Genomic DNA, 47,857 nt, shown 5'->3' with positions numbered 1-47,857 from the left:
CGCCTACAATAAACACCTAACCCGTGGGCGGGAGTTTACCTCGCGCAATGTTTTTAATATTAACCAGCGTGGCATAAAGCCCCGCCTACAATAAACACCCAAACCCGTGGGCGGGAGTTTACCTCGCGCAATGTTCTTTAATGTTAACCAGCGCGGCATAAAGCCCCGCCTACAGGTTAATTAAACACCGAGCCACTCGCCTACGGGCTTGCTAAGCTGTTCCGCCTACTGTTAATTTGTCTATTTTCAAACTAGGTTGGCCTACCCCAACAGGGACGCTTTGGCCGTCTTTACCGCACACGCCAACGCCTTTATCAAGCGCAAGGTCGTTGCCTACCATAGATATTTGCTGCATTACTTCTGGGCCGTTACCTATTAAGGTTGCGCCTTTAATTGGTTGGGTAATTTTACCGTTTTCGATTAAATAGGCTTCTGATGCGCTAAATACAAATTTACCTGACGTTATATCAACTTGTCCGCCACCAAAATTAGGCGCAAACACGCCTTTTTTAACACTACTGATGATATCTGCTTGGCTGTGTTCACCGCCTAACATGTAAGTGTTGGTCATGCGTGGCATAGGTAAATGTGCGTACGATTCACGGCGTGCGTTACCCGTTGGGCTAACGCCCATTAGGCGCGCGTTCATTTTATCTTGCATGTAGCCTTTTAAAATACCGTTTTCGATAAGTACGTTATAGGCCGCAGGTGTGCCTTCGTCGTCTACGTTAAGTGAGCCACGGCGATCAGCCATGGTGCCATCATCAACTACAGTACATAGCTCAGACGCTACTTTTTGCCCTACTTTGCCGCTAAACGCCGACGCGCCTTTACGGTTAAAGTCGCCCTCTAGGCCATGGCCTACGGCTTCGTGTAATAATACACCTGGCCAGCCATTTCCTAGCACCACTTCCATGGTTCCTGCTGGCGCATCAATGGCTTCTAGGTTTACCTTTGCTTGGCGTACTGCCTCTTCTGCAAACTCCATCCAACGTGGTTTACCCTCTACTAACTCTTTAAAATAACCATAATCTAAACGCGCACCACCACCGGCTCCACCGCGTTCACGACGACCATTTTTCTCAAGTAGTACTGAACAATTTAAACGAATAAGTGGGCGAATATCGGTGGCAAAAGTACCGTCGCTAGCGGCAATAAGTAATTCTTCGTACACGGCCGACATTGAACTTATTACTTGCTCTGCGTCGGGTGCTAGTTCACGAATATAGTTTTCAAGCTCTCGTAACAAATTTACTTTATCGGTATCGCTCATACTTGAAATTGGCTGATGCGGGGCAAACTGCTGCTTTGCAGTTACATCGCTAAATACTTGAATTGATTTATTTTCACCGGCCTCGGCAATACTACGCGCTGCAGTTGCGGCTTTATTAAGTGCTTCAAGGGTGATTGCATCTGAGTACGAAAAACCGGTTTTTTCGCCGCTTACTGCGCGTACACCTACGCCTCGTTCAACATTGTATGAACCTTCTTTTACTAAGCCGTCTTCAAGTACCCATGATTCATGGTGACTTGATTGAAAGTATAAATCAGCGTAATCCACCTTATGTTGATGAATGTAGGCGAGCGTTTTTTCGAGTTCTTCTCGATTTAGCTGGCTGTCGTGTAATAAATGCTGTTCAACCGTATTCATAATAAATGCTCTCTAAATCGTTGATGAGATTGCACTGGCATATCTCGTCGAATTTTGTGTAATTGCTTTAAATCTAACGTGGCGCTTATAAAACCTTTGCCCGTGGGCAACTCACTTAATGTATTTCCCCAAGGGGACAAAATTATACTGTGGCCATAGGTTTGGCGGCCATTTTCATGTGCTCCATATTGCGCTGCAGCAATCACATAACATTGTGTTTCTATTGCACGAGCCGCCAATAAAGGTTGCCAATGGGCTTGTCCGGTCACTACCGTAAAGGCGCTAGGGACTAATATAACTTCTGCGCCTTGGCGTACAAGTTGAGTATATAAAGTACTAAAACGCAGATCATAACATACTGTTAAGCCTATTTTACCAAAGGGAGAGTCGACAACAACAACTTCATTTCCTGCTTGAGTAAAGTCTGATTCTCGATAGCTGGCCGTTGAATCATCAACTGTTACATCAAATAAATGCATTTTATTGTAGCTGGCAACTAGCTCACCTTGAGCATTAAATAAGTGCGACGCGGCGTAATATTTATTGTCGTTATAAGGCTCTGGCATAGTACCGGCGCTTAACCAAATATTATGCAATTGGCACAGCTCGCTTAACTGCTGCTTATAACGCTCTGCATGCTTAGCCACTTTTAAGGTATCGTTACCCGATTTACTAAACACTAAAAAGGCTTCAGGCAAGCACACTAATAGTGGCCTTGTAGTGGGTAATTGTTGTAACTGATTAACTAGCGTTTGTATGTTTTGCTCAGGATCAACCCCTGAGCACATTTGCAGAGCAATAATTGTCGGAATTGCTTCACTCATAAGGTAGCACTCATTAGCTATTTCTCATTAGCTATTTCTCATTGACTATTTTTCATTGGGTAACGCTCACCTCAGCGTCTTTTAGTTTAAGCTTTGTTGCTGCTTGAGGCTGATTTTGCGCCGCTTGTGGTAGCGTTACTTCACGACTTTTACGGTCAAGTTCTTGTACTTGCGGGTCGTTCATTTTACCGGTTACTTTAAAGTTTATTTCGGAAATAACGCGCGCCGAGTGAATCACTTTATCTATAGCAAGTGCAGCAAGGCCGGTAACTGGGTTAACCATCCAAGCTACTATTATAGGTATGCTGGAGGTTACTTGCGGCGCAACCGCTAGGTCGTAGTCTATTTCTAGGGTATTTAAATTAGCATAACCTTTAATGGTTAAGTCGGCTGGTACGCCATCCATTTTAGTATCTTGAGTGTAGGCAATGCCTTTATCAAGCTGCATTGTGCCTTGCATGCTGTTATAAAAAAAGCCTTTGGAAAACACATCTCTAAAATCGAGTTTTAATTTACGCACTAGTGAATCTAGGCTCAGTAACGAGAACACCCGCGCGCCACCATCACTAACCTCAGTTAAATGTCCTTCGCCTAAACGCCAATCAATATTGCCCGACAGACTTGCTACATCAAGGTTATACGGGGCTGCTTGCCATGCAAGATTATAGTTAATGGTTGCGTTTGAATCTTTAATTGCGGTGGTTAAGTCAAACTCATTAAATAATGCGCCTATATCTTCACTTTTAAGCTCACCGCTGAGTTGCGTTTGGCCATTTTGCCACTGCCCATGGGTGCGTAAAATATGGTCATTTTTATCAACCACTAACTCAGAAATAATAAGCCGCTTACCATCCCCCAATAAAGACGCGCTTACTTTACCTAACTGATACTGACTCACCTTACAGTCGCCACATTCAAATTTTATTGCGGGTAGCTGAGTAAGCCAGCTTACGTCATCGGCTGTTTCTGTGCTTGCAACTGGCTTAACGTTTGCAGGTTCAATAAAGTTAACCCTTAAATAATCGCTATTAATGCGAATCGGCTGGCTGGCTTGCGAGATAGGAATTAGCACCCCTGCACGCAACTCTTTAGCATTTAACTTTAGGTATAAATCGTTTTGGGTAGGTGCTAAGCGCATTTCAAAGTCATTAAATTGCACGTCACTAATATTAAGTTTTTCTATATTAGCAAGTACTTCATGCAGTGGTGGCATAACACTAGCTGATGCTTGCTCTGAGCCTTGCTTAGATACATTTATAATTTGCTCAATTAACTCTAGCCACGGAAGCAAATCGGTTTGTGGTAAATTAATACTAACCGCTAAATCTTTTTTATTAAGCCCTAAATCATTTTTACCGATAACAAAATGAGCATTATTAAAGTGGGTGTTGGCGTTATCTAAAATGGCGTTAAAATAAAATAGCTGCTTTATATTAGCGGTAATTAAGTTAGATATATTATCGCCTTGAATAACTGCATTGAGTGGCCATGCTTGCTCGCTGCTTTTAGCATAGTCACCCGGTAAAGTACTGCTTAAACCAATTAATGACGAGGTTACTTGCGCACGATAATCAAACCCTTGTTCGGTAAAGTTAAGCACTAAACCAATATCGGCTGCACTTTTCCCGCTAAGGTAGTTTTTTAATAACCCTTGGCCGCTCGCAATAAGAGTCTCGGCATCTAGCTGCGCTTTTATGTTTATATTGGCGCGATAATCTTGCTCAATACTTTTGCTGTCATAGTTAATATTGAGTGGCATGCCCAACCATGTTGCAGTGGCATTAGTGAGGGTTATTTCATTGTTTTTAAAATGCAGCTCGCCGTTTAAGTTATCCAGTTCAATGCCTGGAGTCGCAATATAAACAGGTAAGTCTATTAAATTTACTTTGCCGCTCACACTTGCACCATTAGCAAATTTAGAACCAATTAACAGCTCTATATCTGCACTAGCTTCGCCTTTACCTTGCACAATTTTAAAAATTTCAGCAAGCGGGCTGGCAAGTGGCGTGGCCGCAAAAAAGTAGTGCATTTTTTCAAGCTCGGCTTGCTTATCTATTTTAACTACTAGCTCATCGGCATGCATTAAATCGCTAATGCTAACGCGTACACTACTACCCACAGCTAAATTTACTAACTTGCCTTGCTGGCTATAAATATCCATGCGCTCGTTGGCAAAATGTAACTGGGCGCTGGCGTTAGTAACTGCAGGCCAGTCGGGATCAAACTGATAAGTGGCGTTATCTATTTGTGCTAACACATCAAACTGCCCAGAGCCGTCACTAAATGGAAAGCCTGTTAGCGGGCCTGCAAAAAGCACTTGTGCTTTTGACACTTCACCGCCTTTTATAGCGCCATTTAAATAGCTAACTAATTCAGGGCTCATCGCTTTTAAAGGAAAGTAGTGCCCGGCAATACTCGCGTCGGGTGCAAATGCTTCGGCGTATAAATCTAAACGCGGTTCGTCACCTAAGCTAAGCTGCATTTCTGCAGCAAAGGTTACTTCATCATTGTTAAACCAAATATTGTCACTGCTAATGTGCCAAGCATTACTACGCTTGGCTAAATTGAGCTCTATATTTAATTGCTCATAATCTATATTTTGGCTAAAACTATCACCGGTAATTAGGCTGTTATTTTCACCAAACAAGGTAATTCGCCCGTATTGCTGATTAACCAGAGCACTAACTCGCAGGTCTTGTGCGGCAGGTATTGCGTGCTGCTCTTGCCAGCCAATATTATCGGCTTCAAACCACAGCTGCCATTGCTCACTATTGGTATAGTCTAAGTAAGCTTGCTTTATTTGCCCACTAGGTTGGCGCTGTAAAAATGGCGTTAGGTTATTAAAGTTAGTCAGCTCGGCTAAATCGCTAAGTAGCGCTATATCAACTTGCTGTAACCAAATTTTATTTTGCTTACCCAGCAGTGCCTCAAACTCTAAACTCGGCCAGCTTTTATCATTACTATTAAACGCTAACCCCGTGCTTTTCAACCGCCAGCTTTTTTGTTCAGGAAATAAATGAAATCCCCCTTCGCTTAGGCTCAGCTGTTGTTTTTCTCCAGCCAACTCCCAACGTGCAAAACTAGGTAACCACTGTACTTTAACATCACTCACTAAACCTTGATTAAGCTCTAACCAAGCTTGTAAGTTTATGTTGCTGTGCAGTTGCTGTTTTTCGGTATTAATATATTGCGCTAACCAGTTAGATACATCTACCTCATTAGCTTGCACATACATGTCGCCTGCCATTTTTTCAATGGTATCGCCTTTGAGTGCTATTCGCGCATCAAAACTACCCACCGAAATACCCGGTAATGCTAAGCTACCACTGCCTAAATGTTGTTTATTTTGATTTTGCCAAACAATATTCTCTAACAGTAACTTACGCTCAGTACCGTCTTCTAAAATAAAGTTAATGCTGGAATTTTCTATTGCGAAGTGGCCTGTGTCACCCAAAAATAGCTCTTCTATTAGCTCTTTTTGTTCAAACGACACTTCGCCCTCATTTTTAGCAAATAAATTAGCTACTTTAATACTGGTATGAAAGCCATTTATTACAAAGTAGTTTGACTTTAATTGCAGCGTTTTTAAGCTCTCCCACAAGTTAAGCTCTAAACTGGTTTTAGCTATAGTGAGTGAAATAGGTGCAGTTTGGTTGTCTTTAAACGATAGGTTTTCGAGCACTAAGGCAGGCCCGCTACCTTGCCAACTAGCTGAAATAGAACCGATTGACAAACTAATATCAAACTTGGTATGTAGGTAGTTTTCTATATTGTCTTTGTAGTCGTTTGCATAAGGTAGGGTATATTTTAAAATAGAAACAGTCACGGCCAGTAACACTAAAATTATGGCACACGTTTGCCATAACTTTCTAAAACAAAAAAAACAGACCGCTTTTGCTTTCATTACATCATTACCACATCAAACTGCTCTTGGCTGTATAAACTCTCAACTTGAATATTGACCTGTTTGCCAATAAATAGTTCTAACTCGGCTAAGTTATGATATTCATCGTTTAGTAATGCTTCACATACCGCTGGCGCGGCATAAACCACAAACTTATCTGCATCGTAAGCACGATTAACCCTCACTATTTCGCGCAGTAATTCGTAGCACACTGTTTCTACTGTTTTTTGTGAACCACGACCAGAACACGCAGGACAAACATCACATAATATATGCTCTAAGCTTTCGCGGGTGCGCTTACGGGTCATTTCTACTAAACCTAATGCCGACAAGCCATTAATATTAGCTTTAGCACGATCTTTTGCTAATGCCGATTCGAGCGAATGCATTACGCGGCGTTTATGATCTTCACTTACCATATCGATAAAATCGATAATAATAATACCGCCTAAATTACGCAGCCTAAGCTGGCGCGCAATAGCAGAAGTTGCTTCAACATTGGTATTAAAAATGGTTTCTTCTAAATTACGATGACCAACAAATGCACCAGTATTAACATCAACCGTGGTCATAGCTTCGGTTTGATCGATAATTAAATAGCCACCCGATTTAAGGGTTACTTTACGATGCAGCGCTTTTTGTATTTCGTTTTCAACATCAAACAAATCAAAAATGGGGCGCTCACCCGGATAATATTCAAGCACTTGCGACAAAATTGGCACAAACTCTTCGGTAAATAATTTAAGCTCTTGGTAGGTTAGTTTAGAGTCAACCCTAATGCGTTCCATGTCTTCGCCCACATAGTCACGTAGCGTTCTAAAAGCAAGGGTTAAGTCTTCATGTAAGATACTGGCTTTACTGGTTTTTTTACGGCGTGACACCACTTTTTGCCACAATTTTTGTAAAAATGCAGCATCGTGCCTTAATTCGGCTTCGCTTGCGCCTTCTGCGGCGGTTCGCACAATAAAGCTGCCGTTTTCATCGCTGTATTCAGCAACGATTTTCTTTAATCTGGCGCGCTCTTCTTCTGTTTCTATACGCTGGCTTACGCCAACGTGGGTGGCGTCGGGCATAAACACTAAATAGCGAGAAGGTATGGTAATGTCGGTAGTTAAACGCGCGCCTTTAGTGCCCAGTGGATCCTTTACCACTTGCACCATAATATATTGCCCTTGGCGCACTAGTTCACGAATATCTTGTACTTTTTTTATCGGGGTATCGTCAACACCTTCAACAATAGAGGCGCTATTTACAATATCTGAGGCGTGTAAGAATGCAGCTTTTTCAAGGCCTATATCAACAAAGGCGGCTTGCATGCCGGGTAAAACACGGCTAATTTTTCCTAAGTAAATATTACCAACAATCCCTAAATTGCCAATTCGCTCTAATTGTATTTCTTGTAGAACACCGTTTTCTATTAGGGCTACACGGCTTTCACTTGGCGTGACATTAATTAGTAATTCTATACTCATGCTAGCCTCTTAAGAATGTTTGTAATAATTGTTCGGTCTCGTATAAAGGTAAGCCTACTACAGCAAAATAGCTACCCGAAATATGAGTAACAAATCGACCGCCTAAGCCTTGAATGCCATATCCTCCTGCTTTATCTTGTGGCTCGCCACTTTGCCAGTAGGTATGTATTTCATCATCGCTGAGGGTTTTAAAAGTAACATTAGTACTTACTACGCAGCTAAGCACCTTGTCTGTTGTTGCAAAAGCAACCGCGGTTAATACCTGGTGAGTATTGCCCGACAAGCGCTTTAATGTATGGGTAAAGTCATTTTCATCACAAGGCTTACCTAGCGATTGATTGTCAATAACCACTACGGTATCGCTGCCCAGCACTGGACGATCGGTATAACCAAGTGCTACACCCGACTGCGCTTTTAAACGCGCTAAGCGCTCTACATAATCATAAGGTAGTTCATTGGGGAGTTGGCTCTCGTCGGCATCAACACTAAACTGTGTAAATTCGATTCCTAGTTGCGTTAAAAGCTCTTTACGGCGAGGCGAGGCAGATGCCAAGTATACGGCGTTGGTCATTATCTGATCCTAAAATGTCTACGGTATTTACGCAGCAATAAAAACACCCATACCCAACTCAACATGCCTGTTAGTACAGGCCATAAGTAGTGCGGGCTAAAGTACACACCTAATAAAAAGTGATTTAGCCAAAACTGCATTAAGTGATAAAGGGTTAAAAACAAGCCAATTAATAAGCTTTGTTGCCATAGCGAAAAGTTACGAATTTTTTGATAATTGCTAGCCGTAACAAAAATACAGATTGAATAAGTAAGTGAGTTAACCCCAAGCGGAGAGCCCGAAGCTAAATCTATTAATAAGCCTACAATCCATGCGGTGCCTATATTTGAACGATGTGGTACAGCAAGTGACCAATACATTAATACTAGCAGCACCCAGTCAGGACGAAAGGGTTCAAACGAAAACGGTAACGGCATTAAAGCCATTACTAACGCAAAAAAAATGCTCAGTGCAATTAACAACGAATAACGATTAATCATCGCTAACCTGCTCCTGTTGATTTCGCCACAGCACTACTAATAATCTAATACGATCTAGCTGCGCTATGGGTTCTGCATAAATTTGTGCAAACGGCTGACCTTCATCGCGATTTATTTCAGTAACTACGGCAACCGGGTAACCCTCCGGAAAGATGCCCCCAAGGCCAGAGGTCACTAATACATCGCCAAGTCGTACGTCTAGGCTGTGTGGTACATGAGAGAGCTTAACAACATTAATTTTACCTACGCCTTCGACCACGGTACGCACATCGTTACGTAAAATACGTACTGGCGTAGCGTGTGTAGTGTCGGTCATTAATAATACGCGTGAAGTGGTTGAGCCTACTTTAGTAAGCTGCCCTACTAAGCCCATATCGTCAATTACTGCTTGGCTTTCGCTAAGCCCATTGGTGGCCCCTCGGTTTATAACAACTTGATGGCTATAAGGATTTGAATGGACTGACAGCACTTGCGCAATAATTTTACGATTTGACGTTTTAGCCGATGAGCCTAATAAGGCGCGCAATTTTTGATTCTCCCTGCTCAAAAACTGGTATTGCTGTAGTTGTTCGCTTTGCAGCATTTGCTTTTTTTTCAGCGCTTCATTTTCGGTAAGTAATTGATCACGGGTATGTAAGCTTTTTGCACCAAAACTAAATATTTCGTAGGGTATATTAGCCACATAAATTAACGGGCTAACCAGCGTATTTAAACTAGTGCGAACGTTTGTTCCACCTTCCGTATATTTATCACCAACAATCAGTATGGCACTCAAAATCACTGCGACAAAGAGTCGCAGTTGTAAAGAAACTGTTTGTGTAAACATTGATTTCATTAGTCGTAACTAAATACATCACCGCCGTGCACATCTATCATTTCAAGCGCTTTACCGCCACCACGGGCAACACAAGTAAGCGGATCATCTGCAAGAACTACTGGTATACCGGTTTCTTCCATTAGTAGTTTATCTAAATCTTTTAGTAATGCGCCACCACCGGTTAACACCATACCGTGCGCTGAAATATCCGACGCTAGCTCTGGCGGCGATTGCTCAAGGGCAACCATTACAGCACTAACAATACCCATTAGTGGCTCTTGTAGCGCTTCGAGAATTTCGTGCGAGTTTAATATAAACGAGCGCGGTACGCCTTCGGCTAAATTACGGCCACGCACTTCAATTTCAATTGGTACATCGGTTTTAAAAGCAGAACCAATTTGATGCTTAATATTTTCAGCCGTGGCTTCGCCTATTAGGCTACCAAAGTTACGACGCACATAATTAATAATTGCTTCGTCAAACTTATCGCCACCAATACGTACCGACGAGGAGTAAACTACGCCATTTAACGATATAATAGCCACTTCGGTAGTACCACCACCAATATCAACAACCATAGAACCTGTGGCTTCTGATACCGGTAAACCTGCACCAATTGCCGCAGCCATTGGCTCTTCAATTAAATACACTTCGCGAGCACCCGCTCCCATTGCAGACTCACGTATTGCACGTTTTTCTACTTGGGTTGCACCGCAAGGTACACATATAAGTACACGTGGACTGGGACGCATAAAGTTATTGTTATGCACTTGCTTGATAAAATGCTGTAACATTTTTTCGGTAACATAAAAATCAGCAATTACGCCGTCTTTCATTGGTCGAATAGCTTTAATGTTACCAGGCGTACGACCTAACATTTGCTTTGCTTCAGTACCTACTGATGCAACGCTTTTAGGTCCACCAGCACGCTCTTGACGAATAGCAACCACTGATGGTTCGTTAAGTACTATGCCTTCTTCTTTTACATAAATAAGGGTATTGGCTGTACCCAAGTCGATCGATAGATCGTTTGAAAAAATACCACGGAGTTTTTTAAACATGAGGCTGGATGACCTTTGAAATTCGTTCTTATTTAAGCTGCATTTACTATAATAGCGTCAATTTAATGAACAATATTAAGTACAGCTACCTTTATTATTTGATAAAAAAGGAAGCATTGCTTCCTAATATAAATATTATCGTTCGCGCACTAAGCGAAAACCTATGTAGTTAGCTCTAAAATCGGGCGCTAATATTAATCGCGTTGAGGCACGTGCAAGGCTAGGCGCAAAATTCCACGCTCCACCTCTAACTGCAACATCCGACTCATCCGAGTTTTTTTGAGTCCATTCCCATACATTGCCTACGGTATCGTATAAACCAAATGCATTAGGAGAAAATGACCCTACCGGCGCAGCGCTGTTGTTTGACCATTGACTACCACACCAACCACAATTTGCTAAACTTTTACCAACATCGTTACCCCAAGGGTATTCTGTTTGAGTACCTGCGCGTGCAGCGTATTCCCACTCAACCTCATTTGGTAAACGAAACAGCTGACCTGTTTGCCCAGATAACCACTCAGCATACGCTTTAGCGTCGCTATAAGTTAAACAAACAGCCGGAAAATCACTTGTTTGCTCAAATCCAGGATTACGCCAATTTAAATTAGCTTCCCATACGGGTTCGCCATTTAAATAATAGGCGCAGCCTTTACCTTGCTCGGCTTGGGTTTTGTAGCCTGTATTAGCAGCAAACTGCTCATACTCGCCTACTGTCACTTCTTTGCTTTGCATAGCAAAAGAGTTGGCAATTACTTTTTCAATAACTGGGCGCTCATTGGCTAAACCATTGCCATTAATATCGCCCATTTTAAATTTACCTGCCGGAATAACAACTACTGAAGTTTTTACATTAGCGTTTAATACGCTGATGTTGTCACTCACTTTACGAGTTGTTTGCTCTGGTTGCTCACGCGTGTATGTCGGTGCAGCAATCGACTCTGACTTTTTTACTAAATTGGCATGCACGGTTTGTGCTTTATTTAAATCAACACGTACCTGATAAGGCTTATAACCAAGCTTGCGCACTTCAATATTGTGCACACCTCGCGGTAAGCGGGTTACTAAGCGGGTTGAGCCAAAGCTAACCCCATCAATAAACACTTCGTCGTCGTATACGTTTGAGCGTAGCGTTAATTCTACTGCTTGGTTTTTATCGTTATTAGCAATAACCGAGCTATTTGTGCCCATAGGCTTTACTGCATAATCACGCACTGGTTGCTCATTTGAACGAGCCGCCGAGATGGCGCTATTATCCGCGCTTTCACTGAATGTTAACTGACTATCTGAAAAAGTTGTGCTGTAAGTTGGCTGATATGTTGCCGCCATTGGCGTGCCGTACTCAGAGCAGTAACGGTTATCAATACTTAATAAGTTACATAAACGGCTACTGTTAACTTCACCACGCATAGTAACGCTTAAATTAACGTTATAATTGCCTTGGCCACTAAATGCACTTTTTACCACATGACTACTTAAAATTTGTACCTGAGCACCGGCCAAATTACGTTTGGGTTCAACTAAACGCTCTTCAGTTAAGTTAGCAAATATTTGGTCAACAAAACGCTTAGTCGCTTTTTGTAGCCCCATTTGCTGTCCGCGTTGCTCACACGCTGCAAGTGTTTCGGTACGCTTACAATTAATTGTGTGATTAACCTCTAACGTGCCTTCGCGGGTAAATTCGTTACGTAAACGCTCTACTCTGGCGGTAGTTAACTGCTCTTTTAAGCTCTCTAAAGTGTTTAAAAGCGTGTGTTTAGCCACACGAATTTGCTCAATGTCTTTACGGTGGGATGCAATTGCCGCCAACTGCATAGAAATATCATCTTTATTTTGCTTGTGATCGGCCACAGCTTTTTGATAACGCGCCTGAGCTGCGGTTATATTAATACTAGGATCATCAATTAAACGACGGTACATTTCATTCATCGCGTCGAGTGCTTGGTTTTTTTCTTTATCTAACTCGGTTGAACGTGAACGCAAAAGTTGCAACTGGGTTTGCAGTTGGCTTTCTTCTTTTAAATGTTTATCAAGTATTGTTGTAGATTTGTCATAGTCGATCTGTTTTGTACTAATCTCAGATTCAATTCCAGTTACTGTTGCTGTGTCTTGTGCAAATGCACTACTAGCCAACAAACTAGCTGAAATTAACAGAGATAAAGGAGTAATTCGCATATATTCAGTCCCAAAAAGCGGCAATTATTTGGTCGTTATTATTTTTCTAAAATAAAGCCTTATGCTATGTACTTGAAGCACAAAACACAAGCTTTGTTCAATTATTATCTAAGTTTACAACTATTCACGTGTTTCACGCCAGTAAATAACCCGATCATTCCCTCGAAAGTGGCCAAATTGTCACGGCTAGCGCATTTTAATCCCAGACTCTAGCAGGGTTGAGCGGTAATCATCGTCTAGCCCTGCCATTTTCTTTTTCCTCGCCATACTTGCTGACTTAGATGCATCTTGTTTAAAAAGCGCCATGGCTATCTTTCGCATTACATTAAACATTAATGGCCCTTGAAGTTTGCGTATTCTCGATTCATCTTCTCTGAAGTTCATATCAAGCATCCAATGCATGCTTTCAACCTGCCAGTGACTGCGTACCGCATTGAGTGCTTGCGCTGCATTTAAGTCTAATGAACTTATATACCAGCGTGTTTCAGTGGTATCCGACCCTGCCGACTTATCATGAACTTCAGCCCTGACCTTAATAATACTCGTTAAGCCAGGCCAACGATAATCCTTGCCTAGCCAGCTTTTATCTATAAGTAACTGCTGGCATGTACGTGTTTCAACACGCCCATGTCCTGAGCTTATTTCGGTATGTTCATCACAATTATGCTTAGTTAACCTTTCACGCTCGCACTTGTGCCACCACGCTTCTAGTTCCTTTTGCATGCCTGAATGATTACCTTTAAGTGCAAGAATATAATCTGCTTTTTGTTGGATGATTTGTTTTGCTATTTCTTGTTGGCATCCCATCGCATCTAACGTAATGATACTGTTTTCAATATCGAGCAGGGTGAGTAATTCTGGTATTGCGGTGATTTCATTTGTTTTATTATCAACAGCCGTCTGCCCAAGCACTAACTGGTGTTGGCAACTCCATGCACTGACCGTGTGTAAGGCACTTTTTCTGTCTTTTGTGGTAAATGAACGCCGTGCGGTTTTGCCATCGATAGCGATGATATCTGCACCTGTGGTTTCAATCAGTGATGATATCCAAGATTGAAATGCCCTTTCTATTTCATTTGCTTTTAACCGACACATGACGCGCATAAAGTGACCACACAATAGCAATAATAATTAACGCGCCACCCCACAGCATTAGCATATTTTGCAGTAATACTGGATCACGCCTTACACGTAAGGACTTTTGATAAAAGTTAATCCGGGTTTTCATATCACAGACTCCGGCTCAGTTAATTGATAAGCCGCACCCAATGCGTAGTAATATTGCGTTTCTAATTGCTGTGCTAGGTCTAGGGTTGGTTTAAAATCAATCACTTTAACTTGTAAAAACTCAGCCACCTCTGCTCTAAGTGTTAGTGACGTCAAATCGTCACACTGTAGCTGAATACTGCGAATAGGTGGCTGCTTCAACTGGCTCTCAAAAAAGTCCATAGAACGCTGAATTTCAAGTCCAAATGCCTCTACCAACTCTTGGCTTTGATCTTTATCTGACATACCCAGTAAGCCATTTAAACGCCGAGTAAGTAATAGCTGCCCATCGCGAATAATTAAAATACGTGGCTCAAAGCTGGCATGCTGCACAATGAGCATGTGGGCGTCTTTACTCGTGCCGAGTAGAGTTACAAGAGTCATTTCCTCTGATGTCATAGTCCGTAAAAGAGGCTTTACCTGCTTAAAACTATCTATAAACGGCAATAACTGCAGCTTACTGGTAATAAACACGTTCATTTTTTTACTTTGCATCGGCAATGTAATTGGATAATCAATAAAATCAGCAACAATATTTTCAGGATCAATATCGACTAGATCTTTCGTTGTCCACGGTAGCGATTGAATGATCTCTTCATCACTTAGTGCGGGTTTTTCTATTTGTACAATTTGATAAAGAGAATGAGGAATAACTAAGTTCACTGCGCACACATCACTACTAACCTGTTGCGTACATAGCGTAATTGCAGCAGTATAGTCATGTTTTTCAGTGATCTCTACACTGTGATATTTGTGTATTTTCCAGTGTCCATACTGTTTTTTTAAACAGACTGCATTAACGGTATTAGCATATGTTGCTACACCCACAACTGTATTTTTATCGAATCCTTCCGAGAAAACCCATTGATCGACGCGAAGCGGCGTCGGTGGGATGAATCGAAATAACTAGCCCTGTTCTTGATGAGAATGGTAGTGCAGTGTGATTTAGTCTCATATTCCATCTTGACAACTCATTTCCATACAGTAGTCTATACAGTATATGAAAAAGACGCTTAGATACAACTACAGGCTAAATCCTACGCCAGAGCAAGAAGCTAAACTCGTTGAGTTTGGCGCGACAGCGCGTGGCATTTGGAACTTGTTGTTGTCTGAAAATATGCGTCGATATGAGTTCGATAAAACATTCTTGTTCTACAATGATATGGCCTCGCTTCTTAAGGAAATAAAGCCTTTTGAAGCGTTTACGTGGGTTAAGTCTTTTGACTCGGCAGCAGCTCAGCAAGTTGCTCGTGATTTAGAAACGGCAATGAAAAATGCGTTTTCTAAGGGGCGCTTACAACGTTTCCCAAAACACAAGATTTCATACAAAAAGAAAAAGCTTCACAATGACAGTTTTCGAGCGGTCAATAACTCGAACTGTATCCGCATTGAAAATGGCACTATCAGTATTCCAAAAGTTGGTAAAGTGCCTATCATTTTACATCGCGAACTGGCTAGCAAAATCAAAACGGTAACTGTTCAGTTTCGCCACGGTAAATGGGAATGCAGTATTACTCAAGAAGTGGAGTGCAAAACAGCGCTTCGCGTTTTAAAAACAATCACAGGTTTTGACATTAACTCAAAGCAAACGGTAGTTGGCTCGAACGGCTACGTGGCCGACAATCCAAAGTTTTTAAAGCAATCAAAAGCCAAATTAAATCAATTGCAACGTCAGCTTGCCCGCCGAAATAAAGGCTCAAATCGCTGGCACAAAACCAAACAACGCATCAATAAATTACACGGTAAGATCTCACGGCAAAGGCTCGACTTTGCACATAAAATTTCACGACAGATAACCAATGAAAATGATATTTTAGTGTTCGAAGATTTAAACGTAAAAGCGATGCAAAAGTTCAATGGCAGCATGGTAGCGGACAATGTGATGGGCTTAATTACTCAGCTTTCAAAATACAAAACTGAGCTTGAAGGTAAACTCTATCATGAAATTGGTCGATTTGAAAAATCGACTGGGATTTGCGCAGAATGCGGCCAGCACCATGTTTTAACATTGAACGATAGACATTTCATTTGTGTGGCTTGCGGAGTGCATCAAAATCGGGACCTTTCAGCGGCTAAGAGTATAGCAAGAACAGGTGAATTAAATTTAATTGCGGCTGGGATCGTCGCAAGGGTAGCCCCCACATCTCAGCAGAAATCAGCTATTAAAACGAAAGTCTTCGAGTTGTCGAAGTTTGCTGTTGGAACTGAGAAAAAAGAAGCAGCCTAGCATTCATAAGCTAGACTGTAGAAGCCCATTGATCGACACGTAGTGGCGTCGGTGGGTAGTTCACCTAAACTACGCTTGAACAAGGAAAACAGTGAAAACAGTTTTCTTTTCATATAGCTACTATTATTAGTCGATGTACTAACTGCCGTACATTTTCATTACTTTGCCAAGTGATTATCATAAACAATGTTAAATAAACTTAAAATAAATGAAAACAACCAAATACAACAAATAGATAGTGATTTATTAAAGCGCAAAAATATATTTTTAGGCGTTAAGCGCGATGATCTACTCCACCCCCTCATAAGTGGAAATAAATGGCGAAAGCTTAAATACAATTTAGCCCAGATGCAGGCGCTTAAAAAAACTGAATTACTCACTTTTGGTGGTGCTTTTTCTAATCATATTCATGCGTGTGCGGCGGCTGGCAAGTTTTTTAATATAAAAACGCACGGGATTATTCGCGGCCCAGAACTAGACCCTAACAATCCTACACTTTTGTTCGCACAGCAATGTGGTATGCAGCTACACCCAATCACACGTATAGAGTACAAACAACGTAGCCAAAGCGATTATTTAACGCAGTTGCAATCGCGTTTCCCTAATGCCTATATTTTACCTGAAGGTGGGACAAATAAACTGGCGCTTGAGGGTTGTAAAGAGCTTGCCCTGAGCTTACCTAAGCACGACTACTTAGTTTGCCCCACAGGAAGCGGTGGCACCTTAGCGGGGCTTATTGAAGGCAGTTCAGTTAATACAACGGTACTGGGAATTGCGGTACTAAAACAAGCTGACTATTTACGCGATGAAATTAAAGCGCTTAGCCCTAAAGCCGCTTCACAAACTAATTGGCAATTATTATGTGATTTTCATGGTGGTGGTTATGGTAAGTTTTCTGCCGAACTTTGGCAGTTTTGCCAATACATGAAAACTGAGCACCAACTGCCATTAGAGCCTATTTATACTGGTAAAATGATGCATGCTTTGTGGCAATTAATTGCGCAGGACTACTTTGCGCCAGGCAGTAAAATTATTGCGGTTCATACGGGTGGGTTACAAGGATTAGATGGTTTAAGATACAGAGGACTTATTTAAAATTAATGAAATACGGTTTGTGTAAAATCAGGCAACAACTGCGTAAAATAAAACCCCTGCGCGGCATCTACCCCTAAAATAGTAAGCATTTGTAGCTCTTGTTTGGTTTCTACGTCACTAGCAAATACCGCTATATTTAATAACTGGCACGCATTTACAATGTTTTTTACACAACTTTGTTGATGTGTGCTTGCCTCTATTGAGTGCACTAAATCGTAGGCTAATTTAACTCCTAAAACTTGTGGATAATTAACCAGTTGAATAATATGGTCGCTACTTTTAATACCATCAATAATAATCTGATAATTTAGCTTAGTTATTATTTTTAATACGCCTTGTAAACGTATTTGATATTTAAAAAAGTCTGCTGCATTTATTTCAAATTGTAGTTTATGCTCTATTTTAAAATCGCTTACTTGCGTTATTAGCCATTGCCAAAACGCTTTGTTAAACCAATTTTTAGGATGTAAGCTAATGCTAATAATTGCGGCTGAAGTATCTGCTAGTAATAGCTTTTTAACTTTGATGATAATTGCTTGATCAAATAAAAATGCGTCTTGATCATTATCTAGCTGATTAATGCCAGCATTAGCTAGCAGCAACTCATTAGCGCCACCGCGTACTCTAATCAACACTTCATGTTGCAAAATACGCCCACTATCGAGTTCAAATAAAGGCTGAAAATAAATTACAAATTTATTTTTTTTAATACTTTTTATTATTTGGTTATTCGAAAATATATTTACTCGGCTATGGCTTATTCCCAAGCGATGACAATGCTGTAATGGGCTTTGCTGCGATAAAGTTAACGCAGACTTTGCTTGTTGATAAACCAGTGTTTGATTAGCACTTGCTCTGTAATTACACAGGCCTATTTTTACATTTTTTGCCGTTAAGTGTTTTTGATGCTTTTTACATATTGTTAGTGCACAAAAATTTAAGCGCTCAATGTACAGCTCTAACTTAATGATTGGAATATGCTTTATGGTTACCGCTAAGTTACCCGCACTTAATAATTTAACTGAAATATAGTTTAACGCAGGTAAGTTTTTTGCAAGTAGAATTTTAAAACTAGCTTCTAGATCAGTACTGGGATCAAAATGACAATGACACTCGATCAGGGCAAATATATTATAAGCTGCAGCCGTACTCTCACTCAAAGGGCGATCATTATCTAAAGTATTAGTAGGCGCTGTTTCTGCCTCTATTTTATGCTTTACATTACACCTTGATTTCAATGGCGCTACTAGAGTTGCTAAATGAGTAACCCAGCGAGTTGCCGCTAATATAATTAAATTTAGCAACACAACAAGATGAGCCTTAAAGCGGTTAATAAACTTAAGCTTACCCTTTTGCATAATGCACTCGCTAGTTAAATTACTAGCTAAAGTGTTGCCTAAGATCCCAATAAGCACAAGGTAATAGTAAAAGTTTAGTATTGCATTTATAGCTAATAAATAATGTTTATAAACTTCTCTAAATAACTTAAAGCGTTACGCCCCATTTAGCTCTTGTACTATAAACGCTTTATGCGGACCCGCTGCTGGGGCGCTAGTAATAGAGTGTAAAAATGCCTCAAGAGCTTTTTTTTCTTTGCTCGTTAACGATAAAGGCTGCAGTATTTTAGATGTTTGTGGTGACAAAGGATCGTTAGGATCTTTATTAAAAACAAAGCCGCCGGCATTATAAAGCGTAGACACCTTAGAGGGACAACAAAACACCATATACGTCGATTTGGCGGTACTCAAGCGGTTGAAATGCTTTTGAGAGAAGGGGGCGTAACTATTGAGCGTAAATACTGGGAGCAATTCAAGTTTTTGTTAAAGCGAACGCAAGTTTTGGACTCGCTTAGTATGTTTGATTATCAATCAATCCCCATTGCCACGGTCAAAGGATTACCTCATGCGATTTCTATGTCACAGCATCGCAAAGATAAAGTTGAAATTTTAAACCTTATGAACTAATTTGAGTTCATAATCTTAGTTCTTCATTTTGAAAACTGGATAAACGACATGTATTCGTGGTGATATAGTAATACCATTGTGATTTAATTCGTTTTATTCTGTGCAAAAAGTTATTTTTTCAACTCTAAGGATTTCTAATGATACGCGATGTAAGTGTTGGTAAAAGGGCAGGCTTTGCTTTCGGCTCAATAGGCGCAGTGATTTTGCTCTTAGCTAGTTTCTCCATGTTTGAATTAAGTAAGCTTGGTGATGAGTTCGAAGTGGTCGCATCACATAGAATACCTGCACTAGACACTTCAACAAGCATGCTGACTTCATTTTTAAATAAGCGGCTACAAACTGCGAATGTGCTTATGGCTAAAACGGAACAACAACGTGAAGACTACTTAGTAAACCTTCGTGAATCAAAAGATAACTTTGATAAATCTCTTGATAAGATGGTTTTGCTAGCTAAAGCAGAGGACGCGAATGGTCTGTTAAACAATATTAGAAAGCATATGGACACTTACGACACATCCTTAACGAAGCAATTAGATTTAGTTGCTAACGAGCGGTTTCAAGAAGCAGAAGCACTGCAAAATGGTAAAATGAAAAACTTACGTGAGCTGATAACCTCAGATATTCGTAATTTGGTAGAATTCCAAGAAAAACGTATCACTGATAGCAATCAAGACGTTCAAAGTGCTAAAATTGACGCACTCACAATTCTAATTATTACTTCCATAGTATCTCTGTTTATCGTAATTACTTTTTCAATACTTTTTACCCGTAGTTTAACCTTGCCTATGCGAGTTGCTGTTGATACCGCTAAGAAAATTGCCTCAGGAGATTTAACTTCTACCATTAATGACAATGGCAAAGATGAAACTGCGGACATGCTGTCAGCACTAAAAGAGATGCAAGGTATCTTGCGTGAAACGATTAATGAAATTCAACTTTCATCATCTCAATTAGCAGCGACCTCTGAAGAACTAAGTGCTGTTACTGAGCAGTCAACGCGTGGCATACATACTCAAACAGAGCAGTTAGAGCAGGCAGTATCGGCAGTCACTGAGTTATCAGTTGCTGTGGATGAGGTGGCTCGTAATGCTGAATCGACCTCAAATGAATCAGAAAATGCCAATCAACGTGCAAATATAGGCAAAGCTCGTGTCTTAGATACAGTCAATACAGTCGACACGCTCTTACTTGATTTGGATACAACGACTAAAGACGTAAATAGTTTAGCTGAGCAAGTTGCCAATATTGGCTCAGTGCTTGATGTGATACGTACAATTGCCGAACAAACCAACTTGCTTGCACTTAATGCTGCAATTGAGGCCGCAAGAGCGGGTGAGTCTGGTAGAGGGTTTGCTGTGGTGGCTGACGAAGTTCGTTCATTGGCATCTAGAACACAAGAGTCAACAACAGAAATAGAAGCAATGATACAGGCAGTAAAATCAAATACTGATAATACAGTGAGTGCAATTAGAAATAGCCATGAAAGAGCAAAAGCTGTACTTGAGGTGGCTAACCAAGCCGGTGATGCATTACATGAAATTACCAGTTTAATATCGATTATAAGCGAACAAAATCTTAGTATTGCTAGTTCCACTGAACAGCAAGCAATCGTCGCAAGAGATGTGGATAAGAACCTAGTAACAATTCGTGATATTTCTAGCGAAACGGCTGCCGGAGCAAATGAAACAGCAGCTTCAAATCAAGAGCTTGCGAGGCTTGCACAAACTTTGAATGAGTTGACATCAAGATTTGTTGTTTGAAATAAATAATAATTGCTTTGTGGTAAATATTTTAATCGGCGAGTGAACTCCAAACATTTTCTGCTCTTTCAGCAAATAGTAAAAAGCATATGTTGGAACAAGGCTCATTAAATTTTTTATAGTTCATGACTGTTTGCTCAAGTAAAAGGAGTCAATTGAGCAAAACGCGCTTAAATATAAAGTAAATTAGAAGTGTCGCTCAAATTAGACTCTAGATCATTTACTCTGAATGATTTTGGGGCATAATGGGCCAGCAGATAACTCGCCAATGAACAATTAACCGAAGAGCGCTAATTGTAGAAGATATCACCCACACCAGTAGCATAGTGGTAGTAAAGCTGCCTTAAGCGAACAAACACACTTGTAATGTACTAAACAAAGTCAACAGCACACCCATCGAAGCCTTGGCGTTTCATATTTTCGATTTTATACTTAAACCTGAAGTTATTATACTTTAGCGTTAAAACGAACACTTGTATTTTCTACTATATCTAGTGCATTTAAATGGACTTCCTCCCTGAACATTGCTCTTTCATCATAAGGTTTCATAACAATATTTTCTTCAGTCATTATTCAGCGCAAAGCAAAGAGTCGGCTCTTCAGAAGATGATGCCTCCAAATAATATAGCAATAGCCCAATTATCAATCGAGATGGGGATTGGTGAATCAACCTTGTATAATTGGCGAAAACAAGCAATTGATAAGGGGCATTTAGTGCCAGGTGATGGAAAGAATGCTGAGCAGTGGTCATCAGCAAATAAATTCTCAGTCGTGTTGGAAACAGCCTCTTTAAATCAAGCTGAGTTAGCGGAATATTGCCGAAGCAAAGGTCTTTATGTGGAACAAGTATCGGCTTGGCGAAATGCGTGTATAGATGCAAACGCTAACGTTAAAGAGCAAGAAAAAGCCTTCTCCACCGAAACAAAGAAAGATAAAAAACAGATCAATCAATTAGAAAAGGAGCTACGTCGAAAAGATAAGGCACTCGCTGAAACCGCAGCACTATTGGTGTTAAGAAAAAAAGCAAATGCGATCTGGGGGGAAGCCGAGGACGAATGATCCTCGACTCAGCTCGCATTCAAGCAGTTAAACTAGTTAATGAAGCTGTGAGTTCTGGTGCGCCAAAGTTTAAAGCTTGCCGTGAACTTGGGATCAGTGTCCGGACGTATCAACGTTGGACTGTTGACGGGAACATAAAAACAGATGGTAGACCAATATCTCAGCGCCCTGAGCCAAAAAATAAGCTATCAAAAGCAGAGAGAGATAACATATTAGCCATCGTTAATAGTGATGATTTTAAGAGCTTACCACCAAGCCAAATCGTCCCTACATTAGCAGATGAGGGTATTTATCTTGCTTCTGAATCAACATATTATCGTGTTCTTCATGAAGAAAAACAGCAAAACGCTCGCGGACGTAGTCAGATAAAAGAGAGAAAAGTACCGACGACACACTGTGCTACAGGGCCAAACCAAGTGTGGTGTTGGGATATTACTTGGTTACCAGGCCCCGCTAAAGGGCTGCATTTTTATTTATATTTGATACTCGATATATTTAGTCGAAAGATTGTTGGATGGGAAATTCATGATGACGAATCAGCAGAAAATGCATCAATATTAATTAAGAAAGCTCATTTAAAAGAAGGAGTTAAAGATAATCCTCTGGTACTGCATTCGGATAATGGAAGCCCAATGAAAGGCTCATCAATGCTTGAAACACTTTATAGTTTAGGTGTCGTGTCGTCTTTTAATCGTCCTAGGGTGAGCAATGATAATGCTTATGCTGAGTCGATATTTAAAACGTGTAAATATCGCCCTGATTATCCGTATAAAGGGTTTTCAACAATTGATGAGGCGCGTAGTTGGGTGTTGAAATTTAGCCACTGGTATAATTTTAACCACAAACATAGTGGCATCAAATACGTCAGCCCACATCAAAGGCATTCAGGATTAGCGGGTGACATATTGGCTAATAGAAAAGAAGTTTATCAAGGTGCTAAAGATGCTCACCCTGAGCGCTGGAGCGGTAATATCCGTAATTGGGATTTACCAAAAGAAGTGTACTTAAACCCTGAACAAAATAGTGTCAAGGCTGAGAGTGCATAACGTAGTGATCGCGACAACTAGTTTGACAAACACCGATAATGAAAAAGTTTAGTTTATCAATTGGTAAACCTGACTCATCAACTACTATTGGTAAAGACTCATTTTGACCTTCTACTTTAATTATTTTCAATTTCATAACATAACCCGCTTCAAACGCTTCAATTACCACCTCGAATAATCAAATTCATTGGTCGCAAAATCAGCAATTGAATAAATATTAGCTCAAAACCGTGTTAACGGCAAGACAACAAAACACGCAAGAGCATGAAATAAAAGGGTTTTTCATATTATTATATAAATTTTGATAAGTAAGTAATTGAAAATGTATAGAGATTTTTTTTGCATTTCAGTGCAAAAAATAAAGTTACTAACACCTTTTTTACTTGGAATAGGGGCTATTTTACGATTGTTATTCTATGGAGCCAGCTAACAAAATAGTGTAGAAGAGACTACTTGTAGCGAAGGAGAGTTTTTAATGTGACGTGTTGTATACATTTCAATTATGGTTAGTTACAAAGAAGAAAGGTTGTAGTATTTTCAATGTATCCACTCTAAATAAAAAAGCCCTGTTATGAAACAAGGCTTTACAAGAATATATCTATACACTCAAAAAGTTCAAAACGGTATGTCGTCATCAAAATCAATGGTTGGTTCCATTGGGTTAGACGCGCCGCCTTGTGGAGCACTTTGCGGTTTAGGAGCAAAGCCACCTTGCTGTTGTGGTGCACTACTTTGCTGTGGTGCAAAACCACCTTGTGGCTGCTGATATTGGTTATTTTGCTGTGGTGCAGGAGCAGACTGTGGCTGTGCTGCTGGTGCAGACTGCTGTTGTGGAGCATAACCACCTTGCTGTTGGTTATTCTGCCCTTGGTTGTTTTGGTAACCACCACTTTGTTGACCGCCTTGTGATTGATTATTTTGATAACCACCACTTTGCTGTCCGCCTTGTGATTGATTACCTTGGTAACCACCACTTTGTTGCCCACCTTGCTGGTCGCTACCACGGCTCCCTAACATTTGCATTTGGCCGGTAAAACCGTCAACTACAATTTCAGTCGTGTATTTTTCTTGGCCTTGTGGGTCAGTCCATTTACGTGTTTGAAGTTTACCTTCAACATAAATTTGTGAACCTTTACGGCAATATTCACCAACAATTTCTGCTAACTTGCCAAAAAATACCACACGGTGCCACTCAGTTTTATCAACCATTTGGCCAGTGTTTTTGTCTTTGTAGCTATCTGAAGTTGCTAAGGTGATATTTGCTACACCGTTGCCGTTAGGCATATAACGTACTTCAGGATCTTGTCCTAAATTACCAACCAAAATTACTTTGTTCACACCGCGTGCCATGGAACTATCTCCTATAAACGTTAGATTAAACCAGCTACTTTACGTGCTTGGTCTAGGTCAAATTCTTTATCATTAATCTTTAAGTAGCTGCGGCTTTCGTCGCGCACTACAGTTGCTTCTATTACGCCAGGTAAAGCAACTAACAGAGAAGCAAGCGACTGTGCCTGCTCTTCTGAATCTAATTTGGTCATTAAGCTAATAACTTTACTTTTGGGTGGGACTTGCATTTTCCACGCAATAATAAGCCATATTAACCCAACAAGTGCCGCTGCCGCAAACACCGCTTGCGTTGTTGTGGTTTGTGCTACATAACCGCCAAGCATACCGCCTAAAAAGGCACCTAAAAACTGGCTAGTAGAATACCCTCCCATGGCAGAGCCTTTTTGGCTTGCTGGTGCAATACGCGATACTAGCGCTGGCATGGTGGCTTCTAAAAAGTTAAATGCAACAAAATACAACAGCATACAAACAGCAATACCTACAATACTGTTAACCCATACCGACATAGCCAGCATGCTCAACATTAACAGTATAACGGAGCCAATAAATGCCTGCTTTTCTTTCTCTTTTTTAATGGCGATTATCATAATAGGCACCATTAATAAAAAAGCTAAAAATAATACTGGGATATATAAATGCCAGTGATTATCGGCCACTAAGCCATCTTTAATAAGCTGACTCGGTAACACTACAAAAATAGTAGTGAGGGTTAAATGTAGTAGTAATACACCCGCATTTAAGCGCGCTAACTGCGGGTGTTTAATTAATTTTTTAATATCGCTAAAGCTGGCGAGGGTATCGCCTTTAGGGGCTTTATTAACCGTATTAGGCACTAGCATAGTCACTATAAATATGCCGATTATAGCTAATATTGCGGTTAACCAAAATACCCCCGAAATACCCCACGAGGCAGCAACGATTGGCCCAAGTAACATAGCAAACGCAAAGCTCATGCCTATGCTCATACCAATAACGGCCATTACTTTAGGGCGTTGTTCATCGCGGCTTAAATCGGAAGCAAATGCCAGTAATGCACTGGCTATAGCGCCCATGCCTTGTAGCGCACGCCCAACTGTAACCATTTGAATTGAATCGGCTAATGCAGCTATTACCGAACCCAGCGCAAACATTAGTAAGCCGCCAACAATAACCTTTTTACGGCCAATTTTATCAGACAGTCGGCCCATAGGTATTTGCAACACCGCTTGGGTTAACCCATACGCGCCAATAGCAAAGCCTATCCAGATAGGCGAAAAGCCCTCCAATGATTGGCCATAAATAGCTAATACAGGCATCAGCATAAATAAGCCGAGCATTCTAAATGCAAACACACTAGCTAGCGATATGGCAGCGCGTTTTTCTCGTGAATTAAGTGAAGATGCGGTCATTATTTGCGTGATCTTACTGTGTGGAAAATTTAGGCTGAGATTCTACCATAAGCTTACTAATAATTAATCGTCATAAGTAAGGATTTTTCATTGATCATAGATTAATAATGTTACGTATTATGCGATACTGGACAAATAATTTTGGTAATAGACGAGATAGCATGGAAAACATTGAAGTCCGAGGCGCCCGCACGCACAATTTAAAAGACATCAGCCTAACCATCCCACGTGATAAGTTAATTGTTATTACTGGCCTATCTGGTTCGGGTAAGTCTTCGCTTGCATTTGATACTTTGTATGCAGAGGGGCAGCGTCGTTATGTTGAATCACTTTCTGCGTATGCAAGGCAGTTTTTATCACTGATGGAAAAACCCGATGTAGATCATATTGAAGGTCTTTCTCCGGCTATTTCTATTGAGCAAAAGTCAACATCGCACAACCCGCGTTCGACTGTGGGTACGATTACCGAAATTTATGACTATTTACGTTTAATGTTTGCCCGCGTGGGCGAACCGCGTTGCCCAACTCACGACCTACCGTTAGCCGCACAAACTATTAGCCAAATGGTCGATACTGTTTTAGCTCTGCCTGAGGGCAGTAAACTCATGTTGCTTGCACCGGTAATAAAAGAGCGTAAAGGTGAGCATGTTAAGCTCCTTGAGCAATTGGCGAGCCAAGGCTACATTCGTGCCCGTATTGATGGCGAAGTATGTGACCTATCGGATCCACCGCCACTTGATCTACATAAAAAACATACTATAGAAGTAGTTGTAGACCGCTTTAAAGTAAAAGATGGCCAACAACAGCGTTTAGCTGAGTCATTTGAAGCTGCATTAGAAATGTCGGGTGGCGTGGCTAACATAGCTTATATGGATGACAGCAGCGCAGAAGAAATGCTGTTTTCGGCTAATTTTGCCTGCCCTACTTGTGGCTATGCCATGACCGAGTTAGAGCCAAGATTGTTTTCGTTTAACAATCCAGCCGGAGCATGCCAAAGCTGTGACGGCCTAGGCGTACGCCAATATTTTGATCCAAACCGCGTAGTACAAAACCCTGAACTAAGCTTGGCCGGTGGCGCAATTAAAGGCTGGGATAAACGCAGTTTTTATTATTACCAAATGCTACAAGCCGTTGCGCAGCATTATAATTTTGATTTAGATTTGCCATATCAGGATTTAGATAAAGCCTCGCAAAAAATTATTTTAGAAGGCTCAGACACTACTAAAATAGCCTTTAGCTACCGTAACGACCGCGGCGATTTAATTACCCGTAATCACGAGTTTGAAGGGGTACTTAATAATATGTACCGTCGCTACCGTGAAACTGAATCAAACTCGGTACGTGAAGAACTAGCAAAGTATCAAACCAGCCAGGCCTGCCCTAGCTGTCATGGCTCGCGTTTACGCCAAGAGTCGCGCCATGTATTTATTGGCCAAACTAACTTACCCACTATTACTCATATGAGTATTGGTGAAGCGATGGACTTTTTTGAAGGGTTAAAACTAACCGGACAAAGAGGCCAAATAGCTGAAAAAATATTAAAAGAAATTCGCGACCGTTTATCGTTTTTAATTAACGTGGGTTTAAACTACCTCTCACTCGATAGAAGTGCCGATACGCTTTCGGGCGGTGAAGCACAACGTATTCGCCTTGCAAGCCAAATTGGCGCAGGCCTAGTGGGTGTTATGTATGTACTGGATGAGCCATCAATTGGTTTGCATCAGCGCGATAACGACCGATTATTAAAAACATTGGTGCATTTACGCGATTTAGGTAATACCGTTATTGTAGTTGAGCACGACGAAGATGCTATTCGCGCAGCCGATCACATTATTGATATTGGCCCAGGTGCTGGTGTGCATGGCGGGCATATAATTGCCCAAGGTACTCGCGACGATATTTTAGCCTGTAAAGAGTCGGTTACTGGGCAGTTTTTATCCGGTGTACGTAGAATAGAAATACCTAAATTACGCCACCCCACTAACGACAAATGGCTGGAGTTATTTGGCGCTACTGGTAACAACTTAAAAAATGTTGATTTAAAAATTCCATTTGGCTTAATGACCTGTGTAACGGGTGTGTCTGGCTCGGGCAAGTCTACGCTCATAAACGACACCTTATTTAAGCTTGCGCATACTGAATTAAATGGCGCAACAACTGCCGAAGCTGCTGCGTATAAATCAATTACAGGGCTTGAGCATTTTGATAAAGTGATCGACATTGATCAGAGCCCCATTGGCCGCACACCACGCTCTAACCCGGCTACTTATACTGGTATTTTTACTGGTATTCGTGAATTATTTGCCGGTACGCAAGAGTCGCGCTCTCGTGGTTATAAAGTAGGTCGCTTTAGCTTTAACGTTAAAGGCGGACGCTGTGAAGCTTGCCAAGGCGATGGCGTAATTAAGGTAGAAATGCACTTTTTACCTGATGTGTACGTGCCGTGCGACGTATGTAAGGGTAAACGATATAATCGCGAAACCCTTGAAGTACTGTATAAAGGTAAAAATATTCATCAAGTACTCGACATGACAGTGGAAGATGCCCACGACTACTTTGATAAAATACCGGCCATTGCACGCAAACTTAAAACCCTGATGGACGTAGGTTTATCGTACATTCGTTTAGGCCAAGCAGCTACAACGCTTTCGGGCGGTGAAGCACAGCGAGTTAAATTAGCCCGCGAGTTGTCAAAACGCGATACCGGTAAAACACTATACATACTTGATGAACCAACAACAGGCTTACACTTTGCCGATATTGAACAGCTGCTTGTTGTACTTCATCGCTTGCGCGATCACGGTAATACTATTGTTGTTATTGAGCATAACCTCGATGTTATTAAAACCGCAGATTGGGTTATCGATTTAGGCCCTGAAGGCGGAGCTGGCGGTGGTGAAATACTCATTGCAGGTACACCTGAGCAAGTAGCCGAGTGTGAGCGCTCGCATACTGGTCGTTATTTAAAAGAACTGCTTAAATAACGAGTGCAGCTTAGCTGAGTAGCTATTCATTTTTTTGTGTATTTGGTGGTTAACTTCTTTTATTAACCGCCAAATATACTAGGGCCTGTTGACCTTTCAGGATTAAAATTTGTTCTAACTAAGGACGATTTAATCGTGGCGCGAGGTTTGTAACCTAGTGGGCTAAGTAAAAGCCGAGCAACAAAGAGTTAATCGTCCCTAGGACGAACCTTCAGGCAGCGCGTGTTTGGTATTTATGCTGCGTTATCGCCTATTTATGGGGAATAACCACACTACATAGGCTCTGCCTTGCCTAAATACCAAACACACTGCTGCAAATTTAACCTCGAAAGATAAACAGGCCCTAATAAAACAAAAATGCCGCTTTATAAATAAAGCGGCATTTTTATTGATCATTTTAACTAGCAAGGTTTAGCCGCGAGGAATAAAACCGAGTGCATCGTACACAGCTTTTAACGTACCTTCGGCTTGGCTGCTGGCTTTTTCTGCGCCACGCTTCATGATGTTATTAAGGAGTGTTTGATCTTCTCTGATCTCTTTAAAACGCGCTTGAATTGGCTCAATCATTGCCACTACAGCATCTGCAGTGTCTTTTTTCAGATGGCCGTACATTTTGTCTTCGTACTCTGGCACTAAATCCTCAATTGAACGTTTAGTTGCCACACTTAACAAGGTAAGTAAGTTTGACACTCCAGGCTTTTCAGCTCGGTCAAAGTAAATACGCGCTTGTTCGTCTGAATCAGTAACTGCTTTTTTCAGTTTTTTCTCAATCTTTTTTGGCTCATCTAACATCATAATAAAACCATTTAGATTTTCATCCGACTTAGACATTTTTTTCAGCGGATCTTGCAAGCTCATTACTCGCGCACCAAACTCTGGAATATACGCTTGAGGTATTTTAAATACCTCGCCATACAGGTTGTTAAAACGTGTTGCGATATCGCGGGTTAGTTCAAGGTGTTGCTTTTGATCTTCCCCTACCGGCACTTGCTCTGCTTGGTATAATAAAATATCGGCCGCTTGTAATACTGGGTAAGCAAATAAGCCCACATTAATATTGTGCGCGTGCGTTGCCGACTTATCTTTAAACTGGGTCATACGATTAAGTTCGCCCATTTGTGCATAACAATTTAATACCCAAGCAAGTTGTGCATGCTCTGGTACTTGCGATTGCACAAATAACGCGGCTTTTTCTGGGTTAATACCACAAGCAGTATAAAGCGCTACACCATCTAAAACGCGCGAGCGAAGTAATTCAGGGTCTTGACGCACAGTTACTGCGTGAAGATCTGCAAGCATAAAGTAGCTATCATAGTCTTCCTGTAACTTTAGCCACTGGTTAATAGCGCCAACATAGTTGCCTATTGTCATACCACCGGTTGGCTGCACGCCACTTAAAACTACTGGTTTACTCATGATTTTCCTTTATTTTGCTTAATTAACAGCACTTAGCGCTGTGTAAGAACAGGTATTATATCTAAGAAGTTATCGCATAGGTACTGTGGATTATAGTCCTTAAGGTTTTCACCTTGATTATAACCATAGCTCAGTGCAATAACGTCAATTTTAGCTGCATTGGCAGCTAGTATATCGCTTTTAGAGTCACCAATCATAATCGCTTTACTGGGCTCAACATTTAGTTTATTACAGGCAAATAACAACGGCTCTGCTGATGGCTTTTTAGCCATGTCATCACCACAAATTATTAGCTCAAAATGACTCGTTAAGGCTAACTTATCCAGTAATTTTTCGGTAAATAAACGATCTTTATTAGTGATCAATGCCTTGGGCATACCACGTAGGGCAGCAAGCCCAGTTACAACATGTTGGTAAAGTACGCTATATTCACCTACTTGCTGTTCATAATGTTGGTAAAATAATGAAAATGCTTTATCGCTAAGTGCTTTATCTAAATGCTCACTTATTTGCATTTCGCCACTCAGTGCGCGTTTTACTAATACTTCTATACCATTGCCAACCCAGCTTTCTACTAAGCGCTGGCTAACAATCGGAAATGCTAAGTCGCTCAAAGTAAGATTAAGTGCTATGTATAAATCGTATACACTATCTACTAAGGTGCCATCTAAATCAAACAGGGCTAGGTCGTACTTCATGATTTAACACTTCCTAATTGCTCACGCATTTGATCGATAACTTCTTGGTAATTTGGCTGGTTAAAAATGGCTGAACCCGCTACAAACATATCAGCACCCGCCTCTGCAGCAGCGGCAATGTTATCGACTTTTATTCCGCCATCAACTTCTAAGCGTATATTGCGACCCGATTCTACAATACGTTGTTTTGCTTGGCGTAGTTTTTCTAAAGTATGCGCAATAAAGCTTTGCCCACCAAACCCTGGATTAACCGACATTATTAAAATAACATCAATTTTATCCATCACATGATCAAGAAAGCTCAAGCTAGTGCCTGGATTAAACACTAAACCAGCTTGGCAGCCATGATCTTTTATTAATTGTAATGTGCGGTCAATATGCTCACTGGCTTCTGGATGAAAAGTAATAATTGAAGCGCCGGCCTCGGCAAACTGAGGAATAAGGCTATCAACCGGTTTAACCATTAAATGCACATCAATAGGCGCTTTAATACCGTAATTTCTAAGCGCTTTACACACCATAGGGCCAATAGTTAAGTTGGGCACATAGTGATTATCCATCACGTCAAAGTGAACCACATCGGCACCCGCAGCAAGTACGCTATCAACATCTTCGCCTAGTTTAGCGAAATCAGCAGATAAAATAGAAGGGGCTATTAAGTATTTTTTTTCTGGGTTCAACATAGTTAATCCGACAATGAATAATATATTGCGTTAATGTAACTTAATTAATGATGTTACCCAAGTAATCGCGACAAATATAATGGCTTAATAAAAATAAAGATTATTGATAAGCCTTTATTTTTATTCGACTTTAGAAGCTAATGCTAAAATTTAAGTTTGTTATTTAAGCAATTTTTGTTATGCTTAAAAAAGGATCAAATTATTAGGTTTAAATCATGCGTGCTTTTAAAACAGGGATATTAATGGGGTCAGCATTTTTGTTTGTTGGAGCGTTAAATTTTATCTCAAGTTCTGAGCAAGATTTAACGGCAATTAACAATTGCCAGCAAAAACAAACAACTTCTACAGATACAGCTGTAAGTGCTTGCCTTAAAATAGCAGATGAATCGTCTTGGTCTTCATGGATAACAGGCGACAGCCGCAGTGCACAGTTTCATTATTTAGATTTATTAGAGTTACTTACAAGCTCTGGTGATTCTAAAAAGCCTCCCTCTTTAAAACCATCATTTTAAACATGCGACAATTTTTTAGCGCCTTACAAAGTGTACTTGCTGCATTTTTTGGGGTGCAATCTAACCATAAACGCCACGCAGATTTTAAACACCACTCGCCAGTTAGCATTATCATAATAGCTATTATGCTTTTTATTGTTTTTATTATTTCGATTTACGCGATTGTTGTTTCGGTGCTAAGTACATAGCCATTAGTTCGCTCACTTTATTACGCGATCCACCTTTAGGGCTAATAGTGCGCTTTACCTGAATTTGATCTAATGTTGCTTGGCTATAAATTTTACGCGTCCATACCGTATCATGGTTAGAGATAAGCACTGGAGTATCGTTTTCAAACGCCGCTTGCTCGGCTAAATTTGCTAAATTTGCTTGATCATCTAAATTAAAACCGCCCTTAGCATACGAGGTAAACGAGGCTGTTTTACTTAAAGGCACATACGGTGGATCACAATAAATAACTGCATTTTTAGGTACTAGTTTAAAAATGTCATCGTAATCAAGGCAGGTAAACGTAGCCTGTTGCGCTTTTTTAGCAAAAAAGTACATTTCTTTTTCGGGAAAATAAGGCTTTTTGTATTTACCAAAAGGTACATTAAAAATACCCTTTAAGTTATACCTACAAAGCCCGTTATAACCGTGTCTATTCATATATAAAAACAGCATTGCGCGTTCGTATATATCGCTACTTTGATTAAATTGCACGCGGTATTCGTAGTAAGCGTCGGGATGATTATTTAAATCCACAAACAGCTTTTTAGCATCACTTATAAACTCATCGGGCGAGTTTTTAAGTTCTTTATATAAATTAATTAAATCGGCATTAATATCATTAAGAATATAGTGTTTAAAATCGCTATTTAAAAACACTGAGCCGGCACCAACAAAAGGTTCAACCAAAGTATCAGCCTGCTGGCTAGCTTGCTTTAGTCGCGCGTTAATATCTTCAACTAGACTGTATTTTCCGCCAGCCCATTTAAGGAAGGCTCTACTCTTTTGCTGCATTGGCTCTTTACTTCAATCTGGTGTTGCGCGATTTTACACTAAAGTTGCTTAGTTTACTGATCAACTAATACAATTTCTTGTTTTATTTTGCTTATTTTTTTATAGAAAGGCTTATTTATTTTAACCTCTGCAGGCAAAGCGCTCATAGCTAACTTTGCAGCATTCATATCAGTAAAACTACCCACTGTTACCACCCACCAAGTTTTATTGTTTCTTTTAGTTTGATAGGTATGCGCTACTTTTTGTAGTTTATGCTGGCTAATAAATTCAGCACTGACTTGTTGCTGAGTAATCGCTAATAATTGAATAACTGTATTTGTGTCTGGCTGTTGTAAGTACCATGCATTACCTGTGAGTATTTTGCTCTCAACCTGAGCTGAAATATTACTGTGTGGCTGCGTTGCTAATATCTTTGGCTCTACCGATGGTGTATTTTTAGAGCTTGGAGTTGCTTGCTTCGCGGTCAGGCTTTGCATAATTGCAGGCACATCATTTTGCGGTGCCTGTAGCTCAACGGTGCTTGCAGGTAAGTTAGGTGGCGCTGCAATAACGCTATTGTCGCTATTGTCGCTATTGTCGCTAGCTGTCGCTAATGGCTGCTGTATTTGCTTAACCGAAATTGCTGTTGTGAGTACTTCAGGCTCAGCTTGCTTATAGTATTGTTGCCACCATTGGGTCATGTCTGATTTATATAACAAGCCAATTATTAAAAACAGAATAATTAACATCAAAATTAATAAGTGCAAACGCCAAGATACTTTATCTTTTACAACAACATCCGCTATATGCTCTGTTGCTTGCCAGCTCAGTAATAAATTAGGATTACCCTGAGCCGCAGCTATAAAAGCTTGATAAACTGGGTCTTCATCATAAGGCAGGTCGCTAAAATACCAACTCATTAACTGCTTACTTTCACTTTGGTTTAATGGCTCTAAGTGAATGTTTATTGCCGCTGTAAAGGCCAGTTTTGACTGTGCAGCAAGCATAATATAAAGCGTACTGGGGGAGTTTTTAGCCAGTAGTTCTAACTCTACCTGTAATTCTTCTGATAAGTGCCTAGCGTTATCGAGCACCCATAAACAAGGGCCACAAGCTTGCTGTTGTAATAATTGATAAAAGTTTTCGGATAGGCTCAAGCTATGATCAATTAAAGGCGCATTAAAGCTTTGCTCTAATAACTCACTCATTAATTGAATGTCAGTCATTTGCGCTGTTACTTGCACAAATGCTTTATTAAAATCGTTGTATTTATCAGTAATGAAAGTTTCGAGTAGGTAGCTTTTACCTAGGCCAGAGGTGCCTAGTAAAACAATCAGGTTTTGTCCGTACTCAAATTGCAGTGCGATTCTATCCACCAATGCCGCACGGCTTGGTAAAATTTGTGGCTGCATTATTGCTCGATTAACGCTCGAACTTGGTCATCTGAAACATCATCTACTAATGCACATTGTCCAAATTGGGTGGGTAGAATAAAGCGGATAGTACCCTTTTTATTCTTTTTGTCTTTACGCATATGCTGCAAAAAATGCTCGCTGGTCATTACCGGCGGAATCTGCGTGGGTAAGCTATATTGCGCAATTAAACCAGAGATGCGAGTAACATCCTCAGCGGTTAAATCTTGGCGTGTATATGCTAGTTTTGCAGCAAGTACCATACCAGTTGCTACTGCTTCACCATGTAGCCAAACACCGTAGCCCATTTGTGCTTCAATAGCGTGCGCAAAGGTATGACCTAGATTTAATAGTGCTCTTAGGCCTTGCTCTTTTTCGTCTTGAGCTACAATTAGCGCTTTAATTTCACAGCATCTATAAATGATATGCTGTAAACAGGCTTCATCTAATTGCTGTAAACGCTCAACATTTTGCTCTAAGTAAGCAAATAGCTCAGTATCGTAAATCAAACCGTATTTAATCACTTCAGCCATACCGGCTGCAAACTCGCGCGCTGGTAAAGTGTGTAATGATTGTGTGTCGATAAAAACGGCTTGTGGCTGATAAAATGCCCCAATCATATTTTTACCTAATGGATGATTTACCGCTGTTTTTCCACCTACCGACGAATCAACTTGTGATAATAGTGTCGTTGGCATTTGAATAAAGGGAATGCCACGCTGATAACATGCAGCAACAAAACCAGTTAAATCACCAACAACGCCGCCACCTAATGCAATTAAGCAGGTGTCACGACCACAGTTATTTTCGAGTAAAAATGCCGATATTTTTTCAAACCAGGTAAGCGATTTATATTGCTCGCCATCAGGAATAATAAAATGCAGTGGATTCAATGCTGCTAACTGCGCTAATAAGCCTTGTAAATATAAAGGCGCAATAGTGTCGTTAGTAATGATGATAGGCCGACAATCACCAATGTGATGAACTAGGCGGCCATTATCTTGAAGTGTAGATTGACCAATATAAATAGGGTAACTTCGCTCGTCTAAATTAACAGATAATTCAAGCATGCTTAGCTATTTCCTTTAATATTAGTAATTAAAAATCCAATTTCTCGATGATTTGGTTAGCAACAACTTTAGCGCTTTGCTCATCAGTGCGTACAACAAAATCAGCCACTTCTTTATATAACGGTTCGCGTTCTTCTGCTAAACGTTCTAATACATCACGAGGTGCTTCTTCTGTTTGCAGTAATGGGCGACGCTTGTCGCGTTGTGTGCGTGCAACTTGTTTTTCAATCGGTGTCTCTAGGTATACTACAATACCGCGAGCCGAAAGCTTGTTTCTAACTTCTTTACTCATTACTGAACCACCACCGGTTGCAAGTACAATACCCTGCATTTCGGTTAGATCGCCAATAACAGATTCTTCACGAAGTCTAAAGCCTTCTTCACCTTCAAGATCAAACACCCAGGCAATATCTGCACCGGTACGGCGTTCGATTTCTTGATCAGAATCAACAAATTCAAGGTGTAATTGGTCAGCGATGTGACGACCAATCGTACTTTTGCCAGCCCCCATGGGGCCAACTAGAAATATATTACGTTTCTCAGCCATATCTTTTAGTACAAACGAACTCTAAAATTTGAAATAAAACCCCGCCTAACGACCTGGCCCCAAAATTAAGGAGAGGATTATCTCAGTAATCGGTTGGGTATTTCAAGTCAATTAGCATAAAAAGCCATATAACGAGCAATTAATCTAAATAATCATCCATTAGTTAACAAAACATTAGCTTATTTTAGGGAGTATTTATTTTTCATGGTTAAAATTTGTGCAATCCAAAGTTGTATTTATCAAATTACTGATAACTTTACTACGTAATGTTATGTAAAACTCACACAGTAAAGCGTAAAATAACACTAGAGTGCACCCGAAGGGCAGCGCATGTTGGTTTTATGCTGCTATCGCATATTTTGGGAAGTAACCACACTGCATATTCTCTACTTAGTAAACTAAGTAGAGTGCTGCAAAATCAATATTCAAATATAATCACGCCCTAATCAACTTGTATCTTAGGAGTGACGAAAATCAGTAGTTCACGCTTTTCGTTAAACTCACTGGTACTTTTAAACAGTCTTCCAATGTATGGAATGTCGCCCAATAAAGGTACTTTTTTGGTCGAGTTAATAATTTGCTGTTGAAAAATACCACCCAAAACAACTGTTTGGCCATTTTCTACCAGTACCTGCGTTTCAATTTGTTGCGTATCAATTGCAACCGCAGGGCCTGTTCCTGTCTGTACTGTATCACCTCGGGTATCTTGAGTGATAATTAAATTCAAAATAACTTTGTTATCAGGTGTTATATGCGGTGTTACTTCTAAGCTAAGTACTGCTTTTTTAAAGCTTACTGTTGTCGCACCACTAGAGGCTGATTCAACATAAGGTATTTCGGTACCTTGTTCAATCCTCGCCTTTTGCTGGTTAGCCGCAGTAATTCGCGGACTGGCAATAATTTCACCTTTATTTTCTTCTTCAAGCGCAGTTAGCTCTAAATCAATTAACGTACCATTAGCTAGTTTAGCAATATGCATACCTATGCTAGCTGAAGGGTTAGCAACTGGTAGGTTTACATTTAATCTATCAGACAAGCTTGGAATATTACCATTAGAGATGTTTTCAGCCCCCTCTAGGGTGCCTGAAATACCATCGGTTCCTTGCTGATCACTAAAGCCCCAACGTACCCCTAAATCTTCTGTAACGTTGTCGCGTACGGTTACCATGCGCGCTTCAATTACAACCTGCTTTACGGGTATATCTAGCGTTTCGACCATGCGGCGTACGCTTTCGATACTTTTTGCCGTATCTTTCATTAATAATGTATTGGTACGCTGATCAACCGACACACTCCCTCTTGGAGTTATAATGCTGTTAGTGTCCGTTTTTAGTAAGTCTGCAAAATCTTCGGCCTTTGCATAATTTAAGCGAATGTACTCGCTGTACAAAGGCTCTAAATCTTCTACTTGTTGCTTTGCTTTTAAGTCTTTTGCTTCACGTGCTGCAAGCTCTTCTGATGGGGCTACCATTAAAATAGAGCCATCCATGCGCTTATCAAGGCCTTTTATTCTGAGTACCACATCAAGCGCTTGATCCCATGGCACGCCATCTAAACGTAGCGTTATATTGCCCGTTACAGAATCACTGGTTACTAAGTTAAAGTCGTTGTATCCGGCTATAATTTGCAATACTGCACGTACCGAAATGTCTTGAAAGTTCAGGGTCATTGGTCGACCTTGATATTCTTTACCACCATCAAGGTAAGCATTTTGAGTTTCGTCTTTCTCAACATTTAAGGTAAAAATATTATCTATTTGCTGATAAGTAAACGTAAATGCTGCGTTTGGCTCAATAACAATTCGGCTCAGGTTATCTTCTTTAAAGGTTTCTATATTGCTTACGATAGTACCAAAATCAAGTACATCTAATTCGTATAATAAATCATCTAAAATATCAGTATGATGAAACTCAGCAATAATTTTACCGCCACTTTCATGTACTTCTATTGCGGCTTGAGTATCTTGCAAAAATACCAATACTTTAGCTTCGCCCTTTTCACCACGGCGAAAATCAATAGATTGAATACGATTAATGTAACTACCGCCAATGCTATCTGCAGCATCCTCAGTCGTTAGCGCTTGCTCGGTTAATGGATTATCAGAGATACGCAGCGAGACCAAGTTATTATTAACCTGGGTTTCATAAATTTTCAAACGCTCAAGATGTACCGTTACTTTTAAACCGTTACTTGTCATTACGCTGGTTACATTATTTATTCCAGCCAAATTAACAGCAACATCGGCTAACCCTTGTTCTAACTGTGCATTGGTAAACAGCATTTCTATACGCGCTGGGCTATTGAACACTTGAATACTTGGTTGCTGGATTAATTCTTCATCAAATACCAGTTGTAGTTCGGTTTCGCCTTTTAATAATGGATTATAGCGCACGTCATAAAGTAGCGGCTCAGCTACCGCAGTTTTAGCTATTAATAGTGCAAAAATCACTAATAAAGCTGACAATACACGATGAAGCGAACTTACATACTTATACATATGAGTATGACCTTTTTTTGTTATTAATTTGCGCCATCAATTGTCGCCTCTAACATTTCTAATTTAGTCTGACGCTCTTTCCAACAGCCAGAACCATCAGGGATTAATTCTATTAACTCAATATAGTCACTACTCACTTTTTTTACTTTTCCGTCGTAAGTGCCCAAGTAACTCCCTACGGTTACTCTATGCAGCGTTGCATCAGCAGCAGTAATAAGTGCCCATGTTTGGCTATTAGAACCTAGCGTGCCTTTCATCGCTAGGTTATCTAGCGGATATTTTTCTAATGGCTCACGAACTCTATCTGGATCTGGGTGTAAACAGTTTTTAATTTGCGTTAACTTATTTTGTATAATTTCAGGTTGTGGAGCTACAAATGGGCTGCGCAATTGACCCGCATTGTATTCAAAATACTCAAACTGAATGAGCTCTGGTATTTTTTCTACTCTGGGGGTTGTACTTGCTTTTACCTGATCAATAAATTCTTTTTGTTCAGAAGTGTCACTATTACAACCACTCAATAACATTGTAAAAATAGCCACTAAAGGGAGTTTATTCATTATTTAGTCCCCTCTTCGTAGCGATAAGTTTTTGCAACCACACTAAATGTTAACTGCTTTTCTCCAGATGATAAAATAGAAAAGTCATGTAAACTAACAATTCGCGGTAATTGAGCCACTTTACCTACAAACTGACCAAATTCATGATAAGTCCCCACCACTTCTATTTTTATTGGCAGCTCGGTATAAAATTCTTTTTTAACTTCAGGTAGCCAACCAACTTTTAAAAAGGTTAAGCCACTGGTAGTGCCTACATAAGATAAGTCATCTAACAAGCCGGGGGTTTCATTAGAGGTTGGTAGGCGCTTTAATAGCTGAGAAAACTTATCTTCCATTTCAATCATTTGCAGGCGATAAATATCTAATTTACTGGCTACCGCATATTTGGTGCGATAAGTAGTGCGCAGCTCCACCTCTTTGGCTACCGCGTTGTGATAACTGTCTACTTCATCTGAAACTAATAAGCTATAGCTAAAAAACAACACTAAACCCGCAATAAAAGCACCGCAAATAACCCTAACAATAACCGGCCATTCACCTATATTATCAAGTTCTATTTCATTCCAATCTATATCTTTAAATGCTTTAAAATCAAGGTTCATCATGTACCTCGCCAATTTTATCGAATGGTTTTACATAAAACTCCATATTAAAATCACTCAACAAACGCGACGATTTATCGCCAGCAACAATACTTTGCATTACTGGGCGCTCTAATAAATAAGAACTTTGCACTTCGCGTAGCAAGGTTGAAAGGCGATTATTTGATTCGCTTTTTCCAAGTACATGAATTTGATTACCGCGTCGCTCTAGCTTAGTTAAATAAACCCCTGCAGGAACTATTTTTGCGACTTCATCCATAATTTGCGTGCCTAAATTACGACTCCTTTGCAGGTTTTCAATTAAGCGCATACGCTGCTGCAGGCTTTCTTTTTTCTTATCTAGCTCTCTAATGTCTCTTATTTCTTTATCTAGCATACTTATTTCTGCACTAAGGTAATTGTTTTTGAGATTTTGCCCTTCTTTTAAAGCGCCATAAAATGAGCTCAATAAATACATACTCAAAAAACACAAAACAACAACTGCAATTAATAAAGTAATAAACTTCTTTTTTGAGTCTTCACGCTGTAATTCACGCCAAGGCAGTAAATTTATATGTGGCATGATGAAAAGCTCCTCAAAGCAAGCCCTGTTGCAATAGCAAATTGCGTACGATGACGTTGTAATACATTACGGTCAACCCTAGGAGATATTTCCATATTTACAAATGGCTCAGCTACAATTGTGTGTATACCTAACTCTTCGATTAATAAGCGCTCAAAACCGCTAATCATAGCTGTCCCACCGGTTAATACAATATAATCTAGCTGATCTTTACCCGTGGTGGTTAAAAACATTTGCACCGCTCGGCGCACCTGCTGTAGTAAGGCGGTTTGAAATGGCGCAAGTACTTCAAAGGTATAATTTGGCGGCAAGTCGCCGGTTGCTTTACCAATTTCAGCTTCATCAAAACCTTTATTATAATAGGCAACAATACTATTAGTGTATTGATCGCCACCAAACACTTGGTCGCGGGTATAAATTGTATTTCCCGCCTGCACTACACTTACGAGTGTTAATACCGCGCCAATATCAACAATAGCAACGCACTTATTAAATGCGTCACTTGGTAACTGTTGATAGTACACATCCATTGCCCGGCTTAATGCGTAGCTTTCTACGTCAACCACTTTAGCAACTAAGTTAGCGGCTTCTAACGCGCCAACACGTGCTTCAACACTTTCAGTACGTGCAGCCGAAAGCAATACATTCATTTTACTAGGATCCGCGGCATTGATTGATAGCTTTTCAAAATCAAGATTAACTTCATCCAATGGATAAGGAATTAAGCTGTCTGCTTCTATTTCAATTTGTGATTCTAATTCAGCGTCACTTAAGGTGACATCCATGAAAATCACCTTGGTGATCACGGTCTGGCCTGAAACAGCCACCGCGGCTTCTTTTAGCGATTTAGGTAATTTTCGTTTTAATTTAGTTATTACATTACCAATTGCTTCAATATCTTGAATAGTACGCTCACTCATGGCGCCTTTTGGCATAGGTTCAATTGCAAGTGCTTCTAATCGAAACCCTGTATCTGTTTCACTTAACAGTACTGCTTTGATAGAGTGCGATCCTATATCAATGCCGACCATCATCGACGATGGTTTTTTAAATAGTTGACTTAGCATGTTTGCAACTTTGCCTTTGCTTTAATAATAAACAAGTTATAATTCTTACCTGAAAAAATACTATTCATTTTTTAATCAATATATACTAGCAACCTCAACTTGTAATTGGGAGTCCATTTAGGGAAACACCAGTGATTTTATTAAAAAGAACTTTACAATTTTTTATCATTTGCACATTAATTGGACTGATCACTTTGTTCAGCCTTTATTATTACGTTAAACCTGATATCCCAAGTGTGCAAGTTTTAAAAGACGTGCAATTACAAACTCCTATGCAAGTATTCACTAAAGATGGTCTGTTGATCAATCAATTTGGTGAAAAACGACGAATTCCGGTCACCATAGACCAAATACCACAACCTCTCATTAATGCATTTTTAGCCACCGAAGACAGCCGCTTTTATGATCACCTTGGTATTGACCCCATAGGTATAGTGCGCTCTGCACTTGTACTTATATCTACCGGAGAGAAAAAACAAGGCGCTAGTACTATTACTATGCAGCTAGCACGTAATTTTTTCTTAACCCGCGAAAAAGCCTACATTCGTAAAGTAAAAGAAATTTTTATCGCGATACATATTGAAAACTTATTAAGCAAAAACGAAATTCTTGAGCTGTATTTAAATAAAATTGAATTAGGTAATAGGGCGTTTGGTATTGGTGCAGCAGCGCAAGTTTATTACGGTAAAGAACTAAAAGACTTAACCCTTGCGCAAATGGCAATGATTGCCGGCCTGCCAAAAGCACCTTCAGCGCTTAATCCTATTCGCAATCCAGTGCGTGCTAAAGCGCGTCGTAATGTCGTACTTGGTAGAATGTTGTCTGAACGTTATATAACCCAAAGCGAATATGAAGAGACTATTAATCAACCTATAACGGCCGTTTTTCATGGCGCTGAAATAGATTTATACGCACCTTATATATCTGAAATGGTGCGTGCAGAAATGGTTGCTAAATACGGTATTGATAAAGCGTACAACTCTGGCTTTAAAATATTTACCTCGGTAGAGTCCCACGTTCAACAAGCTGCGCAAACGGCTTTAGTAAATAACTTACATAATTACGATATGCGCCACGGTTTTAGAGGTCCAGAGCGTTTATTATGGGATGCGCAAACACAACCAGCATTAAGCCAAGCGCAAATTCTTAACCAGCTAAAAGACGTAAAACAGCTCGGCGACTTACAAGCCGCGGTAGTATTGGCGGTTAACGAAAAAACAGCCGACGTTTTACTAAAAAATGGTGAGCTGGCAACACTTACATGGGATAACTTAAAGTGGGCACGTAAATATATTACGCGTTACCGCCAAAGTTTTGCTCCTAAAGCTGCAACTGAAATATTAGTACCAGGTGCACAAATATGGCTACGTAAAAACGCCGATAATAATTATTTATTGAGTCAAATTCCTGAAGCCTCTAGTGCCATTGTGTCTTTAGACCCTCAAGATGGCCGTATTAAAGCAATTGTTGGTGGTTATAGTTTTGAGCAAAGCCAGTACAACCGTGCAGTGCAAGCTAAACGCCAAGTTGGCTCAAACATTAAACCCTTTATTTACTCTGCAGCTCTGGAAAAAGGCTACACTTTAGCATCCATTTTAAACGACGCTCCAATTAATCAATGGGATAAAAGCCAAGGTATTGCATGGCGCCCAAAAAACAGCCCTGCAGTTTATAATGGCCCAATTCGTATTCGCCGCGCATTGGCGCAATCTAAAAACGTTATTTCGGTTCGTCTTCTACGTGGTGTAGGCTTGCAACGTACTGCCGATCATTTACTCAAATTTGGTTTTGATAATAAAGACATTAACCGCAGTGAATCTTTAGCGCTTGGTAGTGCTTCCATTTCTCCATTAGAACTTGCTCGTGGTATGAGCGCGTTTGCTAATGGCGGGCATTTAATAGAACCGTATTTTATATCTGAAATTCAAGATGCCTTTGGTACAGTGTTATTTAAAGCAAACCCAGCCCTAGCCTGCGATGAGAACACGCAACCCCTCGCTATCGAAAATAACAGCAGCCTAACGATAGAAAATACTGAGCAAGGTGAAAAAGCGCAGCAAACAGTGCAATGTGCCCCACGTATTATTTCTAAACAAAATGCTTTTTTAATTGCAGACGCTATGAACAGCGCAATTTGGGGCGGCGGAAGCTGGAGCAATAAAACAGGCTGGACGGGGACTGCATGGCGAGCACAGCGTTTAGGGCGTCGTGATTTATCGGGTAAAACAGGTACCACAAACGATTCTGTTGACACTTGGTTTAGTGGTTTTAACCGCAATGTACTCACCTCAGTATGGGTTGGCTTTGACAACCCTGGCAATACTCTAGGTCGTTCTGCTTATAACAACAACCTTGATAGTGGTCAAATAACAGGGGCTGAATCGGGCGCTAAAACAGCTCAACCCGCATGGAATGAATTTATGAGGGCAGCTCTTGATGGGCAACCAGAAGCGCCAATTGAACCACCTGAAGGATTAGTTTCTATTCGTATTGATTTAGCGACTGGCTTATTAAGCCACAAAAATGATTACACTAGCCGCTTTGAATACTTTGAAAAAGGCACTACCCCAACTAGTTATGTGCTTTCGCAGCCAAGCGATATTTTTGAAGAAAACACCAAAACAGAAGAAGAGCTATTTTAACCATAAGCACATCTCTCATTAGCTAAATGATTAATTACGCTAAAAAAAACGGCAACCTTTTTAGGTTGCCGTTTTTTGTTTTATTTAATTATTACTTTAAGTTTTTTATCAGCCAATATAAGTCAGAATGAACGCCTGCTGCAGTCACTTCCTTACCAGCACCTGGGCCTTGTATAATCAAGGCATTATTGCTGTACCACTGGCTGTTAATAACAAAAATATTATCACCCGGGGTTAAGTTTGCTAATGCGTCATTGGGCGTAACATACGCTAACCCTACTTTGGCCGTTACGCTATCGTGCTCAATACTCAGTAAACCTGTATAACGAAGTACCGCGTTTTGTAATTTTGCATTGCGTGCATGCTCTTCAATAAAAGTGTCGAGCTTATGTTTATTAGCTAAAAAGTCATCCCAACTACCTAGTGCTAGCTCATCGGGCATTAACGGCGCTAAGGCAATGTCGTTAAGGTCTAATTCAACCCCTAACTCTCGCGCTAAAATAAGTAGCTTACGCTGCATATCTCGCCCCGATAAATCTTCGCGCGGATCGGGTTCAGTAAAACCCATTTGTTGCGCTTCAAGTAATAACTCAGAAAATGCAGTTGCGCCATTATACATACTACATAACCACGATAACGTACCCGAAAAAACACCTTCTATACGTGTTATTTTATCGCCACTGTTTTGTAAATCTGCAAGGGCAAAATTAATTGGTAAACCGGCACCCACACTAGCGTTATAGCGCCAATATAAATTGCGCTGCGCAATATTGTGCTGCAACGCTTTATACCAAGGAGTTGGCGCGGTACCAGCATACTTATTAGCACTAATTAAATGACAATCAAGCGCAACAAAATCTGGGTATAACTGACTAAATTGCTCGCTGGCGGTTATATCTATAACCACTTTATGCTCGTAATCAAGCTGGCCAATAGCGGTTAATAAATCTTGGCTGCTATAGTCAACAGCCTCTAACTGCCATTGGTTCTTCCAGTGCTGTACATTTATGCCGCTGGGATTAAATAGCAGTTTTTGCGAACGTGCTAATCCCACTAACTTAATATTAAAGTCGGTTGATAAGCGTGCTAGCTGCGCCGATAGTTGGCTAACAAATACATCCCCTACGTTACCAAGCCCTGCCACTATTAAGGCAATTTCTTGGCCTTTAGTGATCAGTTTATCGTGCAGCACATTAAGCACATCACTATCAATAAGCTGATCCGTCAGTAGCAATACATAACCACTATCTTGATGCACAAAGCGAGGTTCAATATTATGCAAATTGAGCAACTCGCGTGCCTGAGTGCTCAATAAGTTTATATCTTGCTCAGGAGCAACTAGCGCGCAACCATGTAGGTTAGACTCGCTAATATTGGCTCTTCCTGCAAAGTAACTAACTACTTGATGGGTCGCTACTGCCGGTACTATTAGGTAAGTTTCACCTGCGCTACTAAAATGATGCAAACTATGTTGAATAAGCTGGCTAACCTGAGTTACCTCACCCTCAACTAGCCCTTCAACACTAAGTAAATCTATATTTTCTAATGTAGTAATAAAGCGTTTTTGTTTTACACAGCCCTCTTTCACTACATTTGTTGAGCTTGCTTGCACGTCAAAACTACTGCGCACCGCAAGCTTTATATCGGTATTTTTAAGTGGCGATAATGTTTTAGCGTGTAAAACGGGGTTACCTAATCTTGCCAATAAGTTAGCTTGCGCTCTACATACCTTAGCGTATTTAATGGCCTTGTTAACTTTACGTGGGTCGGTACTAAATATCCCTTGTGTATCGGTCCAAATATATACTTGTTTAGCATTGCAATAACTTGCCAATAAGGTTGCACTGTAATCACTACCATTGCGACCAAGAGTGACCGTATCGCCTTGGGTATTAGCCGCAATAAACCCTGTTACCACGTTAATTTTGTGCTGGCTAATAAGCTCACTACACTGCTGTGTATTTTGGCTATGCAATAATTGTCCATCACTTAGCGTAAACAAGCCTCTTGCGTCTTGCATGCATGCAGCAACATTAAGTTGCTGTAAATACGCAGCGAGCAAACGAGCTGACCACAACTCACCATGGGCGAGTAGCGCCGCTTCTTGCAACTGCTCAGTACTCGCTAATTTAGCAACTAAACTTAGCTCTTCATTTAGAGTGGTTAAAGCGCTGCGCTTTAAATCGCCCTGCAGTAGCTGCGTTATTAAATCACTTTGATGATTGTTTAATTGCAATACAATATCAGCGAGCGCTTGAGTATCGTGCTGCTGATAACTTTGCCACAGTTTTACTAATGTATCTGTGGTTTTTCCTGCAGCCGATACCACTACACAATCACCGGGCTGAGCTTGCCCTATAATTATTTTTGCAACGCTTTTATAGCGCTCGGCTGAGCTTAAACTCGAACCACCAAACTTATGAATATTATTAGTCATATTAATTACCACAACGCCGGGTGAGCAGCGCTCAATTTAACATTACTACTTGCGCTAGCACCTGCTTTACCTGCGTTATTGTGCTGACCTGGTTGCACTAAATTAAATACCCGATCAAAGTCTGCTAATAAATCTGCTACATCTTCAATACCTACCGACACACGAATAAGCGTATCGCCAACGCCAGCGGCTAAACGAGCCTCGGCTTCCATTCCTGCATGCGTCATTGTTGCTGGGTGGCATATTAAGCTCTCTACGCCACCTAAAGATTCAGCTAAGCTAAATGTTTTAAGGTTTGTTAAAAATGCAGCTGCGTCATTTACATCACCTTTAATGTCAAAACTAACCATGCCACCAAAACCAAGTTGCTGTGCTTTAGCCAATTCATGTTGTGGATGCGACTCTAGCCCCGGGTAATATACTTGGCTAACAAATTTTGAGCTTTCAAGGTACTTAGCAATAGCTAGGGCATTTTCTTGATGCTGCCGTAAGCGTACATTTAAAGTACGCAAGCCACGCAAAGTTAAGTAACTATCAAACGGTGCCCCCGTTATACCAATATTATTTGCCCACCAAGCCAGTTCTTCACCTAGTTCGTCAGTTGCAGCAATAACCGCACCGCCAACCACGTCTGAGTGGCCATTTATGTACTTAGTGGTTGAGTGCACCACAATATCAACGCCAAATTTAATCGGGTTTTGTAATGCAGGCGATAAAAAAGTGTTATCTGCGGCTACCAAAGCACCGCATTGTTTCGCAATATCGGTTACTGCTTTAATATCAGTTAAACGTAAAATAGGGTTACTAGGGGTTTCTATCCAAATTAACTTAGGTTTGATTACTAAAATTTGCTGCAAACTTTCTGGTTTAGTTAAATCTAACACTTCGAGTTTTAATAGGCCGCGCTTTTGTAATGAGGTAAATAAGCGATAGCTGCCGCCATAACAATCATGGGGGATCACTAACGTATCGTCACTATTAAGCAGCTGAGTGGCTAAATGTACGGCAGCCATTCCTGTTGCAGTAATAATGCCGCGAGCACCACCTTCGAGTTCGCTGAGTGCTTGGGCTAAAGTAT

General features: G+C 40.5%; 37 protein-coding genes and 1 pseudogene (1 of these 38 cut by a window edge). 8 read left to right on the top strand and 30 right to left on the bottom strand.

Annotated elements, in window-relative coordinates; translation table 11 throughout:
• Positions 1-211: 211 nt before the first annotated feature.
• From tldD to CIK86_RS15210, 12 genes and pseudogenes are all read right to left on the bottom strand, one after another.
• Positions 212-1,651, bottom strand: a complete 1,440-nt coding sequence (gene tldD, locus CIK86_RS15260) for a metalloprotease TldD (RefSeq protein WP_086993491.1) — start codon at positions 1,649-1,651, stop codon at positions 212-214.
• Positions 1,648-2,475, bottom strand: a complete 828-nt coding sequence (locus CIK86_RS15255) for a carbon-nitrogen hydrolase family protein (protein ID WP_086993489.1) — start codon at positions 2,473-2,475, stop codon at positions 1,648-1,650. The genes tldD and CIK86_RS15255 overlap by 4 nt, the downstream gene beginning before the upstream one ends.
• 52 nt (positions 2,476-2,527) lie before the next feature.
• Positions 2,528-6,379 carry a YhdP family protein gene (locus CIK86_RS15250; RefSeq protein ID WP_086993487.1) on the bottom strand — a complete coding sequence of 1,284 codons (3,852 nt, stop codon included), beginning with the start codon at positions 6,377-6,379 and terminating at the stop codon, positions 2,528-2,530.
• Entirely contained in the window at positions 6,379-7,851 is a 1,473-nt protein-coding gene (gene rng / locus CIK86_RS15245) for a ribonuclease G (protein WP_058374238.1), read from the bottom strand. Before rng ends, CIK86_RS15250 begins: the two co-directional genes overlap by 1 nt.
• 1 nt (position 7,852) lies before the next feature.
• Positions 7,853-8,422, bottom strand: coding sequence for a Maf family protein (locus CIK86_RS15240; protein ID WP_011329324.1), 570 nt, complete (start codon positions 8,420-8,422; stop codon positions 7,853-7,855).
• Positions 8,422-8,901: a rod shape-determining protein MreD gene (gene mreD, locus CIK86_RS15235; protein ID WP_086993485.1), complete on the bottom strand. Its 480-nt coding sequence runs from the start codon at positions 8,899-8,901 to the stop codon at positions 8,422-8,424. Before mreD ends, CIK86_RS15240 begins: the two co-directional genes overlap by 1 nt.
• On the bottom strand, positions 8,894-9,736 hold the full coding sequence (mreC, locus tag CIK86_RS15230) for a rod shape-determining protein MreC (RefSeq protein WP_176359652.1): 843 nt from the start codon (positions 9,734-9,736) through the stop codon (positions 8,894-8,896). Before mreC ends, mreD begins: the two co-directional genes overlap by 8 nt.
• Positions 9,736-10,779, bottom strand: coding sequence for a rod shape-determining protein (locus tag CIK86_RS15225; protein WP_086993483.1), 1,044 nt, complete (start codon positions 10,777-10,779; stop codon positions 9,736-9,738). The genes mreC and CIK86_RS15225 overlap by 1 nt, the downstream gene beginning before the upstream one ends.
• A gap of 135 nt (positions 10,780-10,914) precedes the next feature.
• Positions 10,915-12,954 carry a formylglycine-generating enzyme family protein gene (locus CIK86_RS15220; RefSeq protein ID WP_086993481.1) on the bottom strand — a complete coding sequence of 680 codons (2,040 nt, stop codon included), beginning with the start codon at positions 12,952-12,954 and terminating at the stop codon, positions 10,915-10,917.
• Positions 12,955-13,140: 186 nt separating this feature from the next.
• Positions 13,141-14,055 (bottom strand): annotated as a pseudogene (locus CIK86_RS15215) (ISAs1 family transposase); the annotation flags it as partial.
• Positions 14,027-14,182, bottom strand: a complete 156-nt coding sequence (locus CIK86_RS19260) for a hypothetical protein (RefSeq protein ID WP_176359649.1) — start codon at positions 14,180-14,182, stop codon at positions 14,027-14,029. The pseudogene CIK86_RS15215 and the gene CIK86_RS19260, both read right to left, overlap by 29 nt.
• Positions 14,179-15,048, bottom strand: a complete 870-nt coding sequence (locus CIK86_RS15210; protein WP_254910697.1) for an MSHA biogenesis protein MshI — start codon at positions 15,046-15,048, stop codon at positions 14,179-14,181. The genes CIK86_RS19260 and CIK86_RS15210 overlap by 4 nt, the downstream gene beginning before the upstream one ends.
• 172 nt (positions 15,049-15,220) lie before the next feature.
• On the opposite strand from CIK86_RS15210, the gene CIK86_RS15205 reads away from it, so the two are divergent.
• A complete protein-coding gene (locus CIK86_RS15205; protein ID WP_096317105.1) occupies positions 15,221-16,447 on the top strand; it encodes an RNA-guided endonuclease TnpB family protein in 1,227 nt (408 codons plus the stop codon).
• 186 nt (positions 16,448-16,633) lie between these two features.
• On the top strand, positions 16,634-17,542 hold the full coding sequence (locus tag CIK86_RS15200) for a pyridoxal-phosphate dependent enzyme (RefSeq protein ID WP_086995540.1): 909 nt from the start codon (positions 16,634-16,636) through the stop codon (positions 17,540-17,542).
• A 2-nt stretch (positions 17,543-17,544) separates the two neighbouring features.
• On the opposite strand, the gene CIK86_RS15195 is transcribed toward CIK86_RS15200, so the two are convergent.
• Together CIK86_RS15195 and CIK86_RS15190 are read right to left on the bottom strand one after the other, a co-directional pair.
• Positions 17,545-18,900: an EAL domain-containing protein gene (locus tag CIK86_RS15195; RefSeq protein ID WP_140391181.1), complete on the bottom strand. Its 1,356-nt coding sequence runs from the start codon at positions 18,898-18,900 to the stop codon at positions 17,545-17,547.
• Positions 18,901-19,035: 135 nt separating this feature from the next.
• The gene (locus CIK86_RS15190) at positions 19,036-19,290 is read right to left on the bottom strand and encodes a hypothetical protein (RefSeq protein ID WP_176359672.1); all 255 of its coding nucleotides are present in this window, start codon (positions 19,288-19,290) and stop codon (positions 19,036-19,038) included.
• A gap of 353 nt (positions 19,291-19,643) precedes the next feature.
• Here CIK86_RS15190 and CIK86_RS15180 point away from each other — a divergent pair, with 353 nt between their 5' ends.
• Both CIK86_RS15180 and CIK86_RS15175 read left to right on the top strand, forming a co-directional pair.
• Positions 19,644-21,266, top strand: coding sequence for a methyl-accepting chemotaxis protein (locus CIK86_RS15180; protein ID WP_086995531.1), 1,623 nt, complete (start codon positions 19,644-19,646; stop codon positions 21,264-21,266).
• A 606-nt stretch (positions 21,267-21,872) separates the two neighbouring features.
• Positions 21,873-23,371 (top strand): IS3 family transposase gene (locus CIK86_RS15175; protein ID WP_254910728.1). Its coding sequence is split into 2 segments (ribosomal slippage): positions 21,873-22,281 and positions 22,281-23,371, totalling 1,500 coding nucleotides; the frame shifts between segments, so codons are not numbered across the junction.
• 615 nt (positions 23,372-23,986) lie between these two features.
• Here CIK86_RS15175 and ssb read toward each other — a convergent pair.
• Together ssb and CIK86_RS15160 are read right to left on the bottom strand one after the other, a co-directional pair.
• Positions 23,987-24,721 (bottom strand): single-stranded DNA-binding protein, encoded by a 735-nt coding sequence (ssb, locus tag CIK86_RS15165; protein ID WP_086995521.1) that lies wholly within the window; start codon positions 24,719-24,721, stop codon positions 23,987-23,989.
• Positions 24,722-24,741: 20 nt separating this feature from the next.
• Positions 24,742-26,109, bottom strand: a complete 1,368-nt coding sequence (locus CIK86_RS15160; RefSeq protein WP_086995518.1) for an MFS transporter — start codon at positions 26,107-26,109, stop codon at positions 24,742-24,744.
• A 161-nt stretch (positions 26,110-26,270) separates the two neighbouring features.
• Here CIK86_RS15160 and uvrA point away from each other — a divergent pair, with 161 nt between their 5' ends.
• Positions 26,271-29,093, top strand: a complete 2,823-nt coding sequence (gene uvrA, locus CIK86_RS15155; RefSeq protein ID WP_086995543.1) for an excinuclease ABC subunit UvrA — start codon at positions 26,271-26,273, stop codon at positions 29,091-29,093.
• 411 nt (positions 29,094-29,504) lie between these two features.
• Here uvrA and trpS read toward each other — a convergent pair whose 3' ends face one another.
• From trpS to rpe, 3 genes are read right to left on the bottom strand one after another with little or no spacing between them, the layout of a single operon-like run.
• Positions 29,505-30,509, bottom strand: coding sequence for a tryptophan--tRNA ligase (gene trpS / locus CIK86_RS15150; RefSeq protein ID WP_011329353.1), 1,005 nt, complete (start codon positions 30,507-30,509; stop codon positions 29,505-29,507).
• Positions 30,510-30,541: 32 nt separating this feature from the next.
• Positions 30,542-31,207, bottom strand: coding sequence for a phosphoglycolate phosphatase (locus CIK86_RS15145; protein WP_086997323.1), 666 nt, complete (start codon positions 31,205-31,207; stop codon positions 30,542-30,544).
• The gene (gene rpe, locus CIK86_RS15140) at positions 31,204-31,890 is read right to left on the bottom strand and encodes a ribulose-phosphate 3-epimerase (protein WP_086997320.1); all 687 of its coding nucleotides are present in this window, start codon (positions 31,888-31,890) and stop codon (positions 31,204-31,206) included. Before rpe ends, CIK86_RS15145 begins: the two co-directional genes overlap by 4 nt.
• 215 nt (positions 31,891-32,105) lie before the next feature.
• Here rpe and CIK86_RS15135 point away from each other — a divergent pair, with 215 nt between their 5' ends.
• Both CIK86_RS15135 and CIK86_RS15130 read left to right on the top strand, forming a co-directional pair.
• A complete protein-coding gene (locus tag CIK86_RS15135) occupies positions 32,106-32,402 on the top strand; it encodes a hypothetical protein (RefSeq protein WP_086997317.1) in 297 nt (98 codons plus the stop codon).
• A gap of 2 nt (positions 32,403-32,404) precedes the next feature.
• Positions 32,405-32,590 carry a DUF2970 domain-containing protein gene (locus CIK86_RS15130; protein WP_041454590.1) on the top strand — a complete coding sequence of 62 codons (186 nt, stop codon included), beginning with the start codon at positions 32,405-32,407 and terminating at the stop codon, positions 32,588-32,590.
• On the opposite strand, the gene CIK86_RS15125 is transcribed toward CIK86_RS15130, so the two are convergent.
• The 9 genes from CIK86_RS15125 to CIK86_RS15085 all read right to left on the bottom strand — a co-directional run bounded on the left by CIK86_RS15125 (position 32,547) and on the right by CIK86_RS15085 (position 41,700).
• Positions 32,547-33,404 carry a Dam family site-specific DNA-(adenine-N6)-methyltransferase gene (locus tag CIK86_RS15125; protein WP_011329357.1) on the bottom strand — a complete coding sequence of 286 codons (858 nt, stop codon included), beginning with the start codon at positions 33,402-33,404 and terminating at the stop codon, positions 32,547-32,549. The genes CIK86_RS15130 and CIK86_RS15125 overlap by 44 nt on opposite strands.
• Before the next feature lie 53 nt (positions 33,405-33,457).
• Positions 33,458-34,795 carry an AAA family ATPase gene (locus CIK86_RS15120; RefSeq protein WP_086997313.1) on the bottom strand — a complete coding sequence of 446 codons (1,338 nt, stop codon included), beginning with the start codon at positions 34,793-34,795 and terminating at the stop codon, positions 33,458-33,460.
• The gene (aroB, locus tag CIK86_RS15115) at positions 34,795-35,865 is read right to left on the bottom strand and encodes a 3-dehydroquinate synthase (protein WP_086997310.1); all 1,071 of its coding nucleotides are present in this window, start codon (positions 35,863-35,865) and stop codon (positions 34,795-34,797) included. Before aroB ends, CIK86_RS15120 begins: the two co-directional genes overlap by 1 nt.
• A gap of 28 nt (positions 35,866-35,893) precedes the next feature.
• Positions 35,894-36,412 carry a shikimate kinase AroK gene (gene aroK / locus CIK86_RS15110; RefSeq protein ID WP_008466255.1) on the bottom strand — a complete coding sequence of 173 codons (519 nt, stop codon included), beginning with the start codon at positions 36,410-36,412 and terminating at the stop codon, positions 35,894-35,896.
• 442 nt (positions 36,413-36,854) lie between these two features.
• Positions 36,855-38,909, bottom strand: coding sequence for a type IV pilus secretin PilQ family protein (locus CIK86_RS15105; RefSeq protein ID WP_086997307.1), 2,055 nt, complete (start codon positions 38,907-38,909; stop codon positions 36,855-36,857).
• 23 nt (positions 38,910-38,932) lie between these two features.
• A complete protein-coding gene (locus CIK86_RS15100; protein WP_011329361.1) occupies positions 38,933-39,469 on the bottom strand; it encodes a pilus assembly protein PilP in 537 nt (178 codons plus the stop codon).
• A complete protein-coding gene (locus tag CIK86_RS15095) occupies positions 39,469-40,071 on the bottom strand; it encodes a type 4a pilus biogenesis protein PilO (protein ID WP_086997301.1) in 603 nt (200 codons plus the stop codon). Before CIK86_RS15095 ends, CIK86_RS15100 begins: the two co-directional genes overlap by 1 nt.
• Positions 40,061-40,633, bottom strand: coding sequence for a PilN domain-containing protein (locus tag CIK86_RS15090; RefSeq protein ID WP_086997298.1), 573 nt, complete (start codon positions 40,631-40,633; stop codon positions 40,061-40,063). The genes CIK86_RS15095 and CIK86_RS15090 overlap by 11 nt, the downstream gene beginning before the upstream one ends.
• Positions 40,621-41,700, bottom strand: coding sequence for a pilus assembly protein PilM (locus CIK86_RS15085; protein ID WP_086997294.1), 1,080 nt, complete (start codon positions 41,698-41,700; stop codon positions 40,621-40,623). Before CIK86_RS15085 ends, CIK86_RS15090 begins: the two co-directional genes overlap by 13 nt.
• 131 nt (positions 41,701-41,831) lie before the next feature.
• Between CIK86_RS15085 and CIK86_RS15080 the strand changes: the two genes are divergently transcribed.
• Entirely contained in the window at positions 41,832-44,342 is a 2,511-nt protein-coding gene (locus CIK86_RS15080; RefSeq protein WP_086997291.1) for a PBP1A family penicillin-binding protein, read from the top strand.
• A 91-nt stretch (positions 44,343-44,433) separates the two neighbouring features.
• Here the strand turns inward: CIK86_RS15080 and CIK86_RS15075 are convergent, their stop codons facing one another.
• Both CIK86_RS15075 and metB read right to left on the bottom strand, forming a co-directional pair.
• A complete protein-coding gene (locus tag CIK86_RS15075; protein WP_086997288.1) occupies positions 44,434-46,779 on the bottom strand; it encodes a bifunctional aspartate kinase/homoserine dehydrogenase II in 2,346 nt (781 codons plus the stop codon).
• A 5-nt stretch (positions 46,780-46,784) separates the two neighbouring features.
• A protein-coding gene (gene metB, locus CIK86_RS15070; protein ID WP_011329367.1) for a cystathionine gamma-synthase crosses the window boundary here: on the bottom strand, positions 46,785-47,857 show its 3' portion. The gene runs 166 nt beyond the window's last position; only the last 1,073 of its 1,239 coding nucleotides appear in the window; its start codon lies off the right edge, out of view — the gene reads right to left on this strand; the stop codon is at positions 46,785-46,787.

This window comes from Pseudoalteromonas sp. JB197 (genome assembly GCF_002332205.1).
In the GTDB taxonomy this organism is placed as follows: Bacteria; Pseudomonadota; Gammaproteobacteria; order Enterobacterales; family Alteromonadaceae; genus Pseudoalteromonas; species Pseudoalteromonas nigrifaciens.
This window is presented reverse-complemented; position numbering and strand designations above follow the sequence as displayed.

Bases quoted from the DNA above. Each gene is read 5' to 3' on its own strand.
- CIK86_RS15125 (WP_011329357.1), bottom strand. From the start codon at position 33,404: ATGCAGCAAAAGAGTAGAGCCTTCCTTAAATGGGCTGGCGGAAAATAC.
- CIK86_RS15250 (WP_086993487.1), bottom strand. From the start codon at position 6,379: ATGAAAGCAAAAGCGGTCTGTTTTTTTTGTTTTAGAAAGTTATGGCAA.
- mreD (WP_086993485.1), bottom strand. From the start codon at position 8,901: ATGATTAATCGTTATTCGTTGTTAATTGCACTGAGCATTTTTTTTGCG.
- CIK86_RS15160 (WP_086995518.1), bottom strand. From the start codon at position 26,109: ATGACCGCATCTTCACTTAATTCACGAGAAAAACGCGCTGCCATATCG.
- mreC (WP_176359652.1), bottom strand. From the start codon at position 9,736: ATGAAATCAATGTTTACACAAACAGTTTCTTTACAACTGCGACTCTTT.
- CIK86_RS15255 (WP_086993489.1), bottom strand. From the start codon at position 2,475: ATGAGTGAAGCAATTCCGACAATTATTGCTCTGCAAATGTGCTCAGGG.
- CIK86_RS15130 (WP_041454590.1), top strand. From the start codon at position 32,405: ATGCGACAATTTTTTAGCGCCTTACAAAGTGTACTTGCTGCATTTTTT.
- CIK86_RS15095 (WP_086997301.1), bottom strand. From the start codon at position 40,071: ATGAACCTTGATTTTAAAGCATTTAAAGATATAGATTGGAATGAAATA.
- CIK86_RS15100 (WP_011329361.1), bottom strand. From the start codon at position 39,469: ATGAATAAACTCCCTTTAGTGGCTATTTTTACAATGTTATTGAGTGGT.
- CIK86_RS15200 (WP_086995540.1), top strand. From the start codon at position 16,634: ATGTTAAATAAACTTAAAATAAATGAAAACAACCAAATACAACAAATA.
- CIK86_RS15120 (WP_086997313.1), bottom strand. From the start codon at position 34,795: ATGCAGCCACAAATTTTACCAAGCCGTGCGGCATTGGTGGATAGAATC.
- CIK86_RS15240 (WP_011329324.1), bottom strand. From the start codon at position 8,422: ATGACCAACGCCGTATACTTGGCATCTGCCTCGCCTCGCCGTAAAGAG.
- rng (WP_058374238.1), bottom strand. From the start codon at position 7,851: ATGAGTATAGAATTACTAATTAATGTCACGCCAAGTGAAAGCCGTGTA.
- CIK86_RS15105 (WP_086997307.1), bottom strand. From the start codon at position 38,909: ATGTATAAGTATGTAAGTTCGCTTCATCGTGTATTGTCAGCTTTATTA.
- CIK86_RS15135 (WP_086997317.1), top strand. From the start codon at position 32,106: ATGCGTGCTTTTAAAACAGGGATATTAATGGGGTCAGCATTTTTGTTT.
- rpe (WP_086997320.1), bottom strand. From the start codon at position 31,890: ATGTTGAACCCAGAAAAAAAATACTTAATAGCCCCTTCTATTTTATCT.
- CIK86_RS15085 (WP_086997294.1), bottom strand. From the start codon at position 41,700: ATGCTAAGTCAACTATTTAAAAAACCATCGTCGATGATGGTCGGCATT.
- CIK86_RS15220 (WP_086993481.1), bottom strand. From the start codon at position 12,954: ATGCGAATTACTCCTTTATCTCTGTTAATTTCAGCTAGTTTGTTGGCT.
- ssb (WP_086995521.1), bottom strand. From the start codon at position 24,721: ATGGCACGCGGTGTGAACAAAGTAATTTTGGTTGGTAATTTAGGACAA.
- CIK86_RS19260 (WP_176359649.1), bottom strand. From the start codon at position 14,182: ATGAAAACCCGGATTAACTTTTATCAAAAGTCCTTACGTGTAAGGCGT.
- CIK86_RS15145 (WP_086997323.1), bottom strand. From the start codon at position 31,207: ATGAAGTACGACCTAGCCCTGTTTGATTTAGATGGCACCTTAGTAGAT.
- aroB (WP_086997310.1), bottom strand. From the start codon at position 35,865: ATGCTTGAATTATCTGTTAATTTAGACGAGCGAAGTTACCCTATTTAT.
- CIK86_RS15090 (WP_086997298.1), bottom strand. From the start codon at position 40,633: ATGCCACATATAAATTTACTGCCTTGGCGTGAATTACAGCGTGAAGAC.
- trpS (WP_011329353.1), bottom strand. From the start codon at position 30,509: ATGAGTAAACCAGTAGTTTTAAGTGGCGTGCAGCCAACCGGTGGTATG.
- CIK86_RS15180 (WP_086995531.1), top strand. From the start codon at position 19,644: ATGATACGCGATGTAAGTGTTGGTAAAAGGGCAGGCTTTGCTTTCGGC.
- aroK (WP_008466255.1), bottom strand. From the start codon at position 36,412: ATGGCTGAGAAACGTAATATATTTCTAGTTGGCCCCATGGGGGCTGGC.
- uvrA (WP_086995543.1), top strand. From the start codon at position 26,271: ATGGAAAACATTGAAGTCCGAGGCGCCCGCACGCACAATTTAAAAGAC.
- CIK86_RS15205 (WP_096317105.1), top strand. From the start codon at position 15,221: ATGAAAAAGACGCTTAGATACAACTACAGGCTAAATCCTACGCCAGAG.
- CIK86_RS15225 (WP_086993483.1), bottom strand. From the start codon at position 10,779: ATGTTTAAAAAACTCCGTGGTATTTTTTCAAACGATCTATCGATCGAC.
- CIK86_RS15195 (WP_140391181.1), bottom strand. From the start codon at position 18,900: ATGCAAAAGGGTAAGCTTAAGTTTATTAACCGCTTTAAGGCTCATCTT.
- CIK86_RS15075 (WP_086997288.1), bottom strand. From the start codon at position 46,779: ATGACTAATAATATTCATAAGTTTGGTGGTTCGAGTTTAAGCTCAGCC.
- tldD (WP_086993491.1), bottom strand. From the start codon at position 1,651: ATGAATACGGTTGAACAGCATTTATTACACGACAGCCAGCTAAATCGA.